A 57,671-nucleotide genomic window follows, 5' to 3' on the forward strand; every position below is an offset into this window, starting at 1 on the left:
GCTCGCGTGCGGTCGAGCACTCGCCCCTTGCGCACGTTGACGATCTCGTCGAATGCCGCGGCCGCCGTGGAAAGACTGTCGAGGAGGCCGATCCGGCGCAGCTTGTCGATCTGGTCGCCGGCGATCTTCTCGACACGGAACTCGCGCGGAAAAACGGGGTGGCGGTCGATCAGCGTGACACAGTAGCCTGACCGGCCGAGGAGAGTCGCGGCAAGTGTCCCGGAGAGCCCGCCGCCGACGACAGCGATCTCCGTGTCGGTTCCCTCCGGCAGCGGACGCAGCGAATGTTCGGCTGTCATTGGGAATACCTCAACAGGGCATAAAGGGCACGGGGATTGGTGGTGAAGTAGCGCCAGAACAGCCGGCGCGGCTCCATCAACATGCGCCACAGCCATTCGAAACCCGCCTTCTGGACCCAGAGCGGGGCGCGCCGGACCTTGCCGGCAATATGGTCGAACAGCCCTCCGGAAGTTTTGATCACACCGACATTCGAGAGCCGCGAGCCAAAATCGCGGACAAAGATCTGCTCGCGCGGCACGCCGAGGCCGAGCCACAAAATGTCCGGTGCAAGCGCGTCGATCTCTTCGAGCTTTTTCTCGAGTGCTTCGCCGGTCAGGTAGCCGTGGCTGTGGCCGACGATGCGCAGGCGCGGATAGCTGGCTTTGATGGCGGCCACGGCCTTGGCGTTCCCGGCCTCAGTCGATCCAAGCAGGTAGAAGGTCGCGGCCTCGTTCTCGGCGAGCTTAGCGACATCGTGGAACAGATCGGTGGTGGCCACCCGTTCCGGCAACCGCGTGCGGCACAATAGGCGCGAGGCGAGCACAAGTGGCTGGCCGTCGGCGAAGATCTGATCGGCTTCGCGGAAGAGGGCGGCGATCTCCGATTTCGCGCGAGCCTGGGCGATGACCTCGCCGTTGACGGAGGTGAAGTAGTAGGGACGGCTGCCATGGCGGTGCTGCCGCGCCGCCGCGAGCATCAAGCGGGCGGCGCCCTGCCGGTCGATCACGGTGACAGGCAGCCCGCCAAGCTGCACCGTCGGCAATGCAGGCAGGTCCTGCCGGGAAGGGGCTGCTTCTAGCGCTGCCACGGCGGTCACGCTTGGACGTCCGGTCGAAGTCTGGTGCTGCAGCCGCGGAAAACGAGAGGTCTCATGGTTCAGATGTTGGCTGGAGTGGAGCGGATCCGATCCGCCGGTCGTAACGCTGTGTTGTTCAAAATCTCTTTTTGAAGTTTCTAAAACTTTTCGCATAGGAGAAGTCGCCCCATTCTCCGGTAGTTCGAACTACCTCCTTCATGGCACCATACGTAAAAAAATCAAAAAGTTAAGCGACATGTTAATAGTTAGTTAATATGGACAATTTGAATCGAAATATAAATCAGTTTAAACCTTTTGACCTCGACTTCACTTGCTTTTGGGTGATTTTGAACCTGCGTTTTCAACACGAATGCGATGCGATCGCCACTGGTGCGACCACATTGCAATGCCAACGAGCTCCTGATCTATCCTGGGTGATCGTCGGGGCCACGAAAATCAGTTGTGAGGCGGGGAGCGACACTCATGGCGCCGCCTGACGGGCAAAGCGGAAATCGTCCGGCGTCAGCTACTCCGGCAAAGGCCAAGACCGATCTTCATGCCTCTATTTCACACCGATGCCGGCGGTCAGGCCGCCGTCTATCTTGTAATCCGCGCCGGTGCAGAAGCTCGCTCTGGAGGAGCACAGAAAGGCGATGAGTTCGGCCACTTCTTCTGGTTCGCCGATGCGGCCAAGCGGATGCGCCGCACCGAAGCGCCTGTACGCTTCCTCGACATCGGCATCGCTGCCGGTTTCGCCACGCGCGGCCTTCTCCAGGATCGGTGTGCGGATCGAGCCTGGGCTGACCGAATTGACCCGGATGCCAGCCGCCGCGTAATCCAGCGCCAGCGAACGCGTCAGCGTGTGGATTGCGCCCTTGGTCGTGGCATAGGCGGCGACGTTCTGCTGGCAGGCGAAACCCTGCACCGAGGCGACATTGACGATGGCGCCGCCACCGCGGCGGATCATTTCGGGGATGCCGAAATGCGCCGTCAGGTAGATCGAGCCGACATTGACCGTCATCGCTCTGTTCCATGTTTCCCAGTCGGTCGTGGTCGCGGTTCCGTAGGGATGGACGGCCGCCGAATTGATGATCACGTCGAGGCCGCAGAACCGTGCGACCCCGGCAGCGACGGCATCGCGGACCTGGTCCGCCACGGAGACGTCGGTGTCGACGACCAGCGCGCCGGCTTCGGAACTTTCCAGCTCCGCTCTCATTGCCGCATTGGCCGAGCGGTCGATGCCGCAGGCGATGATCGCAGCACTCCCCGCGGCGAGGCGCCTGGCGGTTGCCAGACCGATTCCCGTGGTCCCCGTCACCAGGGCGACCTTGCCAACAAAATCCTTCATTGCGGGAACTCCTTCAGTCACGTGTCGGAACCCGGCTCTTCCGGCAGGAATCGCAGGGCGAAATCCAGATGGCGGCTCATCAGGTAGGCGTAGGCCACCCTGTCGCGCGCGCGCAGGGCGGCGACGATCTCGCCATGCGCGGCGCGGGTGTCGGCCAGGACCGGGCGCATCTCCTTGCCGATGGTCATGATCCGCAGGATCACCGGGGAAAGGAAGGAATACATGTCCGACAGCATGCGGTTGTCCGCCAGCCCGATCAACGCCATGTGGAAGTCGAAATCATTCTCGGCGGCCTCCTGGATCGAGCGGCTCTCGACGATCCGCGCGTTGACCGCGTCGAGCGCTTCGATCTGCTCGTTGGTGATGTTGAGCACGATGTGGTCGCCGATGCCGACTTCGATGATGCGCCTGAAGCCCTGAATGTCGGCGAAGGAGGAGCGCGAGACATCCATATGCGCGGCAAAGAAATTCTGGATGGCGATGCCATGCCCGTCGGCGAGCACCGCCCCGACGCGGGGTTTCGGTTCGATCAGCCCGTAGGTCCGAATGGCGCGCAAAGCCTCGCGCACGGTGTTGCGACTGGTGCCGGTGATCTCGCTGAGCTCGCGCTCTGTGGGCAGCACGTCGCCGACATTCAGCTGCCGCGAGCGGATGAGATCGAGGATACGCCCGGCCGCGGCATCGACCGCCGAACTGCCGCCGGGGTGCCGGCGGGCGACGCTCTCGCGCACGGCCTGAGAATTTTCCAATGACGATCTCCCAAATTGTTGGACCAGAATATCGCAAGATTCCGGGAAAACAATCGAGTTGGATGCGGTCTCGATCAGTTTGCCGGGCTACCTGTCGGCCATTAGGGCGTCCGATAAAGCCCAAATTGTCATTGACTCTCATCGTGGTCCAACAATAACTTGCCGCTCCCTGTCAAAGGAAGGCAGAAAATGGAGCAGTGCTGGCGTTGGTATGGCCCGGACGATCCGGTGACGCTGGATCACGTCAAGCAGGCCGGGGCGACCGGAATCGTCTCGGCGCTGCACGACATCTATGACGGGCGCGCCTGGCCGCTGGAAAACATCCTGGAGCGCAAGCGGATCATCGAGGCGGCGGGGCTGACCTGGTCGGTCGTCGAGAGCATCCCCGTCCACAACTCGATCAAGATCGGCTCGCCGGAACGGCTGCGCTATGTCGGCTTTTACAAGGATACGATCCGAGCGCTGGCGAAGGCCGGCATCGCGACGATCTGCTACAATTTCATGCCTGTGGTCGACTGGACCCGCACCGATCTGGCGTATCGCCTTCCGACGACGGGTTATGCATTGCGTTTCGACGCGATCGATTTCGCGGCCTACGACCTGTTCGTGCTGAAGCGACGGAATGCCGAGGCCGGCTACAGCGCCGCGCGCATCGCCGAAGCGGAAGCGCGATTGAAAGAGCTCAGCGACGAGAAAATCGACCGGATCGAGCGTAACCTTATCGCCGGACTGCCCGCCACCGAGCGCAGCTACAACCGGGACAGTTTTCGCGAGGCCTTGGCCGAGTACGATTCGATTGGGCCAAGGGAATTGCGCGACAATCTCGCCTGGTTCCTGCGCGAGATTATTCCGGTCGCCGAACAGGAAGGGGTGCGCATGTGCATCCATCCCGACGATCCGCCCTTCTCGCTCTACGGCCTGCCGCGCATCGTTTCGACAGCTGAAGATGCGCGGTTCATTCTCAATGCCGTGGAGAGCCCGGAAAACGGGCTGACATTCTGCACAGGCTCCTACGGTACGCGCGCCGACAACGACATCGTTGCCATGGTCAAGGAGTTCGCCGGCCGCATCCATTTCGTCCATCTGCGCAACGTCACCATCGAGGATGACGGCTCCTTCTATGAGGCCGAACATCTCGAGGGCGGCACCGACATGGCGCATGTCATCCTCGCCCTGATGCAGGAGGAAGCGCGCCGTCGGAAGGAAGGCCGCGCCGACTGGCGCATTCCGATGCGACCCGATCACGGACATCTACTCGCCGACGACATCGGCAAGACCAGGATCAATCCCGGTTATTCGCTGATCGGCAGGCTGAAGGGCCTCGCCGAACTGCGCGGCATCATGCGGGCCGTCGAACGGTTCGGGCTGGCATAGAATCGAAACTTTCCACCCACATTACCGGCGAGCGCAATTCGCTGCATAATGACCGCGCTGGCCGAGAATCGGTGTTCGGCAAGCCGATCCTCCACGGCGGCGTCAGTTCTGGTATTCTCAATGCCCTGGTCGCGGAGGATTTGCCCGGGCCCGGGACCGTCTTTCTCGAAATCGCATGGAAGTTCGTCAAGGCGGTCGGCGTTGAGTAGGCGATCATCGGACGCGTAGAGGTCAAGAAGTTGCGCCCCGACAAGCCGATCTGCAAGATCGAGACCAGCCTACGCAACGGCCAGGGGAGCTTTGTCCCACCGGCGCGGCGACCGTTTTGACCGTCCCGCTGCAAGGCGCATGAGCGCGGTGAGCGGCAGCCCGCTTGGCATGGCCGCCGACAGCGGCCGCTGGCGCGTGCTGTCGCTGCTTTGCCTGGCGGTCGTTCTGTCGCTGACCACCTGGTTTTCGGCGACCGCCATCCTGCCCGAACTGAGGCAGGAGCTTGCGCTCGGCGCCGGCGGGGAGGCCTGGCTGACCAACGGCGTTCAGGTCGGCTTCGTGATCGGTGCGCTGGGGGCGAGCCTGGTCAACCTTCCCGATTTGGTGCGGCTCAGCCGGCTGATGGCGGCCGCCGCTTTTGTCGCCGCGCTCGCCAATGCGAGCCTGCTGTTTCATCTCGGGCCGGGCGGCGTGATCGCCGCGCGTATTGTCACCGGCGCAGCACTTGCCGGCGTCTATCCGCCGGCGCTGAAGCTCGTCGCCACCTGGTTCACGCGCGACCGGGGGCTGGCGCTCGGCGCAGTCATAGGCGCGCTCACCATCGGCTCGGCGCTGCCGCATCTTTTTCGCGCTGTCCTGACCGCGCTCGACTGGCGGCCGGTGGTCGCGGCCGCCAGTCTAGCAACGACGGTCGGCGCGCTCCTGTTTCTCTTGTTCGCAAGGGAGGGGCCCTATCCTTTCGGCAAGGCGGTGTTCGAGCCATCGCGCATCGGGCAGGTGTTTCGCGAGCGGCCGCTGCTCCTGGCCAATCTCGGCTATCTCGGCCATATGTGGGAACTCTACGCCATGTGGGCGTGGCTGCTTGCCTATACGCGCTCGGCATTCGAGGCGCAGGCGATCGGATCGGCCGCTGCCGCCTCGCTTTCGACCTTCTTCGTCGTCGCCTCCGGCATCATTGGCTGCCTGTTGGGCGGCTATCTGTCGGACCGCATCGGCAGAACCGCGACCACCGCCGGCATGATGATCGTCTCGGGAAGCTGTGCGCTGCTGATGGGCTTCCTGTTTGCCGGGCCGCTTTGGCTGTTCATGCTGGTCGCCGTCGTCTGGGGTATTTCGGTGATCGGCGATTCGGCGCAATTCTCAGCCGCAGTGACCGAGCTCGGCGATCGCCGCTTCGTCGGCACGGCGCTGTCGGTGCAGCTTGGCGCCGGCTTTGCGCTGACGGTGCTCGCCATCTGGCTGACGCCGCGCTTCGCCGACTTCATCGGTGGCTGGCGCTGGGCCTTCCTGCTGCTGGTGCCGGGTCCGCTTCTTGGGGCGGCCGCTATGCTGTGGTTGCGAAACTTGCCGGAGAGCGAGAAAATGGCCGGCGGCCTCCGCTAGCGCTCTTGCTCCTCGACTGTCTAGCGCTGGAGCCGATTGAGAACTTCGTCGCTACGCAAATCGCCAGCGCACGGCCCGCGCTGCTCCGTTGGGCGTAAGGTTGGCGATTGCACATTTGCCGGGAACAATGCAGCCTAGCTTCGAGGCTCGAAAGCTGCCTCCCGGAGCGGGGCCATGCAGGCAGGATACGCGGCACAGTTACTGGTGCAGATGTCATGACACGCGCCCAGTTGGCCGGCGTCATCCTGGGTCTGTCGCTGGTCGCAGCGCTTACCATTGTCCGGGCGAGCGACCCGCAGCCGTTGAGACTCGCCCGCGAAGCAACGTTCGACCAGTATCAGAGGCTGGCACCTCGCCGCTTCGAGTCGATGCCCGTCCGCGTGGTGGACATCGACGAGGCCTCATTGCAGCAGTTCGGGCAGTGGCCGTGGCCCAGGGATCGCATGGCGGCCCTGGTCGAAAAGCTGACGGAGCTTGGTGCGGCAGCCATCGCATTCGACATTCTTTTCGCCGAGCCCGACCGTCTGTCGCCTCGCACTGTCCTCCGCGACGTGCCGGGCATCGATCCGGCCCTGCTCGACCGCCTGCCCGACAATGACGAGATCTTCGCCGGGTCGATCGCCGGCAAGCCAGTTATCCTGGGCTACGGCATCTCCAACGAAGGGAACTATCGGCCGCAAATCAAGGCTGGCATTGCCTTTATGGGCGAGAGCCCGATCGCTGCTCCTCCGCCTATCAAGGCAGCCACGCCGCTGCGGCCGCAGCTTGAGGCCAATTCAGCCGGCATCGGACACATCAGCCTCAATCCCGGCAGATCGACCGCTGTGGTGAGGACAGCCCCACTCTTTCTGACTGATGGTGAGCAGCTTTATCCGGATCTTGCCCTCGAAGCCATAAGAGTAGCGCAGGGGGCCTCCACCTACCTCATTGCCGGCGCGCCGGATCGGCAGGGCATAATGACCTCCGTCAAGATCGGCGACTTCGTTATTCCGGTGACCTCGGCCGGCGAACTCTGGCTCTATGTCAGTCCCGACAGGGCCGAGCGTTATGTTTCGGCGAAGGACGTGCTTGCACCCGGCGGCGTCTCGTCCGAAACGAGGGCCGCGATCGAAGGCAGCATCGTGTTTGTCGGCACTTCGGCCGCCGGGCTGCAGGACATTCGTGTCACCGCGCTCGGTGAGAACGTGCCGGGCGTCTCGATCCACGCGCAGATCGTTGAACAGGTGCTGTCCGGCCACTATCTGTCTCGGCCTGATTGGGCAAACGGGCTGGAAATCGCGTCGATCGCGATGCTCGGCAGCCTCCTGGTGATTCTGACGATTTTCGTAAGCCCCGCGATTGCGCTCGCCTGCGGCCTTGCGATCACGGGACTGGCGCTCGTCGCATCATGGTTTGCCTTTTCGCTTGCGGGACTGCTGTTCGACCCGTTTGCGCCGATCCTCATGGGCACGATCACGCATTTCGCGACAACCTCTTTCCGCTTCCTGGTGACTGATCGAGAGCGGCGCGCGATCCGGCGGGCCTTCGGTCAGTATTTGTCGCCATCGCTTCTCTACCGGATCGAGCACACGCGCGACGCGCTTCGTCTTGGCGGCGACGACCGAGAGCTGACCGTGATGTTTGTCGATGTGCGAAACTTCACGGAGATCAGCGAAAGACTGCCGCCCACCGCCGTCGTGCGGTTTTTGAACACGCTTCTCGACGCGCTCAGCCGTCATGTCACCGCCAATGAAGGCACGCTCGACAAGTTCATCGGCGATTCGATCATGGCCTTTTGGAATGCCCCGGTCGACGTCACCGATCATCCCCGCAAAGCCGCTCGCGCGGCATTGGCGATGCGCGAGACGATTGCCCGCCTCAACGAAAGCGATGCATTCGGATTCGGGGCCGGGCAGACGGTTCGCATCGGTATCGGAATCCATACCGGCGTCGCCTGTGTCGGAAATATGGGCGCGGAATCGCGTTTCAACTATTCGGCCGTTGGCGACGCGGTGAACATCGCAGCGCGTATCGAGACAACGTGCAAGACGGTGAGTTTCGATATCCTCGCGTCCGACGACACAGTAAGATCGCTGCAAGGCTGGGCCTTGCTCGACGCGGGATCGCTGGAACTCAAGGGAAAGAGCACGAGGACCAGAATCAATGCCGTCGTCGGCGACGAGAACGTTGGGTCGTCGCCGGATTTTGCCGAATTGCGGCTTCTCCACGGCAAGCTCGTGGAGGCGTTGCAATCGCGCTTGCCAGGCACCCGAAAGATGATCGCGGCGGCCAAAGCCAAGGCCGCGGGCCTGCCGACAGGGTTGCAGGAATTCTATGGCCGGATCTCGCGCAGAGCGGATGATTTTGTTGGCAAGCGGGCGGGAGCGGCGATGGAAGCGAATGCCGGCTATGCGGAGCAACAATTCGGCTCCGGTTCCTGACCTTCATTGATGCAGGGCGGTCGACCGCTCGACTCGCCGCTGTTCAAGGGCAACAATTTCGTCCACCCCGACGTAGGGGCGAGTTGGCCCAGACCGGTTGGCGAAGTCGGATACGGACGCGCCGAGAAAAAGAGCGGCTATCCGCTGCTCTTGCCACTGCCGGCCACCCCTGCCGCTACTTTTTGCCAGGACCCTTGGATTTTCCGGGATTGCTGGGATCGTGCTTGCCCGGATCATTTCCATGGCCGTTGTTGCCGTCATCTTTGTCGCCCCGCGGCGGGCTCGGCGGATCGGGGGTGCCCGGACTGGGTGGTGCCGGTGAGTTGCGCCGCTCCGGCCGCGCCGTATGCTCCTGCTGAATGGCAGCCGTAAGCCCGCAATTTCCGCCGATTGCGTCAAAGCCTCCCGAGAGCTGCTGATTGCCGGTCAGAAACGGCAATGCCCGCGAGGTGCCGAGTGTGGTGAGCACAGATCGATTGACCTTGATAACGTCGGACATCGCGCCTGACGGCGTCGCGACCACGCAATCGCAGCGCCGCTTCAGTTCCCTGCATCCGCCGCCGCTGCAGAATCGGGCCGACCCCTTCAGCAGCACGACGGCGGTTTTGCCGTTGGGCGCGATGTGGACATCGAATGCTGTTCCCCGCACGCCTATTGTGCCTGCGGGCGTCACAATCTGGTAGGCGGACGAAGGCGAGCTCCCGCTTATCCAGCGAAACGTTCCCTTGGCAGCGCGGATGGTGAGCTTCTTCACCGAATTATCATCGTTGAAGACGTATTTGTCGAGGACGACGGAAGAACCCCACCCCACCGCCAGCTTGGTGCCATCCCGGAACACGAATTGGCCAAGCCCGGTATTGGATGTCCTGATTCGTTCGTCCCGATGAACGGGTGCGCTGACCACCAGTGGTCCGGTTGCGCCGGTAACGGCAGTCTTGATCACGACTGCCCGGCCCACTGCTTCGGCGGCTATGGTCGGTGTCGCATTGATGAGATTCGCGGCAAGCGCGACAACTGCAGCCCACCTCAAGGACGGCATGGCATCCTCCCCGAAACGACTTTATTAGCACATGCTTTAAAGGCTGTCCCCGCGGAGTCATACCTCAATTTGAGTAGGATATGGCTCTTTCGCTTGGGCGACGCTCGAAGGCACAATCGTCGACGTTAGGTCCTGCGCTTGGGTGGGCCGCGCGGGTTGCCCCCTCGCTCATCGGGTCGGAGGTGGGATAACGCCAATGCTGTTACTGAATTCGTCTGGCTGAGGGACAAGGCGATGTTCTGCGTGGGCGGCGCGAGAGCGCCCGCATCTGGGGCATCGATCATGGTCTGTGTCGGCGCGCTGTCTTTGAAGATCTTCAGCCCATTCTTGGGCAGTTTAGCCGCGTCGGCCACGAGGGAGGAGCGCCATCGCCCTGGCCGCTTTTCTGAAAGCAAGCAATCGGCCAGCCCGCGACCCGTCTCGATGTATCCGCCGTGATCTATCTGCAGCGCACGAGGCCGACAAGGCAAATAGGCTGGGCATCGCACCCAATGTGCATAGCAGCTGAGCAGACGCTGCTCAGCATATGAACCCTCTTGGGTAATATAATTTGAAAAAATTGCTCCCTCATGTTCAAAACAGGTCGATAGACCCGCGAGAAATGGGTTCGAATCCTGCGGGGGCCCGCGGTCCTCAGGCGAGAATTCTAAAGAGGTTCGACAATGACCCAGCACGTACAAGATGCTCGAATTCTCATGTACAGCCACGACACGTTCGGGCTCGGCCACTTGCAGCGCTGCCGCACGATCGCGCATTCCCTGGTCGAGGATTTCCACGGACTTCAGGTGCTTATCATTTCGGGCGCGCCTATCGCCGGCGCCTTCGACTACCGCGCCCGCGTCGACTTCGTGAAGATCCCGAGCGTCATCAAGTTGCGCAACGGCGAATACACCTCGCTGGAAAAGGATATCGATTTGCATGAGACGCTAAGAATGCGCCAGTCGATCATTCGCCACACAGCCGAGACGTTTCGGCCGGATATCTTCATCGTCGACAAGGAACCGCTCGGGCTGCGCGGTGAGATCGAGGACACGCTGTCCTACCTCAAGACGCGAGGCACTACGCTGGTGCTTGGCCTGCGCGAGGTGATGGATGCGCCGCATCTGCTGGAAGCAGAGTGGGAACGCAGGGATGTGATGCGCAAGATAGGCCTGTTCTACGACAAGGTCTGGGCCTACGGTCCGCCGGATTTTTACGATCCGTTGACCGGCCTGGATGTGCCGCCGGCTATCAGGGCAAAGATGAAGTTCGTCGGTTTCCTGCAACGGAGCCTGCAGAAGAACGAGTTGCCCGGCCACCGCCCCGAGGGCGACTATATCCTCGTTACGACCGGTGGCGGCGGCGACGGCGCCGATCTGATCCACAACGTTATCGATGCCTATCAGCAGGATCCGCAATTGCAGCATAGGGCGCTGATCGTGCTTGGGCCCTACATGCCGGCGCGCAAGCGCAACAAGTTTCTTAAGAAGGGGTCCAAAATCCCGTATATCAAGATCATCGAATTCGACAACCGCATGGAAGAGCTGATTGCCGGCGCCAAGGCGGTAGTGGCGATGGGCGGTTACAACACCTATTGCGAGATACTGTCTTTCGACAAGCCGGCGCTGATCGTGCCCCGCGTCAAGCCGCGCGAGGAGCAACTGATCCGCGCACGGCGAGCAGCCGAACTCGGTCTCATCAAGATGCTTTCCCCGGAAGAAGCTGAGGATTCCCAGCGGTTTGCCGATACACTGAAGGTGCTGCCGGATCGGCCCCGCCCATCGCAGAGCAATCCGCACCTGAGGCTGGAAGGGCTGCCTCATATTTCCGCAATCGTCGCGGAACTGCTCGACCGGCGTGCCGGCCATCACCTTTCGGTCATTGAAGGCATCAACTGAGTTGCAACCTCGCAAGATCGTCGTGGTTCTGAAGGGTTATCCGCGGCTGTCGGAAACCTTCATCGCGCAGGAGCTGCTCGGGTTGGAGCGAGCGGGGTTCGACCTGATACTCGTCGCGCTGAGACGGCCGACCGACACAAAACGCCATCCGGTGCATAACGAGATCAAAGCGCCCGTCCATTATCTGCCGGAATATCTGCATGAAGAACCGATGCGGGTGGCTCGCTCGCTGTTTGCTTGTCTGCTGCGGCCAGGCTTCTGGCGCGCGTTCGGATCGCTGGCTACCGACATCCCTCGCGACTTTACGCGCAATCGCGTACGCCGCTTCGGGCAAGCGCTCGTGTTGGCGGCCGAATGGCCGGAAGATGTGGGCTGGCTGCATGCGCATTTCGCGCACACACCGGCATCGGTGACACGCTATGCCAGCCAGCTTCGCGGTCTGCCCTGGAGCTGCTCGGCCCATGCCAAGGACATCTGGACTTCGCCTGACTGGGATCTCGCCGGCAAGCTTTCCTCGGCCCGCTGGACGGTCACTTGCACGAAAACCGGCTTCGACCGTCTGAAAAAACTCGCTAACGGCAACTCGTCTTTGCATCTGAGCTATCATGGGCTCGACCTTGATCGCTTCGGCAGCTTCCGCGAGGCGCGGAAACAGCATGACGGCTCGGCACCGGACGAACCGGTTATCGTTCTGAGTGTCGGGCGCGCCGTTGAAAAGAAAGGTTACGATACCTTGCTGGAGGCTCTTGCCCTCCTGCCTGGTGATTTGGCGTGGCGTTTCGAGCATATCGGCGGCGGCGAGGAACTGGAACGGCTCAAGGCGCTGGCGCAAAAGCTCGGCCTGGATGGTCGCGTCTCTTGGAGAGGCGCGCTTGCTCAGGAGGAGGTGCTTGAGCACTACCGCCGCGCCGACATCTTCGCCCTGGCCTGCAGGATCACCGCAAACGGCGACCGGGACGGTCTGCCGAACGTTCTGGTTGAGGCGGCCAGCCAGCGGCTCGCCTGCGTGTCGACCGATATTTCCGGCGTGCCGGAGCTTTTATCTCCGGATGAAACCGGGCTGCTGGTCCCGACAGAAAATCCAATTGCCCTGGCACAGGCGCTGGAGCGCCTTATCCGTGATCCCGTGCTGCGCGCCCGCCTCGGTGACGCTGCAGAGTGGCGCGTGCGCGCCAATTTCGATCATATGACAAGCATTGGGCAGCTCAAGGAACTCTTCGAGCGGGAGTGGCGGACCGCCGAATGAAGCGACTGCGCGCCTTCTTCTATGTCCAGCACCTCCTCGGTATCGGCCATCTTGCGCGCGCCAGCCGCATTGCGGCGGCTCTGGTCGATGACGGGTTTGACGTAACCGTGGTGACGGGCGGCGCGCCGATCGCGGGGTTTCCAGGATCGGGCGTCAAATCTGTATCTCTGCCACCCGTCACCTCCGGCGATGAGGGATTTTCCGGACTTGTCGACCTGCAGGGCAAACCCATCGACGATGCTTTCAAGAGATGGCGTTCGGAGATGCTGTTGCAGGCCTATCGGGATTGCGGGCCCGATATCGTCATTGTCGAGGCGTTTCCATTTGGACGCCGGCAGATGCGTTTCGAACTCCTGCCGCTGATCGAGGCCATCGACGCGACATCACCCAGACCGCTGCTGGCGACGTCCGTCCGTGATATCCTTCAGGAGCGCGTCAAGCCGGGCCGAAACGAGGAAACGGTCGATCTCATCAGCAGGCATTTCGACCTTGTCATGGTCCACGGCGATCCGGCTTTCGCGACCATCGACAAGACCTTTCCACTGGTCGGGGCGATCAGGGCCAAGGTCGCCTACACTGGGCTCGTTGCCGCGCCGCCACCGCCCGCGGTCTCCGAGCGCTTCGACGTTCTGGTGTCGGTTGGCGGCGGGGCTGCCGGAAAGAGCCTCGTCAGTGCCACTGTCGCAGCGGCGCGGAATGCCAACGGCGCTTGGAAATGGTGTTTGATCACCGGTCCAAACCTGCCGAAAGGCGAGGTCGACGCGATCGCACGCGATGCCACGCCGGGCCTGTCGATCTTCCGGTTCCGCGAGGATTTCGCCAGCCTGCTGACCGGCGCCCGTCTGTCAGTCTCGCAGGCGGGTTACAACACGGTCTGCGACGTGCTTCGCGCGGGTTGTCGCTCCCTACTCGTTCCATTTGCGGCGGGTGCGGAAACCGAACAGACGGTTCGCGCCCTGATGCTCGAAGAAATGGGTCTTGCAACGGTGCTGACGGAAAAGGACCTAACGCCTGAAGGTTTGGCGCGATCGATCGAACAGGCGCTTGCTGGACCGAGGCCGTCCGCGCATCGTCTCGATCTGGAAGGCGCGCGTCGCTCGGCCCAAATCCTGCGCGAGCGACATCGAACATGGTCCCTGAAAACGGAACTCTAGCTAACGCGCGTCGCCCCGGTGAGATTCGCGCGACGTCGTTATTCGACAGCCGTCACGCTTCTTTCGAGCGAAATGCGTTAAACAGTTCCAATCAGCATGAAGCGCGTATAATTTTTTGTCGGCAGTTCGCCCGAGAACCGCACCTCCCGTAGGGCCGCCATTGCTTCGAAGGCTGCCAGTGAAGCCACGCAGTTGATGTGGGTCGGCTCGCTGAAATAATCGTTCGATTGCAGCAATACATTCGTGCCCCGCGGAAGCAGGGCAAGCCAGGCGCGCAGATCGACTATGTGTTCGCAGCTCGTATTGACCACCAGGTCGGGCTGCGCGGCCGCATAGTCAACGGCGTACATATCTGCCGTCAGCGCGCGGAACCGGTCAACGGCATCCCGGTTGAGGGTCCGGGCGACCGGCGCGACTTCAGGATCGATGTCGATGCTATCAATCGCTCCGATGTCGAAGCGAGCATCGTTGAAAAGCATTGCCGGCAATACGCCGTACCATCCACCCAGAACCCATATGCGCCCGAACCGGCCGCCGCAGCTATCGAACAGCTTGTCGAGTGCCCACATCTTGCAGGCGACCTGCTTGTGGTTGAAGGCGTTGGCGATATCGGCCTGCGGATGCCTCGCGATGACGCGCGACAGCCCTGCCACGAGAGGGTGGTTGACATAGGCGGCAATTCCCCGCGTGAGGTCCAAGGCCTGTTCGTGCCCGTCCATGCCCGCATTGCGTGGTTGCGTGACATCCATCATACTCGTCTTGTAGGTTGGGATTTCGGGCGACACAACGCAATCTTGCCCCGGCAAGGCTGGTTGGTTCGCGGACGTTGATCATGCTGCACGCCGCTTCGCCATTGCCCCGTGCCGGAGAGGGGCTGTCGCATCAGTCCGGACCATCGGCGTTCATGCGCCAGCATCAGCAGCGCAGCTGTGGCGGCCGTTCGCCAAAACGCCACGGCAGCCGTCAATCGTTTGGCCAGCTGCTTTCTTCGCTAATCAACAATGCCCGTGTTGCGGTCATCGACCATGCGCCTGAACTGGATCGCGCCGCCTCGCAGCGTCCTTTCATCGTTGAGCGCAGGACAATCACGGTGCACTGTGGCTCGAAGCATGTCGTTGGCGACGAAGAAATTGCCGATGCGCCATTAGCCAGCAGGTGCTTCTATGTCCTGCAGCCTTGCAATTGAACGGTCCACGGTCGGATGGAACCCAGTTTAGCCCGCTATATCTGGACGCACACCAAGAAGCAGCAGGTCTGGATATTGATGATCGTCGTGCTTTCGATGATCCCGTATTTCATATCCTTCGATCTGCCGAAGCTGATCGTCAACGGCCCCATCCAAGGTAAGGGTTTCGGAGAACCCGGTGCGACCCAGCCGTTCATGAGGCTGCACTATGACCTGCCATTCATTGGTGAGGTGCAGTTCTTCTCCGGCTTTCAGCTCGACCGCACGGAGACGCTGTTTGCGCTGAGTATTGTTTTCCTTTTGCTAGTCATCATCAACGGCCTGTTCAAACTCTACATCAACACATACAAAGGCCGACTTGGCGAGCGCATGCTGCGGCGTATCCGTTTCGATCTGATCGATCGCGTGCTGCGGTTTCCGCCGATTTACTTCAAACGCGTGAAATCCGCCGAAGTGGCGACCATGGTGAAGGACGAGGTGGAGCCGCTGGGGGGCTTCATCGGCGATGCCTTCCTGCAGCCGGTGCTGCTCGGCGGTCAGGCGCTGACGGCCATGCTGTTCATCATGGTGCAAAACTTCTGGCTCGGAACGATTGCGGTCGTGATCGTGGTGATCCAGATCGTCCTCATCCCGCGCATGCGGCGGCGGCTGATCGTGCTCGGGCGCGAACGGCAGTTGACGGCGCGCGCGCTCTCGGGCCGGGTCGGCGAAATCGTCGACGGCATCGGCGCGGTTCACGTCCACGACACATCAAACTACGAGCGCGCCGACATAGCTGCCCGGCTCGGCCTCATTTTCAAGATCCGCTTCGATCTTTACCAATGGAAATTCATGGTGAAGTTCCTCAACAATTTCCTGGCGCAGCTCACGCCCTTTCTGTTCTACATGATCGGTGGCTACCTGGTCATCCGGGGGCGGCTGGACGTCGGCCAGCTGGTGGCCGTGATCAGCGCCTACAAGGACCTGCCCGGACCGATGAAGGAACTGATCGACTGGGATCAGGCTCGCCAGGATGTCCAGGTCAAATACCAGCAGGTCGTTGAGCAATTCACCGTCGAGGGTCTCATTGCGCCAAGAATTGGGGCGTTGACGATCGATGCTCCCGGTCCGATGACCAACCCGCTGTCGGCGATCAATCTGTCCATAGCGGACGATGGCGGTGGAATGCTCCTCGACCGGATCTCGCTCCAGGTCAAGCCGGGTGAGACGGTGGCGCTGGTCAGCACCGCAACAGGTGGAGCGGAGGCGCTTGCGGAAGCCTTCGCGCGGCTGAACTGGCCGGACAGCGGAAAGATCGCTTCGGGCGCCGACGACCTGCTTGAACTTCCCGAAGCGGTGACCGGCCGGCGCATGTCCTACGCCTCGTCGGATGTTTTCCTGTTCCATGCAAGCCTCCGCGATAACCTGCTCTACGGGTTGAAGCATGCGCCGCTGACATCAGTGCCTTATGAGGGTGCTGCGGCAGACCAGCAGCGCTGGAACATTCACGAGGCGCGGCGGTCGGGCAATTCGGACCTCGATATCCGGAGCGACTGGATCGACTATGCTTCCGCCGGCGCCACCGGCCCGCACGACCTTTTTGAGGCGGTGCGCCGGGTGCTCGACGCGGTTCTTCTGTCGCGCGACATTCTGGATCTTGGCTTGCGCTCCTCGGCTGACCTGACGCGTCACACGGAACTCGCCAGGCGCATCGTCGAACTGCGTGCGGCGCTTCGAACCCGGCTGGAACAGGAAGGGCTGAGCGGACTGGTGGTTCCTTTCGAACCAGGCGCCTACAACAAGGAAGCATCGATCGGCCAAAACCTGCTCTTCGGCGCCGCCGCCGGCCCCGAACTGGCCGACAAGGCGCTAGCGGCCAATCCCTATTTTGCGTCTGTGCTGAGGCAAGCCGGCCTCGACCGCACGCTTTTCGAGATGGGCATGGAGATCGCCGAACAGGCGATCGAGCTGTTTGCCGACCTGCCGCCCGATCACCAGTTCTTCCAGCAGCTCGCCTTCATGGGCGCCGAAGAGATACCCGCCTACGAAACCTTGTTGCAACGGCTCAAGAACCGGCCCTATGAGGCAGTTTCGGAGAACGATCGCGCCATGATCGTTACACTGAGCTTTGCCTATATCGAGCCCCGGCACCGCTTCGGTCTGCTGAGCGAGGATCTGATGAGCAAGATCGTCGCTGCACGCAACCGTTTCTATGAAACCCTGCCGTCCGAGCTGCAAAATGCGATCGAACGTTATGATCCTGCCAAATACATTGCCGCGGCCAGCGTCATGGATAATGTCCTGTTCGGGCGTGTGGGCAACAACCATCCCGACGCGCCGGATCGCATCCGCTCCATCGTCTATGACATTCTCGACGAATTGGGGCTTTATGCCGAACTTCTGGATGTTGGCCTGGACTTCAACGTCGGCGCCGGCGGCAGGCGGCTGACCGCTGGACAGCGGCAGAAGCTCGATGTTGCCCGGGCCCTGCTCAAGCGTCCCGATTTTCTCATTCTCAACCGGCCGCTGTCGGCGCTCGACCAGCGTGCGCAGGACAAGGTGCTGCGAAACGTGCTCGACGAAGCGAGGTGCGACGGCCATTCGCCGGCAATTGTGTGGGTCGTGACGAATCCGGCAATGGGGATGATGTTCGATCGCGTTATCGTCTTCGACTCGGGTAAATTGGTGGAAGACGGAACCCTCGAGACACTTTTGGCAGGGAAGGGTATCTTCAAGGAACTGCTGTCTTAGACCAACGGGCATTGAGATGGGATCGTTCTGTCGGTGGGAATTGGCTGCAAGGCCACGGGATACGGCGCCTGGCAAACGCGAATTTTGAGAAGGTTTGCGACAATGCTGCTCAAGGATGAAGTTGGAATGCTGCAACGCGTTCCCTTGTTCTCCGGCATCGAACCGACAAAGCTCAAGCTGCTTGCGTTCACATCCGATCGTGTGAGCTACAGCGCCGGCCAGATCCTTTTCCGGCAGGGCGACGAGGGAGATGCCGCCTATGTCATCCTCTCAGGCAGCGCGGATGTTCTGGTCGATTCCGACAGCGGGCCGATAAAAGTTGCCGAACTGGCGCCGAATTCGATCGTTGGCGAGATCGCCATCTTGTGCAACAGCTCCCGCACTGCCACCGTCAGAGCGGCAAGTCCGCTGGAAGCCTTGAAAATCAGCAAGGATCATTTCCTGAGGCTTATGAAGGAGTTCCCGGAGATGACCATCGAGATATTGCGGGTTCTTGCCGATCGTCTAAGCCATACGACCGCGGACCTGATCGACGCACGAAACGCCTAGCAGCAGTTGTTTGGCCACGACGGGCGAAGGAGCAGCATGGATTTCCTGGTCAGGTTTTGGGGCGTGCGCGGCAGCATTTCGGTATCGGGACCAGAATTCTCTCGCTATGGCGGCAACACGAGCTGCATTGAGATGCGATGCGGCAAGCATATGCTTCTGTTCGACGCCGGCTCTGGCCTAGGGCTTGCCGGCAGAGCGTTTCGGGCCTCGGGCGTGACCGATTTCGAGCTGTTTTTCACCCATTGCCATTACGATCACATCATCGGGCTGCCGGCTTTCAAACCGATCTATGACCGGAGCGTCAAGGTCAGGCTTTGGTCCGGCCATCTTGCGGGACGCATGACGACCCGTCAGATGGTCGATGAATTCATGCGGCCGCCGTGGTTTCCGGCCAAGCTCGACATCTGCAAGGCAAGCATCGACTGCCGCGATTTCGTATCCGGAGACGTTCTAAGGCCGCGCGAAGGAGTGGTCGTCCGGACCGGCAGTCTCAACCATCCGGGAGGCTGCATAGGCTACCGCGTCGAATGGGGCGGCCGCATCGTGGCGGTGATCACAGACACTGAGCACGAGCCGGGTAAGCTGGATCAGGCGGTGCTCGACCTGATCGAAGACGCCGACCTCGTCATCTACGATTGCACCTATACCGAGGACGAAATGGAAGACCGCCGTGGCAACGGGCACTCGACATGGCAGCAGGGCGTCAAACTCTGTGAGGCAGCCGGTGCCCGAGGGCTTGGGCTGTTCCACCACGATCCGACACGCACCGACGAGCAATTGGACGAGATCGAAAAACTGGCCAAAGCCAGGTTTGCCGGCGCTTTTGCCGCGCGGGACGGCCAGACGCTCAGATTTCCAGTCTCATTGCACAAAAAGCGCTGAGCTATTTTGCTCTATCTTATTGTTTTGACGCCATTCCGGACGGAAAACCGCTCACACTTTTCCTGGAATTGCTCTACCCCCGCCACGCTCGATCAATGTCCTGATCGGAAGCCATGCGCAGGCTTCAGTCTGTGCGGCGACTGTGAACAGCCGTTCGAGAAAAAGCCAGGCCGATTCATCGTGTACGAGATGGTGGGTGAGCAGGCCGACCGGTTCGCCACCGTCGAATGCATGCCGCAATTGCGCAATGATGGCCTGAACCAAGGACCCATGATCACGACAGCCGCGCGTGCCATGCCAATCGATGATGTCGACATTGCTGTTGATGACCGGCACTGGGGCCGGCTTCGGCGGCCCAAAGACCGACAATGCCGCAAATCCTACCGATCCAAGCTGCGATACCAAGCCGGCGTCGATTCTGTTCCAGGGTGGCACCAGCATCGGAACGGCACGCGCGCCGTGCAACCCGGTTAGGCGCGACAGCCCGCGGGCCATCTCATCGAGCACCGCCTGGCGTGGCCGATGGGCGCCGAGTTCCTGCTTTTTCTGGTCCTGCGGCGCATAGTTTCGGTGCGCCCAGCCATGGATGGCGACCGAGGCATGCGGCGCCTCGTCAAGCCGGACGACAAGCCTCTCGTCGGTCAGCGCCGGAATGACGGCCAGAGTGAGCGGAACCTCTAATGCACGGGTGAGTTCCAGCAGCCGATCAAGCGCAGCCGTCGGATCCACAGCGTCGTCGTCGCGCAACCAGAACTCCGCCTTGCGGTCCGCCCGTCGCCAGCACGCCAGTTCTTCCACCAAGGGCTGCCAGATCTGATCGACTGTCATGCAACCGCGATCTTCGCAAGAAGTTCGGAAAGACGCGCCGCTGCAGTAGCGAGAGAGCGTTCTTCGAGGATGAAACGTCTGGCGTTGCCGGCCATGGCGGTTCTTTCGTCGTCACGGACCAGAAGCCTTTCAATGGCAGACGTGAACGCCGCCACATCGCCCGGCGGGGTGAGAAATCCGGTCTGGCCATCCCGCACGACCTCCGGCACGCCGGCGATATCCTGCGCCACCACCGGAAGGCCGGCAGCTTGTGCTTCAAGATAGGCAACGCCATAAGCTTCGCCGCAACCCGGCCAGACGTAAATCCCTCCACTGTAGAGGACATCCGGCACGGCGGCTGGCTCGATCGCGCCAAGCCATTCGATCCGGTCGGCGGGCAGGCCGGCGAATTGCGCTTTGACCTCCTCACGGGCAGGCCCGTCCCCGACGACCGACATGGTCCAGGGCAGGTGGCCGATCGGAGCGAGGGCGTGCGCGAGCATGCGATAGCTATCGACCTTGTCGCCCGGTCGCATCATGGCGACGGTAACGAGACGCGTCGGACAACCACGCGCCGGCAGTTCCCGGAATACCGATGTGTCGATGAAGGGCGAAAGCATGCCGAAAACGGCGTCTGGAAGAGCGTCTGTCAGTCCCCGACAATCCCTTTGCGTGAAGCAGATGTTCAGCGCCGCCTGTTCGACGGCTCGCGCCACCAAGGCTTGCATATCGGCCCAAAAACCGACGTTGCGCCGCTTCGAATAGGAGGCCTCCGCGGTCACATAGGGGATGGCAAAGGCCGACGCCAGCTCGGGCCCGATCAGGTCGGGCGCCTTGTAATAGAGATGATAGGAGAACCAGAGGTCGGGCTTGCCGTCACGCTGCCAAAGCTCTGTCAGCCGCGCAACTTCCTGTCGGGCTTCGACCTTGAGCGCATCGAAACTTTTCGACTCCGGTTCGCGTAGATAGAAGCGCAATTCGGACGCCAGATCGACGCGATGCCCTCCATGCTCAAGCGCCTTGATCAACATCCGTGCCATCTGACGGTCGCCAGAGGCAACGGCATGATTGGGCGACTTCAGCGGCGCGTAGAAGGCAATTCGCATCGCCGGAGCCTATCATTGGAAAGCCTGCGCAAGTCAATTTCGAAGCATGATCGAGTTTCACCTTCAAGCAGTGGAATGTGCTATTGCATGCTCATGGAAACAGCCGCAGCGTCCGACCCGTTCGTCGCTTCCTTGCCGGTGTTCGCGAAGTTCGAAAGCGTTGCCGACATCGACAACTATCGGCCGCTTCCCGATGGCTGGGCGCTGGCCACCGCCGACATCGTCGGCTCGACCAAGGCGATCGAGGCAGGGCGCTATAAAACCGTGAATATGGCCGGCGCCAGCGTCATTTCGGCGCTGCTCAATGCGCTGGGTCGGCAAGATCTTCCCTTTGTCTTCGGCGGCGACGGCGCGCTCGTGGCGTTTCCGAGTTCGGCGCTGGAGATCACGCGCAACGCCCTGGCGGCCGTACAGCGATGGGTGGCGGACGAGTTGGCCCTGACCTTGCGCGCCGCAATCGTGCCGATAGAGGATATAAGAGCGCAAGGCCTCGACGTTCGGGTAGCGAGGTTCCGGGCCTCCGAAGCGGTGTTCTATGCCATGTTTGCCGGCGGCGGCGGCAGTTGGGCGGAAGCCGAGATGAAAGCGGGGCGCTACCTGATCGATCCTGCGCCGGCCAACGCGCGGCCGGATCTGACCGGTCTCTCCTGCCGCTGGAGCCCGATCGAAGCCCGGCATGGCGAAATCGTCTCGATCATAGCCGTTCCGGGGGCCTCGCGCGATGTGAGCGGCTTTCAGGTTCTGGCTTCCGACATCATCGCCCTTGTCGGTCGACAGGAACGCGATGGCCATCCGGTGCCGGTGAACGGGCCGGCCTACGGTTTTTCGCCCGCCGGCCTCGATCTCGAGGCCCGGGCCGTCGCGCCGGCGGGAAGGCGGTGGTTGTCGAAGCTGTGGATAGTGTTCCTGTTGTCGCTTGCGGCTGTGACCGATCGATATGGCTGGACGATCGGGAGGTTCGATCCGAAGATCTACAAACGCGACGTGGCCAGCAATTCGGATTTCCGGAAGTTCGATGACGGCTTGAAGATGACCATCGATGTAGATGCGGATTTGTTGCAGCGGATCGAGCACCGGCTGCAGCAGGCCGAAGAGGCGGGCATTTGCACCTATGGCCTGCACCGCCAGCAATCGGCCTTGATGACGTGCCTCGTCGCCTCGCCGCTGCAGCGCGATCATGTTCATTTCATCGACGGCGCCGCCGGCGGTTATGCGATGGCTGCCGCAAGCCTGAAGGCGAAGGTGTCGGCCTGACGACGGCTTGCGGAGATCCATTTTCCGCAATATGCCTCGGGGTTGTTGGGCCCACATGAGCCTCGCCGTGGAAGCGGGCAGTCTGTCCACATTGAGGAAAACAGATTTTTGGACGCCTCACGATCGACATATGACAGTCTGCTGAACCGGATTTCGACGCGCACCGCGCAAGTGGGGGTGATCGGACTGGGTTATGTCGGATTGCCGCTGGCGGTCGCGGTAGCACGCGCCGGCTTCCCGGTTTTCGGCTTCGACATTGAAGCCCAGAAGGTCGAGAATCTGAACAGCGGGCAATCCTACATCGAGGCGGTGACGTCCACTGCCCTTGCTGTCGAAGTGGCGAGCGGACGGTTTCGCGCCACTGCGGATTTTACCGAACTGGCCGCCTGCGATGTCATCGTCATCTGCGTTCCGACGCCGCTGACGAAAAACCGCGAGCCAGACCTCTCCTTTGTCAGGAACACGGCAGGCACCATCGCGAAGCATCTGCGTCTCGGCCAGCTGGTCGTGCTGGAATCGACCACCTATCCCGGCACCACCGACGACGTGATCAAGCCCATCCTGGAACAAACCGGCTTGCAGTCGAAGGTAGACTTCTTCCTGGGCTTCTCGCCCGAACGCGAGGATCCCGGCAACCGCAGCTTTGAAGTCGCGACGATCCCCAAGGTCGTGGCAGGCGACGGCATTGAAGCGGCGGCGCTCGTGAAGGATTTCTACCAGGGTGTGGTCGAGACCGTCGTTCCGGTTTCCACCACCGCGACCGCCGAGGCGGTCAAGCTAACGGAAAACATCTTTCGCTCGGTCAACATAGCCCTGGTCAACGAGTTGAAGGTCGTGCTCGGTGCGATGGGCATCGACATCTGGGAGGTGATCGAGGCGGCAAAGAGCAAGCCCTTCGGCTACATGCCGTTCTATCCTGGGCCCGGACTTGGCGGGCACTGCGTCCCCATCGATCCTTTCTACCTGACGTGGAAGGCGCGCGAATACGAACTGCCGACCCGCTTCATCGAACTGGCGGCAGAGATCAACACGGCTATGCCGCGTCATGTGGTCGATGAACTGGCCAGGGCGCTGGACCGGCGTTGCGGCAAGGCGCTCAGCCGCTCGCGCATTCTCATCATTGGGCTCGCCTATAAGAAGAATGTGCCGGACATCCGCGAGAGCCCTTCATTGCGGCTCATTGAACTCATCGAGGAATGGGGCGGCAAGGCTGAATTCCACGATCCGCACGTCAGAGAAATTCCGGCGACACGGGAGCATATGCCGATCAAGGGGCGTCGGTCTGTCGAATTGAGCGAGGGGACCTTGAAGGATTTCGATGCTGTCGTCGTTGCAACCGACCACGACGCGATCGACTATCAGGCGATCGCCGATCACGCCCTTCTGATCGTCGACACGCGCAATGTTTTCGGCCGCCTCGGGCTAGCCCGAGAGACGGTGGTAAAGGCCTGACGGCGGTCTGAGCCGGCGAATTCTTTGCTCGATGTCAGGATCGTGGTTGCACTCGGCCGGCAGCGTCGACACATAATGCCGCGAGTAAATAGATACAGTTAGCCTGTCGCTCGCCCGCACGGACAGCCAGTTGCGAAGTTCTTCGCCGGCTTTTCCTGCCAAAGCTGGCTTCATTGACTTCGGGGATCTCTTCTTGGGGTCGTTGGCGGACTGTGTTGTGGGCGGATCAAAGGACAATGCCTCGTCTTCGAGGAGTTTCGAGATAGCATGAGCACGACGCAAGCAGAAATTTCCACCATTCTCATGGATAAGGTAGCCGATTGGCTGAACCAATCGGTACTTGCAGGCAACGACCTAGAAACATTGGTAAAAGGCTTTTGCGAACGGCTGGCTGCTGCCGGCCTGCCGTTGAAGCGGGTGCATTTGAGCTTTTCGATGCTTCATCCGCTTTATGATGCGCTTGGCTTCACCTGGGTTCGCGGCCGAGGCTTAGAAATCGAAAGCTTCCGCAATGAGCCCGGCGCGCCGTCCGACAGGTTCCTGACCAGCCCATACTATCATCTGCTCAGCAACAAGCTCGACCACCTGCGACGCCGGCTCGACCCGTCGCTGCCATCGGAGTTTCCTGTTTTCGATGATCTCAGGCTTATAGGCGTCACCGACTATTTGGCTTTCGTGCATTCCTTCAACGGCAACGCCAGTCAGGGCATGATGGGGTCCTGGTCCACCGACAGTGCCGCAGGATTCAGCGACAGCATGATTTCGGCGCTGCTGCGCATCCAGAACCATCTCGCTATGGCAACCAAGATGGCGGTTCTCACCAAGCTCGCCGACAACATGATGACCACTTATCTCGGCGGCGACGCCGGCAGGCGCGTGCTTGACGGTCAGATCAAGCGCGGCGAGGGCGATACAATCCGGGCCGCGCTGGTCATGGGCGACATGCGCGGGTCGTCAAGGCTTGCCGAAACCTCCGGCCGTGAAATCTATATCGATACGCTGAACCAGTTTTTCGACGCCGTTGCTGCACCTTTCAATCGCAAAGGGGGGCAGATCATGAGTTTCATCGGGGATGGTTTCATCGCCGTTTACCCTTGCGAAAGGCATCGCTCGCAGTCCGAGATCGCCTGCCAGGCTGCTCTTGCGGCAGCGCGCAGCGCCACAGCGCGCGTGACGGATCTCAATCTGCGCAGAAAGGAAAAGGGGCTAACCGACATAAAATTTGGTATCGGCCTACATGTCGGCAATGTGATGTTCGGCAATGTCGGGCTTACCGACCGGCTCACATTCTCCGTCTTCGGCTCGGCTGTAAACGAGGTCCAGCGCCTCCAGGTACTGACCAAGAAATATCCGCACAGCATTCTCGCCAGCAAGGAATTCGCCAGCTATTGCGGCGCCAGCAACTGGCTGACGCTCGGCAGCGAGGAACTGGCTGGCATCAAGCAGAAGCTGACGGTGCTCTCACCCGATCTGTCGGGTGCTCTCGCAGTCGATGAAGACGGTGCGCTGGAGCCGGTTTATGACCGAAGATCGGACGCCGAGCAGGTCATGTTGCTTCACCGCGATGCCGCGCGGCTGTCGGCGGGCGACCCGAGCAAGCTCCAGTAACCGCCACGACCTGATCCGAAGGGCCCCAGATAGACAGTCCGCTCGCCGGTTCCGCCGCTGGCGACCGTTCCGAATCCAAGTTGCTCTAAGCTGGCAATAGGTTAGTCTCGCTTCCGAACCTGCCAGATTGGGGCTGGTGTGGAATGAATTCGGGTGTTGATCTGCTGCGGATCGAGGATGTTGGCATCTCTTTTGCCATCATCGGCGGACCGTTGCATGCCGTCAGGCGCGCAAATCTTCGCGTCCTGCCCGGCAAGGTTACCGCGCTTGTGGGCGAGTCCGGCTCCGGAAAATCGGTTCTCAGCCAGGCAGTGATGGGCATTCTGCCGGGATCAGCCCATGTTCGCGGCCGTATCCTGTTCTCCGATCCTGAAAGGCCCGGCACCACGCAAGATATCCTGAAGATGCCACGTGACGGACCCGAAATCCGGGCATTGAGAGGCAGCCGCATCGGCAAGATCTTTCAGGAGCCGATGACATCGCTGTCGCCGCTGCACACGATCGGCAACCAGGTCAGCGAATCCTTGCAGATTCATACCCCCATGGCTCGGGCGGAGCGCAAGGCGCGGACCGAGGAAATGCTCGGTCTTGTCGGCTTTCCGAGTCCCAAACGCGCCTATGATATGTATCCCTTTGAGCTTTCAGGAGGATTGCGTCAGCGCGCCATGATCGCCATGGCGCTTATCTGCCGGCCCGCCCTGTTGATCGCCGACGAGCCGACGACGGCGTTGGACGTCACCATCCAGGCGCAAATCCTACATTTGCTGCGCGGCCTTCAGACCAAGCTGAACATGGCGATGTTGCTGATCACCCACGACCTCGGCGTGGTCGCCAACGTCGCCGACGAGGTCGTGGTCATGTACCATGGCGAGATCATGGAAGCGGGACCTGTCGAGGCGATATTCCGCCGACCAGGTCACCCCTACCTGAAGGGCCTGATGGCAGCCGTTCCGCATTTCGACCTGAAGCCTGGCGAAAGGCTAAAGGCGCTGCGCGAGGTGCCGGTGAATGTCGAGAACCTGCTCGGCAAGCAGACGGCGCCGCCGTCGAAGGGGCCAGACGATATCCTGTTGTCGGTCAGGGATCTGAAAAAGACCTTCACAATCCGCAAGTCCGGATTGTTTGGCGGGGATCACCAAACCACGGTTCGCGCCGTGGGCGGCGTGAGCTTCGATATCAGGCGCGGCGAGTGCCTGGGGCTGGTCGGCGAAAGCGGCTCCGGCAAAACCACGGTCAGCAAGATCCTTATGCGGGCTATCACCCCTAGCGGCGGCTTTGTGACGTTCAACGGCCGCGATGGAGCGATCGACGTCTTGCAAGGCGAGGGAGACGCCCTGCGCATGCTGCGCGCCAAAATCCAGATGGTCTTCCAGGATCCGGTTTCATCGCTGTCACCTCGCATGACGGTGGAGAACATCCTGAGCGAGCCGCTGGAGATCCATCAACGTGGCGATGCCGCGTCCCGACTCGCCACTGTCAAAAGCCTGATGCAGGCGATCGGGCTCGATCCGCGCTTCATCAAGCGCTATCCCCACAGTTTCTCCGGCGGGCAGCGTCAGCGTATCGGCATCGCGCGCGCGTTGGCGCTGGGCCCTGAACTGCTGATCTGCGACGAGCCGGTTTCGGCGCTCGACGTCTCTGTCCAGGCGCAGATCTTGAACCTGCTGAAGGACCTGCAGAAGGAACTGGGCCTGACCTACCTGTTCATATCGCACAATCTGGCGGTGGTGGACTACATGGCAGACCGAATCGCAGTGATGTGCGGCGGGCGTATCGTCGAGCTTGCGCCACGCGAAACTCTGCTGAGGAAACCGATCCACCCCTACACGCGCTCACTCGTCGCCGCAGTACCTTTCCCCGACCTCGACAGGCCGATGGATTTCAAGACGCTGAAGCTCAGCGGCGCTTCCGACACCAGCGCATGGGGACCGCAATTCCGCGACGAGGGCGACGAGGATGTATTGTCGCCGCTCGATCTTGGTGGCGGCCACCTCGTGTTGGCCCGACGTTCGGCCGATGTCAGCGAGCTACGCCATTGATCAGCCGGCGCACCGTCCTCGGACTCATGGCTTCGGCGGTTTTGCCGGGCACATTGCACGCAGGCGATCTGGAGCCGCAATTTCTTCAGCCGCTGCTGAAGGCCCTGGCGCTGCCGGCACTCTCCGAGCGCTTGCCCAAGAACCCGCGCGTGTTGAATCTCGCTGCGATGGGGCGGCAGCCCGGCCAGTATGGCGGCACGCTGCGCACGATCATCGGCAGTCAGAAAGATATCCGGATGATGACGATCTACGGATATGCTCGCCTGGTCGGCTATGACCAAAAGCTCAACTTGCAAGCCGACATTCTTGAAAGTTTCGAGGTAGCGGACGATCGCGTCTTCACTTTCAAGATACGGGAAGGACATAAATGGTCTGACGGTAGCCTGCTGACGCCGGAGGACTTTCGCTATTGCTGGGAAGATGTCTGGCTGAACGACGAACTTTCGCAAGGCGGGCTCGCCCCGGCCCTGCTGGCCGACGGCAAGCCGCCACGCTTCGAGATCGTCGATGCGTTGACGGTCCGTTATAGTTGGGATGCGCCAAATCCCGACTTCCTGCCCAAGCTCGCGGCTGCTTCGCCGTTATCGCTTGTTCTGCCGGCCGCCTATCTCAAGCAGTTCCACAAGAAATACCAGGATCCATTCCGGCTCGCCGGCCTGATGGAGGAGAACAGGGCCAAGAAATGGACGCTCCTGCATATCCGCATGTCGCGGCAGTATCGCCCGGAGAACCCGGAACTGCCGACGCTCGATCCCTGGCGGAACCGGACCAAGCCGCCGGCTGAGCAGTTCGTCTTCGAGCGCAATCCGTTCTTTCACCGCATAGACGAGAATGGCCGGCAACTACCCTATGTTGACCGGATTGTCATGAATGTGAGCTCGTCGGCGATTATTTCCGCCAAGACCGGCGCGGGCGAGAGCGACCTGCAATGCATGGGAATTGATTTCAGCGATTACTCCTTCCTGAAGGACGCGGAGAAGCGCTACCCGGTCAAGATGCATCTCTGGAAACGCACACAGGGTTCGCGACTGGCGCTGCTGCCCAATCTGAATTGTGCCGACCAGGTCTGGCGTGGCCTTTTTCGCGACGTGCGCGTGCGTCGTGCACTTTCGCTCGCTGTGCACAGACGCGAGATCAATATGGCCGTGTTCTATGGATTGGCGCAGGAAAGTGCCGATACGGTCCTGCCGGAGAGCCCGCTCTACCGGCCCGAATTCGCGAAAGCCTGGGTCACCTACGATCCTGATCAGGCCAATGCCCTGCTCGACGAGGTCGGGCTTCAGGCGCGTGACGATGACGGCCTGCGGATACTTCCCGATGGACGCCCGGCGCAGATCGTCGTGGAAACGGCCGGCGAAAGCACGCTGGAAACCGATGCGCTCGAGCTCATCAGCGATCACTGGCGCCAGATCGGTATCGCCCTGTTCATCCGGACTTCGCAGCGCGACATCTTTCGCAGTCGCGCGCTTGGCGGCCAGATCATGATGTCGATGTGGTCGGGCATCGACAATGGCGTGCCGACCGCCGACATGAACCCGTACCAGCTGGCCCCCACCATTGACGACCAACTGCAATGGCCGCTCTGGGGTGCTCACTACTTGTCTCGTGGCAGGCTCGGCGAGGCGCCCGATCTTCCGCCGGTGGTCGAGTTGATGACCTTACTCAAGCGCTGGAACGCATCGACCGAAGCCACGGAGCGCGCTGAAATCTGGAATTCAATGCTGTCGATCTACACCGATCAGGTGTTTTCGATCGGCACGGTGAACGGAACATATCAGCCGGTTCTGGCCTCCTCGCGGCTGCGCAATCTGCCTGACAAGGCGCTCTACGGCTACGACCCGACCGCCTATTTCGGTGTCTACATGCCCGATACATTTTGGCTTGGAGAGTCCTGAGCGTGCTTCGATATATTGTCTGGCGCCTCGCCGTAATGGTTCCAACGCTGCTGATCATATCGGCGCTTGTGTTCACGATCATCGAACTTCCCCCAGGCGACTATTTCGACAGCTATGTTGCCGAGCTTCGGGCCCAGGGCGAAGCGGTGGATTCCGACCGCATCGAGATGATGCGGAAGGACTATGGTTTCGACAAGCCGCCGGTCATTCGCTACTTCTACTGGGTCGGCGGGATGCTGCACGGCGATTTCGGCTATTCCTTCGAATATGAGCTGCCGGTTCGCGACGTGATCGGGGACCGAATGTGGCTGACCGTGCTGGTTTCCTTCGTGACGATCCTCTTCACCTGGCTCATCGCCTTTCCGATCGGCATGTACTCGGCCACGCATCAATACAGTTGGGGCGACTACGGCCTGACTTTCTTCGGCCTTCTCGGCCTTGCCATCCCGAACTTCATGCTGGCGCTGATCCTGATGTATTTCGCCAATATCTGGTTCGGCACGTCCGTCGGCCATCTCATGGACCAGCAATATCTCGGCGAGCCGATGAGCTGGGCCAAGGCGAAGTCGATCCTCGCCCATCTCTGGATCCCGGTCTTGATCATCGGCACCGGGGGCACGGCAAGCATGATCCGGCGGCTGCGCGCCAATCTGCTCGATGAGCTTCACAAGCAATATGTCGTGACGGCGCGCGCCAAGGGCCTTCATCCCTTCAGGACCCTGGTCAAATACCCGCTGCGCATGGCGCTCAATTTCTTCATTTCGGACATCGGCTCTATCCTGCCGGCCATCATTTCCGGTGCCGAAATCACGGCGATCGTGCTGTCTTTGGAAACGACCGGGCCGATGCTGATCAAGGCGCTGCAAAGCCAGGACATGTATCTGGCAGGGTCGTTCCTGATGTTCCTCGCCTTCCTGACGGTCATCGGCGTGCTGATTTCCGATCTGGCGCTGGCACTGCTTGATCCACGAATTCGTTTGCAGGGCGGCAGTACCAAATGAACACGCAATCGCCACTTCCCGCTCCGGGTGCTCCGCTGCAACACTATGTTTCCATCGCGCCCTTTGACCTGCAGTCGGTCGAGGCAATGACGCCGGAGCAGTCGAAGGTCTTTCAGGCGTCGCAGTTGCGGCTGATGTGGTGGAAATTTCGACGGCACCGGCTTGCTCTTGTATCCGGCATATTCCTGGCGGTGCTCTATTTCGCGATACTGATCTGCGAGTTCCTGGCGCCCTACAATCTGCACACGCGCAACATGGACTACATCTATGCGCCGCCGCAGCGGGTGCACCTGTTCCACAACGGCCAGTTCGTCGGGCCGTTCGTCTACGGCCGCCAAATGACGCTGGATATGGACACGCTGAAGCGGAACTACATCGACCAACAGGATGATGTTCAGCGGATCCGTTTCTTCTGCAAGGGCGACAGCTACCGGTTCTGGGGCCTGATCGAAGGTGACAGGCATTTTGTCTGCCCTGCCGAAAACGGCCAGCTCTTCCTGGCCGGCACTGACAGGCTGGGGCGCGATGTGCTCTCGCGCATCGTCTATGGTGCACGCATTTCACTGACGATCGGCCTCGTCGGCATCAGTTTCAGCTTCCTGCTCGGCATAGTCATCGGCGGACTGGCCGGCTATCACGGCGGCATCTTCGACCTGATCGTTCAACGGATAATCGAAGTTCTGCAATCGATCCCCAGCATTCCGCTATGGCTGGCTCTGGCGGCGATCATGCCGATAACTTGGAGTCCGATCCTGATCTATTTCGGCATCACCGTCATCCTCGGGCTGCTCGACTGGACCGGATTGGCGCGGGCCGTGCGTTCAAAGCTTTTAGCGTTGCGAGAGGAGGATTACGTTCTGGCCGCGCAATTGATGGGCGCCAGCAGCGGCCGCATTATCCGGCGGCACCTCATTCCGGGCTTCATGTCGCATCTGATCGCGACGGCGACGATCTCCATACCCGGCATGATCCTGGGCGAGACGGCGCTGAGCTTCCTCGGGCTCGGGCTGCGGGCACCGATAACCAGTTGGGGCATCCTGCTCACCGAGGCGCGCAGCGTCAGCGTGATCGCGTTTTATCCATGGCTACTTTTGCCGATCCTCCCCGTCATTCTCGTCATTCTGGCGTTCAACTTCCTCGGCGACGGCTTGCGGGACGCTGCAGACCCCTACAAGTGACATCGCCAGTCCGCCGCCCGCCAAGCCGCAGACTCCACCCGGTTCGTCGTCGGCCTGTTCGGTTGTTGCTGTGTTGAACGTTCGCCTCTATATGCGGCGACGCCGGATCGGGCTAACACGTTGCTCGGGTTTCATCCTGGTCGCGGGCATTGCCGGTCTCTTGAGCTGGTTCAGGACACACAGACGCATATGAGTCGCCTCGAAAGTTTCATCCGCAGGCTGACGGCACAGCGCGACATTCTCGATCAAGTCTGCGCGGAGGTGGCGAAGATCGAGGGTCCCATCCTTGAGCTCGGCCTCGGCAATGGCCGGACGTTCCACCATCTGCGCGAGCGTCTGCCCGGCCGACGGATCGTGGCGTTCGACCGCGCACTTGCCGCACACGCCAGCTCAATTCCCGAAGTTGAAAACCTCGTGCTCGGCGAAATCCGCGAGACGGCGAGCAGGTTCATCGGCATCGAGGCCGCTCTTGTTCATGCCGACATCGGCACCGGCTATGAAGATCGCGATGCAGTGACCTCTACCTGGCTCCCCGAACTGACCGCGCGCCTGCTTCGCGTCGGAGGCATTGCGGTCAGCGGCACGCCGCTCGATCACCCGCAGTTGCAAAGCCTTCCACTGCCGCCTTCGGTACCCGCCGATCGCTATTTTGTCTGCAGGCGCGTCTGAGGTCCCCAACGCCCAAGTCTTCAGGGGATCGTGTATACCGCTATCTCCCTCTCGATGCCGCGCAGCGAGACCTCGTGTGGCACGGGCGTCAGCGCGTTCCTGTGCAACAGATCGGCGGTGAGATTGTCGTCGACCACCGCGCGCGTGGCGAAGATCGCCTGTGCGTTGGCAAGGTTCTGGACCCGCGAAGCAATGTTGACCGTCTGGCCGAAATAGTCCTGTCGCTCGTTCATAGACACGGCAATGCACGGGCCGGCATGGACTCCGATCTTGAGCAGCAGATCCTCGCGCCCGCTCTTCTCATTGAGCGCACGCATGGCATCGCGCATCCTGAGGGCCGCCGCAATCGCACGATCCGGCGTCGCGAAGGTCGCCATCACCGCATCGCCGATCGTCTTCACCACCGCGCCTGCCTCGGACGCGACGATCTCGTGCAGAACCTGAAAATGCACGCGCACGAGATCGAAGGCTGAAAGATCGCCCACCCGCTCGTAAAGCTCGGTCGATCCACGCAGGTCGGTGAACAGGAAGGTGAGGCTAGTGATCTTCAGGCGCTGGTTGATGTCGAGCGTATCCGTGCGATAAAGATCGCGGAACGTCTGGTTGGTGAGCAGGCGCTTGGCTGTCAGGAACGGCCGGCGTTTGCCCAGGAGATCATGCAATTCCTGGCCGGCGATGAAGACCGTCGGCAGCACGCGGGTGTCGGTCCTGTTTTCCAGCGAAATGCGCAACGGGCCGGGTTGCATCTCCAGCGTCTGGTTCTGGACATGCTCGCGGTCGAAGACCAATGAGAGGCTTCGTCGCTCTCTTGTCGGTTCGCCCTTGACGTCGATGAACTGCACTGAATGGGTGACCGGCTCGAAGACGATGATGAATTCGGACGGAAGCTGTACGGGCAGAACAGCCTTTTCACCTGGCGCAAGCTCGATATCCTCCAGCGAGAACGCTTCCATCGTCTTGGCGAAATCCTCTTCCGGCAGGTCGACGCCGGACGCCCAGTAGATCTGGCGGAAATATTCCACCAACGGCAGTTCGTGTGGATTGTGGGCGGCAATCTTGCGCACGCGAGGACTGACCGTGAATGTCACCTCGACCATCTCGTCGAGGGTCGGTGAATAGCCTTCGGAACACAGCGCGCAGGTATATTCGTCCTTCTGCAGGGTTTTGAGCGTGGCGTTGCTGTCGAGCACGCCGCCACAGCCGGGGCATAGAACATTCCAGGAAATGTCGAAGAGGCCCACGCGCGCCGCATGCAGAAAGGCGCCTATGGCGCGTTCCACATCGAGGCCATGCTTGCTGGCGAAGGCTAGAGCATTGATGCGGCAAAGCTCGCGGTCCTTGCCCTCCGCGATGGTTCGCTTGATCGCATCGATTGCCCGCGGATCGACATCGGTCGATTGCCGCAGAAGCGAGAACAGATCCTGAGCTTCGTTCATCGTGCAGGCTCCGGAAGAAATGCGCCGCCGAAACGTGTTGACCGGACCGGTCCTGGTCCGACTGCGCCATTTTACTTCGAAACCGACCCTACGGCCATTCGAATAGACAAGCCGGGCGATACCTCAAGTCCGTTTGGTGGATTTTCGCCGGCCGCAACCGGCACTATGATGATCCATGGGCATTTATCTATGCGGGCTACCTCGATGCCGACATCCGACAATCCGCCGTTTCCCGGCACCCTGCGCCTCTTTTCCTTGGTGGTCATTATCGTCCTGACCGTAGGCGCCGGCCTGTTCTTCGCGCCCGTGCTGGTCAAGCCGCGCTGGCCGTGGGCCGTCACCCCGTTCAATGCCCGCTTCCTTGGTGGCTTTTACACCGCCGAAATGGTCGTGATGGCGGCGCTGCTGTTCTGGAATCGCTGGTCGCCCGGCAGGCTCGTGCTCGTCATGGCGCTCATCTTCACCGTCATCGTGTCGGTGACGTCGTTCATCAATCTCGGCTATTTCAACTTCGGGCGCAAAGCGCCCTGGCTCTGGTTTCTGGTCTATCTTGGTTCGGTCGCGGTATCCGGGCTGTTCCTATGGCGGGCCAGGGCCCGTCCTTCTGCAAAAGGCGTGACCTTAAGGCCCGCATGGCGCGGCTACATGCCGGTGGAATCGGCAGTCCTTGGGCTCTATGGCGTCGGCCTGTTGCTGTTCCCACTGACATTCGGCAGCTTCTGGCCATGGCCGGTCGATGGCTTCCACGCTCAGGTCTACAGCGCCATCTTCCTCGCGGGGGCGGGCGGCATATATGTCGTCTGGAGAAGCGCGCGGCGCGAGGAACTGCTGGTGCTGGGCTTGGCGCAGTTGCTGGTTGGCCTGCTTGCCATTGTTGGACTCGTCATCACCGACGCTGCCGTGCACCGGATCGACTGGGCGGCGATCGGGACATTGTGCTGGCTTGCCCTTTTCGCCTGGATCGGCATCAGCGGTGTCTTCAAACTCTTCGCCGCCACTCGGTATTTTAGCTCGCAATCGGCATCATAGGTTCTAGAGACGGCTGGATTTTCAGGTGACGTAGGGTGCATCGTACCGTGCCGATTGCCATCGCCGGGAACGTTATGACCAGCACAACCTCGCCATCCTCCGAGAAAGTCCAGCCGCAGCTCCGATCCGTTCGGCTAAGCGATGCGGAGGCGCTTTGCGCCATCTTCAACATGCCGGGCTTCCGCTGGGGCACGCTCAGGATGCCTTTCGAGATGGTGGAGCAGGTGGAGCGGCGCATCGCCAAGTCCGGCCAGGAAACCACCTGGATCGTTGCGGAGGTGGAGGGCAGGGTCGTCGGCCATGGCAGCCTGGTCGTGCAGGGCTCGCCGCGCCGTTCGCATATCGGCGAGATCAATATGGGTCTTGACGATGCCTTTGTCGGCAAAGGCATCGGCTCTGCCATACTTGGCGCGCTGCTCGACGTGGCCGACAACTGGCGCGCTCTGAAGCGGGTCGAATTGACCGTCTATGCCGACAACGAACCGGCCATGCGCCTCTACAAAAGCCACGGCTTCGAGGTCGAAGGTCGGCATGTGAAGGCCGGCTTTACCGACGGGCAGTACCACGACCTCCTGAGCATGGCCCGGCTGCGATTCTGAGGTCCGCTGTTCAGTGTTAACTGTTTGGCCAATCTAGCAATCCAAGCCGAGTCGGCGAACTGGCGGTTGCCGATGGAGACCTCTGTAGGATAATTTCATCTCACACTGTTCTGATCGAGTTGACGATCCATGTGTGCCGGCATCCAGAAAGTCTGGTCTCCCTTGGCGTTTGCACCGCGAGCCGCCAGACGGGACAGATGACCGCCGTGGCTGGCCCAATCCCCACGCCTCCAGTGGAAATTCTGGCTGTGCTGTCGCTGCTCTGCCCGGAGGTCGTGCGTGACATCGAGCAGAACTGGAACTCACCGGTTTCCGATTATGCCCGCCATCTGTGGCGGCCGATGGCAAGGCCTGCATCGGACCCGGCGATCGCTGCCCGCTCGATCCTGCGCGACGTGCTGCATCGGCGTCTTGGTGCGATCATGCAGCCTGAAGAGGTCGGCAAGGCCCTCGAAGCGTTCGAGCACAGACCGGTCATTCAGTCCGGCCTGCACTGTCTGCTTCTGATGGACCGGATCACCTTCGACGCCCTGCTGCTTGCCTGGCTCGGCGCGGTCGAAAGCGCGCTCTCGGCCTTCTTCTGCTTCATGGGAACGACGATGACCATGGAGACAATCGGCCGGGAGGGGCCCGGATGGCTCGATGTCGGCGACGACAAGGTCAACCTGTTTGGCATGGGACGCCACAAGCTTTGCCGCAAAAGCGCCTGCGCGGCCGGTCCCGTCTTCCTCAACAAACGCGCGCTCGAAGCGGTGGGTGATGAAACGGATGCCAGCCGCTGGCTGGGCACACTGCTTGCCAGCCGGGACAAGATGTTTGCAACCGCGGCCGACGCGGTGACAGCCCTCAACGAGGATCTGGTCGCCAATTGGGGCTGTTCCAGCATGGCCAAGCCGGTTTTCATCGATGATCGGCTGGCCGCGGCCGCCATGGCTCGGCATCTGGAATATGACGGCAGCCTTCTTTCCAAGCTGCTCTTTGAGCCCGCGAGGCGCCAGCGTCTCGAACGTGCCCTGCAAGAGACCGCAGCGAGACCATTTGGCAGATTCCTGCCCAATGCCACAGCCTATTTCTGGGGCATCCGCGACGAGCGCGTGCGCAAGCTCGTCCTTGAGAACGGCCACCTGATCGAGCCCGACAGGCGGCATGGTCTTTCCATCCCGTTCGAGCGAACGCATCTCAAGCAGGCGCTACTGGAAGGCGTGCTGCTGCCGAACTTGTTCCTCACGTTCCTCGTGCTCGCCATATTGCCGCGCGTGCGGGTTGTGGGCGGCCTGAGACAGATTGGCTATGTGGCGCTTTTCCACTCGATCCTGCTGGCCGCGCTTGACGAGAACGCGCCGGAAGAGCGCGATCTGGCTCAGGAGCTGCAGGTTCGGGAAAATGCCTGGGGCGTGCGGGTCATCGATGAAAAGATCTCGGTCCGCGAGCAGCTTGCCGGCCTGCCGCAAGGGGCGCTCTTCGCGGATCTGCTCCGGCAGTATCGCTTGCAAACACTTGCCGAGACGACCGACGACCTGAAACTGGTTCGAGAAGACGCCCGATGGCGCAAGATCGGCCAGGCAGAGATTAAGGCGACCTGAGCTGCGCTTCCGGTTTTATTCGCGCCGAGTCCATCGCTATCGGCCGCGGTTCAAGGCCTGACCTGACACGGCCCCATCTGTCACTGCACGATACCGGCCTTGCGGAGCCCGTCCACGATGAGTTCGAAATCGGCAGGGTTCTTGTAGGGCAAGACCTTGCGTCGGTAGTCCAGCGAATAGTCGGGATTGACGCGAAGCACCTCCTGCCATGCCTCGCGGGCCTCGGCGAAACGGCCCAGATGGCCGTAGCTGGCGGCCAGAAGCGCGCGCGAGACATCGGTGACAGCGTTGCGAGCCAGCCGCTGCAGCAAGAGGTCAACGGCCTCTTCGTACCTTCCGAGTTGAAACGATGCCAAAGCCTGGAAATGCAGAAGCACATCCGGAAAGTATGGATTCAAGGTCTTGCCCCGGGCGTAACTCTCAAGCGCCTGTTCGGATCTGCCCGAATAGTGCAGCGCCTCGCCGAGGATCACGTGCCCTTCGGCGAAGTTCGGATTGAGAGCTATCGCGTGCTCGGCCTCGTTGATGGCTTCATCGTGCCGTCGTGTATACAGCTTCACGATAGCCAGTGCCCAGTGCGCCCAGGGATCGCTGTCATCCAGCGTTACCGCTCGCGTTGCAGCCTCTTCCGCTTGCGCCATCGATTCCGGCGGCGACGCACTCCACCTGTTCAGGTAATCGAGCCCGTGCGTGAGGGCGAGGAAGGCGTGGGCAGAGGCAAACTTCGGGTCCAGTTCGATCGCACGTTGCAAGAGGTCGCGGGCTGCGACGTTCGTCTCCTTCGTCAGCCGGTGCCACAGCTCCCGGCCCCGCATGAAATAGTCATACGCCTGCGTGTTGCGCACATACTCGGGCGCCAGCCGCTGACGGTCGCCTTCGGTGAGATTGAGCGCCAAGGCTCCGACGATCTGCTGCGTCACGTCGTCCTGCACGGCGAATATATCGGTCAGGTCCCGATCGAACCGCTCCGCCCAAAGGTGACCGCCCGAGGTTGCATCGATGAGCTGCGCGGTGATGCGCACCCTGTTCCCCGACTTGCGTACGCTGCCCTCAAGTACATGCCGCACGCCGAGCTTCGAGCCCACCTCCTGCACATGGACGTTCTGCCCCTTGAAGGTGAACGACGAATTGCGTGCGATGACGAAGAGCTGCGACAGTTTGGACAGCGCCGTGATGATGTCCTCAGAAATGCCGTCGGCGAAGTAATCCTGTTCGGCGTCACCGCTCATGTTGGCGAACGGCAGGACGGCGATCGACAGTTTCGGCGGCGCTGCCGTCGCGGGCCGGCTTGCCGCGGTTTCCGGGGTCGCGGCCGGCTTGGTCCCGGCGCTGCCGACTTGCAGCGAATAGACCCGGATCGGCTCGGCGATGTTCTTGAGCTGTGTGCTGCCGAGATCGCTGACCGAGAGGTCGAGCCGCGCCTTGACCTGGCGATAGGCATCCTCGGACAGGCAGATGGCGCCGGGCGCCGCGACGCCCTCCAAACGCGAGGCGATGTTGACGCCGTCGCCCATCAGGTCGCCGTCGCTCTCTTCGACCACATCGCCCAGATGGATGCCGATCCTGAACTCGATGCGGCGGTCCTGCGGCACGCCGGCATTGCGCTCGACCATGCCGTTCTGAACCTCTACGGCGCAGCGCACGGCATCCACCACGCTGCGGAACTCGACCAGCGCTCCATCCCCGGTGCGCTTGATTACCCGCCCGTTGTGGACTGCGATGATCGGATCGATCAGGTCGCTGCGCAGTGCCCGCAACCTCGCCAAAGTACGATCTTCGTCCGCGCTCGCGAGCCGGCTGTATCCAACCACATCTGCAGCCAGGATTGCGGCCAGCTTCCGGTTTTCGCTCATGGGCACGTGTCCTCGGCTCCATAATAGCAGGAAGGCGGAGGCTAAGAGGGAATTTTCGTGGACGACGGCTACGCAGACGCGCGAGTCGGCAGCGCTCTGCCACCGGGCCTGGACCGATCGCTCGATGCCCCATTTGCGCTGCCGCTTGCTGGCCGACGACTATCGGTTCATTCTTGTCTGAATACCCGGCCGTGAAGTGCGTGGCGAGATCACGCCGTCATGGCTCCAGTGAGGTCTTGCTCGATGGACTGCTCGGGCTGCGGTTTCGAGGTCGAGGGCGGTTTCGCTTTCTGTCCGAAGTGTGGCAGGCGCCAGCCCGTGCCATGCGCCAGTTGCGGCTACCTGTGCGCACCTGATTTCGAGTTCTGTCCGAAATGTGGGGCAAGCGTCGGTGCGACGGCAAAAGCCGTCGAACGGCCTGCTCCGACACCGAGCCGGACCATTGTGCCGCCTTCTCGAACTCCGTCGCTGCTCGCGAACATCGAAAGCGAAGATGATGGGTTCCATCCCGTCTCTGAAGCCGATCGCAGGACGGTGACGGTCCTGTTCGCCGACCTTTGCGGCTTCACGACACTCAGCGAGCAGCTCGACCCCGAGGTGATGCAAGCGCTGCAGAACCAACTGTTCAAGGAATTGACGGCAGCCGTGCGAAACTTTGGCGGTTTCGTCGACAAATTCATCGGCGATGCATTGCTTGCCTTGTTCGGTGCGCCGGTCGCGCATGAGGACGATCCGGAACGTGCGCTTCGCGCCGCTCTCGACATGATGGCCCGGACGACGCGGCTCGGCGAAAGCGCTCCCCACTCCGGCTCGCCTCTGTTGCTCCACATCGGCATAAACACTGGTCCGGTCGTTACTGGCGGATTGGGCATCGGCACCGCCAAATCTTATTCGGTGACCGGCGATACCGTGAATACGGCGCAACGCTTGCAATCGCTGGCCGCACCGGGTGAGGTTCTGGTAGGCGAACTCACTCACAGGCTGACCCGGCATGCCTTCTCTTTCGAGCCGCTGGGCGATGTTGTGCTTCGCGGCAAGGCAGGCAGTGTGCTCGTCCATCGACTGGACGCACCGCTTGCGTTGCCGCGTGCAGCGCGTGGGCTCGAGGCGCTCGGCCTCAGCGCGCCGATCATAGGTCGTGGTGCGGAGCTCCATAGAATGCTGGCCAGCCTTGACCAGGCGTGCGGCGGCTCGGCCCAACTTGTTCGCCTCGTCGGAGAAGCCGGTATTGGGAAATCGCGGCTGGTGAAGGAATTCGTCGCCCGCGTCGGCGACGAGGATCGTTTTCGCAACGTCGCCGTGCGGCAGGCCACATGCTCACCGCTGGGCGAACAATCTTTTGGCGCCTTGGGCGCAGTGGTGCGCAGCGCTGCCGGGATGATGCAAAGCGATACTGGGGGTGAAATGCGGGCGAAGCTCGGAGGCTTGCTGACCGACCTCGGCCTGCAGGGCGAGGAGGCGAAGCGGCTGATGCCTTTGCTCTACCATGTGCTTGGCCTTGGCGACCCCGATGCCACCTTGCAGCATGTCGAGCCCGAGCAGCTGCGGCGGCAAATCCTCTACGCAGTCCGCACGATCATCGAAAGGCGGCTTGCCTTGTCGCCGCTGTTGATTGTCGTCGAAGATCTGCACTGGGCCGACGCCGTGTCGCTCGAGGCGCTGCGTTTCGTGATGGACAGGTTGGAACGCACGCGGTTGATGTTGCTGGTCACGCATCGTCCGGCGCCGGACAACGACCAGCTCGACTCAAGTCGGGTCAGTCACACAGCGCTCAGGCTTTCGCCGCTCAACACTGATGACGGACGCGGGCTGCTGGCGGCGCTGTTCGGTGAGAGCTGGGTAAAGTCCGCAGGCAGGCTTGTCGACCAGATCCTCGAGCGCGCCGGCGGCAACCCGCTTTTTATAGAGGAGATCGTTCGCGGCCTGATCGATCGCGGTGTGCTGATGCGCGAGGGCCAGCGATGGCGGACTGCGGCAGGCGAAGTCGCAACCGGCATTCCCGCCACTATCCAGGCAATGCTGCTTGCCCGGGTCGACCGGCTGCCCCAGGAGGTGCGCCGGTTGGCCCAGGAAGCCGCGGTGATCGGCCCGCGCTTCGATGCCACACTTTTGAAAGCCGTGACAGCCGAACCCGGCCGCTTGGAAGCCGGCTGCGAACTGCTTTGCGATGCCGAAATCATCGAGGAGGTCGCCGGATCAGGCTCGATCTCGTCGCCAAGCTACCGCTTTACGCAAACGTTGCTGCAGGACGTGATCTACCAGAATCTGCTGTTGCAACGCCGGACCGATATCCACGGGCGGGTCGGTGCCGCCTTGGAGCAGCTGTGTGGCGACAAGCCGGAACGGCTTGAGGATTTGACCGTGCTCGGTCATCATTTCGCGCAGAGCGCGGAGCGGGAGAAAGGCGCGCATTACTTGCAGGCGGCGGGCGATCGCGCTCGCATGATATACGCCAACGACGACGCCCTTCGTTTCTACGAGCGAGCGCTGACTGCGTTGGGCGCGATCGGGCAAACGCCGCTCAAATTGGCAATCGCGGAGCGCATTGCCGATTTGAGCGGCCCGGTAGGCCGCCGCGAGGTCGCGCACCAGCACTACGAAACGGTGCTGCAGGCATATCGGGAGTCAGGCAATCGTGTCGCGTCGGCACGAGTTTTGCGCAAGATCGGTCGGCTGCTCTGGGACGTCGGCAAGCGGGACAACGCAGAATCCCGCTATGCGGAAGCCGCAGCGCTGCTCGAAGGAGCGGATGCCCCGATCGAGCAGGCGCAGCTGTGGCAAGAACGTGGCCGACAGGCGTTCCGTAGCGGAGATCACGCTCGCGCAGCAAAATGGGCAGACGCGGCGCTGGATGGCGTACGCACTCTGACAACGGAGCATGTCTCCGAGGAAGGGCGTGACGCCACTCTTGTGACCGCCGAGGCACTCAACACCAAGGCTGTCGCGCTGGCTCGCCTTGGGCGAAACCTTGAAGCGGTACGCCAGATCGAGCGTAGCATTGAATTGGCCGAAGCCGCCGGCCTGCTGGGCACGGCCTGCCGCGGCTACACCAATCTCGGCGTGCTTTACACGACCATCGATCCGGCACAGGCGATAAAGGTCTGTCGGCGCGGTCTTGAAGTGGCGCGCCATATTGGTGATTTGGGCTTTCAGGCGCGCCTCCTCGCGAACCTGGCGGTTGCTTGTTGTACTTTCACGGATCGTTGCCCAACGGAGGGCGTGCCTGCTGCCGAGAAGGCCATCGAGATCGACCGGGCACTCGACCAGCGCGAGCACCTGCCGGTGCCGTTGATCGTGCTTGCGCAGATCCACCAGTGCAACGGTCGTCCGGAACTGGCGGTTGGCTTGTTCCACGAAGCACTGGACGTAGCGCGCGAAACGAGTGAACCCCAACTGCTGTTTCCGTGCTATGATGGTCTGGCAACGCTTAATCTCGACCTCGACAATCTGGCCGAGGCCGAACGCTACTTTTCCCTGGCGCAGGGTATATGCGCCCAGCACGGGCTAGACCCGGAAGCGCTTGTGGTGCTGCCTTTTCTCGACTAGCCGGGTGGGAGGTTGAACAATGTCCGCGCGTATTGACTTGGTACCGCTTCAGCCAGGCGATCGTGCGCCGAACGTGGTGCTCGACGCCATAACCCAGGAAGGCAAGATCGCGCTTGACGACTTCCGCGGACAAAAACCGGTGCTGGTTGGCCTGTTTCGAGGTCTGCATTGTGCGTTTTGCCGACGCCATATCGCCGCCCAGGCGCGGCTTGATCCGGAACTGCGCGAAAAGGGGGTGGAAAGCCTGACGGTGGTCAACACGCCGATCGAACGGGCGCGTCTCTATTTCCGCTACCACCCGATGCCGAATCTGCTTGCGGCTTCCGACCCTGAACGCGCTTCGCATCGTGCTTTTGGACTGCCCAATCTTGAATTCACCCAGGACGACACGAACTGGCCGTACAAGGTCTCGATGGCAGCAGCAAAGGATATGCGGGTCGACATACCAGGCGAGTTGCCCGCTCCCATGGATCCTTTTGCGGCCAGCGAATTCCTCGACAAGAAGGACCATTACGAAGTGACCGAGGCCGACCAGCAGATGATGGCAACGGGACACGGACAACTGATCGGTCAATTCCTGCTGGACCGGCAGGGGGTGGTCCGCTGGAGCTTCACGGAGGTTCCAGAGGGTGGGCGATACATGTTTGGGGCGCCAAACCCGCAGGAGCTGATGTCAGCCGTATCCCAGGTCGTTCAATAGACTTGCGAACAAGGTAGTCGGGCGGGACACCGATAAAAAAGCAGAACCCGGTTTGTTGACCGGTCATCCGAGCACGGCCTCGACACGCGCAACAAAGTCTTCGAGCGAGCGATCCCCGCGAACCTCGATGCGCGGAAGGTCGATGGGATCGCAATCGAGATCCGCCGGCCCGTGTTTGCCGCCGAAGCCGATCCGATAGCCGCACTCCCTGGCCAGCCGGCCAAGCCGTCGGTCGGTGACAGAGAAGGGTGCCGCGAACGCCGTGGTTGGCCGACCGGTCCACCGTTCGACGAACATGCGAGAGCGCAGGAGCTCGGCGGCCAAATCAGAACTCGACAGACCATCGATCGCGCGATGCGTCGCCAGATGGCTTCCGAAGAACGCACCTTCGCCGGCGAGACGTCGCACCGTCCCAGCGTCCATAAGCTGCGTCGGCGGACCGCTGTCGATGTCCCACCGTGCACTTTCCCCTACCAAGTCCGTTACCAGGAACACTTCCGCGGTCAGGTCGTTCGCGCGCAAGATCGGCCAAGCATGGTCGGCAAAATTCTGGAAGCCGTCATCGAAGGTGATGAGCACCGGGCGGCCAACGAAAGGTTCACGGTTGGCGATGGACCATCCCAGTTGCTCGGACGTGATGGCGTGAAAGCCATTGGCGCGCAGCCATGCCATCTGGCGGTCGAATGCGGCGGGCGTGAGCCGAAAACGGGCGAGCGCGGCTGGACCATCATCGGCGATGCCGTGGTACATGAGGACAGGGACATGCTGCCGCCGCTCGCTGCGCGCGACGTCGCGGCGCAAGGCCCGTGCCCCGCCCCAGACGATATTTCGCGCGACTCCAACACCGATGGGCGCGTGGATTGGCACATGATCAATCACCGGGTCCGTCGCCACGCCGTCCGGTGACAGGCGGCGGAAGCGGTCTATGCGATAGAGCTCGGTCTGGATCGACCGCTCGAGGACGAGGCCTTCGGTCGCCGCCAGCGTCTCCGAGATCGCTTGTGCGCCGAATGTGTTCCAGTCGAAGCCCGTCCTCTCAACATTGTCTCGGAGCACGAATGCGTGTGCGCTGACGACACTGCCGCCAGGCGTCAACGCCTCAACAAATTTCTTGGCGATGCGCCGCAACTCAGCGAGATCGTCCAGGTAGTAGAGCACTTCCGAACAGACGATCAGATCCATCTTGCCCGGAAGCGTTTCCGCGGAGAAATCCAGTACGCCGAAGTCGACATTCGGCTGACCGCTGCATCGCGCGCGCGCCCGCTCGACGGCTACGCTGGAGATGTCAGTTGCGGTCAAATGGCCGACTCGCGGCGCCAGCTGCCGCGTGAAGTGGCCCTCCGCGCAGGCCAGCTCAAGCGCCCGTCCGATGAGACCGGCAGGCAGAATTTCGAGCTGCCGCTCATACTTTTCCTGCTCATAGGGCGAACGATAGTTCCAGGGATCCTCGGTCGCGAAACGGCGATTCCAGAACGACGTGCGATCAGTACCGTTGTCATCCGCGGCCGGTTTACGGCGCGGTGCCGCAAATGGCTCTGCAGGTTCGGCGCTCGACCGAACCAGTTCCTGCGCTTTCGCGGCCAATCGCGCCAGCTTGCCGAAGTGGCTATCCGGATCGGACGGAGGCTCCGCCATGGACAACGATGCCTCGGCTTCAGACATGTTTGACTTGTCGGCGACGCCGCTCTGCGAGGCCAACTCAATCCAATGGTTCCTTGTCACTTTCCCGAGCGCGCCGAACTGCACGCGAGCCTCGATCCGGCCGTCCATCATCAGATACGCATAAATTCGATCGATTCCTTCCGGCAGGTCGGTGGAGGCCGGATTTCCAACGTCGACGCGAATTCCGAGTGTCCGCGTCAGTCTGCGCGGCGCGGCGAGATCGTCGGAGTCGAGAAGCATTTGCTCAAGGTGATACTGGACGCGGCGACCCGCTGCGGGATCGTCCCAGACCCTGCCGAGTTCGACGATCAACTCGGTGAGGGGGCCACCGAACCTGTCCCACCTGGCAGCCAATTGCGCTGGCACCGACAGGCTTCCTACCATAAGGCCATCGAAGACCACCCTGGCGATCTCACGCGCCCATTTGCGTGCTGCCGGGACCGCGCGCAGGGACTGCGCGTCGATTGAGCAGGCGCCGCTGCCGCAATCCGACGCGGCGTTCCACAGCGCGAGCCACGCGAGTGCTTCGGCAGCGGAGCAGCCGTTCGCGTCGATCGCTCCATTGGCGTGAACCGATGCCGGGTGTTCGACCCTGGGATCAGGAGAAAAGCCGCGGACGATCACGATTGCCGCATCTGCCAGCATCTGCGTCGAATTGCAGGAGAGCGAGTTGGGGCTGACCCGATGGAAAGCGAGAGGCTCGTCGACCATCACCCAACGTTTGCCCAGACGTGCGAGACGCTGCCACAGGTCCCAGTCCTCGCAGGTGCGCAGGGACACATCGAAACCGCCCAACTCGACAATTGTCTTCCGATCGACCAGCAGCGCGTGAGTGCGAATGGCGCGCCGGCGCGCGAAAGTTTCGAAGGGCTCGATCGCAACCTCTGTTGAGATGCTCGACGGGGTCAGTTCGCCGTCGGGCATTACGCGCCGAGAACCGCAAAAGGCGGCCACCGCATCGGGAGCGGTTTTCAGAGCGGTCAGCATTTTTGCAAGGAAGCTGGCATCCACCCAATCGTCCGCATCCAGAAACATGAGCCATTGGCCGCGCGCGACCGAAATCCCGCTGTTGCGCGCGCCGGCGGCGCTATATGCGCAAGAGCTCAACGTGCGAAATCGGGCATCGTGCTCAACATAACCGGCGATGATCGCGGGGGTGCGATCCGTGGAGGCGTCATCGACGATGATCGCCTCCCAATCCGCTATATCCTGATCGAGAAGGCAATCGAGTGCGCGCGCCAGCGTTGCCTCGGCGTTGTGCGCAGGAACCACGATTGAAACCAGAGGATTATGCGCCACGCCGTCTTACCCGCGCCTGCTTCGAAGGTAGAACAAAAGTCCCAAACCATAGCCCGCGATTTCCTGCAGGCAAACAAGACTTGAAAACAGGCTTGAATGGAGAGCGCTCATGCCCGACGGTTTAGAATTAGGCCCGTGCGCCGGGGCGGTGTTTTCGCGTCACATCCGAGGCACTCGCGCTTACCGAAGGGGCTGTCGGGTGTGACTGGATTAGCGTAAGCTGCTGTCCACAGGGGGTGCAAAACATGCACCGTGTCATCGCCCTAGCGATCGTAGTTGCGGCCGTGTTCAGTTCCGCGAGGGCTGAGGTGCTGGTCGGGGTCTCGTCTGCGATGACAGGGCGGCTTGCCTGGATCGGCGAGCAGGGGCAACGCGGCGCGGAGAGGGCGGTGGCCGACCTCAACGCGGCGGGTGGCGTGCTCGGCCAGAAGGTGAGGCTGATCTCGGTCGACGATTTCTGCGATCCCGAGCAGGCGGTCGCGGCCGCCCAGAAGCTGGTGGCCGACGGGGTGGTGCTCGTCGTCGGGCATTATTGCTCTGGAGCCTCGATCCCCGCATCAAAAGTGTATGAGGCGGCGGGCGTCGTGCAAATATCCCCAGGCTCGACCAATCCGCAGCTGACCGAACAGGGCCGTGGCAATGTCTTCCGCACCATTGGCCGCGACGACGCGCAGGGTTTCATCGCCGGCAACTACCTTGCCGATCACTGGGGCGACAAGAAGATCGCAATCCTTCACGACAATTCGACCTATGGGAAGGGTCTCGCCGACGAGACCAGGAAGCAGCTGAACAAACGGGGCGTGACTGAAGCTTTTTACGACGCATACAGGCCTGGGAAGGACGACTATTCAGCCGAGGTCGCTGCGTTGCAATCCGCCGGCATTTCGGCCTTGTATGTGGGCGGGTATCATGCCGACGTTGCGCTGATCGCTCGCGCTGCAGGCGACCGGGACTACACGCTTCAGCTCATATCCGGAGATGCTTTGGCTACCGAGGAATTCGCCCTGATCGCAGGCTCAGCGGCGGAGGGGACCCTGTTCACCTTCCCGGCGGACCCGCGGCGAAATGCCGGCGCGGCCGCGATCGTGGAGCAGTTCCGTGCGGACAACTTCGAGCCCGCGGGCTATACGCTGTTGAGCTACTGCGCGGTGCAGGTCTGGGCCCAGGCGGTGGCGAAGGCAGGTTCGCTGGCGCCAAAGGCGGTCATAGCGGCACTGCGCGAACAGCAATTCGACACCGTCATTGGCAGGGTCGATTTCGACGCCAAGGGCGACCTCACGAGGCAGAGCTGGGTTTGGTACGTCTGGCGGGGCGGGGAGTACGTGCCGGTTGAATAGGGTGCGCCGAACGCCGGCGTGACGCTGAGACGTCTAGTCTGATGCAGACCAGTGTGGCTGGATTGTTCCGACTCCCCACGATGCTTGAACGCCTCGGCATACGCGGTCGGCTGTTGCTCGCCTTTTTCGGGATCAGCGGCCTTGCGGTGCTGGCTACCGCTGCGGCGCTTTATGCCTTCCTCGAAGTCGGCGACGTTGTCGACCGAATCACCACGGATCGGGTGCCGCCGGCGTTGGCTTCCCTCCAGCTGTCGCGCCAGGCCGAACGGGTCGCTGCTGCCGCGCCATCGGTGCTGGCGGCGACAAGCAGGGCTCAGCACAGCAAGGTCTCGGCGGCCGTCGCGCTCGAGATGTCCCGCCTCGAGGCCCTGCGTACGGATCTCAGAGATGCTACGCTGGGCACAGTGCCTTTAGCTGAGATCGAGGAAGCTGCGGTTGTCCTGAGGCGCAACCTGAAGGAGCTCGACTCTCTTGTTGTCGCCCGCCTCGATGTGGTCGCCCGCAAGGAGGAGCTTCTGAACCGCCTCGCCGCGACGACGACCGGCAGCCAACGCCTTCTGGCCACCGGCATCGTGGTGATGGATTCCAGGCTCCCGCAATGGCGGGCGGTCGCGGCCGATACGTCGCTGTCGCCCGATCGACGCGCAGCGACAATGGCCGACATGGTCCACGCGATTGCGGCTTACATCCCCCAGCAGAAGGCGCTGCTGGAGATCTCGGCGGTCAACGACGCGCTGGTGAAGGCCGCGACCGCGCCCACGCGAGGCGACCTGGCGTTGATCCTGTTTCCGCTGCACCGCTCGCTTGCCGCTCTGGAAACGGCTTCCTCGGAGATCGACGAAAAGCTGCAAACCCGTTTTCGGCTGCGGGTGGACGAGTTCGAGGCACTCACCGATGGTGAGAGCAGCATCCCGAAGGCACGGGAGGAGGAGCTTGCGGTCCTCGCGCAGGGCGAAAAACTTCTGGCCGAAAACAATCGGCTGTCGCGCAGTCTGACCGCAGCCGTCGACCGTCTTGTCGCCGCAGCGGACCGCGAGATCGCTGCCTCCGGTCGCGAAGCCGCGCTCGTCCAGCGCTACGGCACCGGAGTTGTCCTCGGCTCTGCCTTTCTCAGCCTGTTGAGCTCGGTTCTGGTCGTCTGGCTCTATGTCGACCGCAGCCTTCTCGCCCGTCTGGGAGCGGTGAGTCAGGGCATGCTCGCGATCGCGGGCGGCGACCTTCGTGCTCCGCTGCCGGCGGCGGGCAGCGACGAAATCGGGCGCATGGCCGAGGCGCTGAGCCTCTTCCGGGATACCGCTGTCGAGGTCGAGGAAAAGAACCTGCGCGACGTTGCAGAAGCGCGTCAGCGGCTGGTCGATGCCATCGAAAGCATTTCCGAAGGTTTCGCTCTCTATGACAAAGAGGACTGGCTTGTCCTTAGCAACAGCCGCTACCGCGAACTGCTATACGCCGGTCTGGAGGCAGAGCTAACCCCCGGCATGGCATTCGAGGAGATCATTCGCCGATCCGCGGAGCGTGGCTACATCAGGGATGCCGAGGGTCGGGTCGATGAGTGGGTCGCGGAGCGCCTATGGCGGCACCGTAACCCCGGCGAACCGTGGGTGCAGCGGCGGGGCGACGGACGATGGATCATGATAAGCGAGCGGCGGATCAGCGCCGGCGGCACGGTCGCCGTCTATTCGGACATCACCGAGCTGAAGCAAAGGGAGGAGAACCTCGCCGAGAAGTCCGCTGCCCTGGAAGCGCTTTCCAGCAAGCTGGCCAAATATCTGGCGCCCCAAGTGTACAGCTCGATATTCACCGGCCGCCAAGACGTTAGAATCGCCAGCCAGCGTAAGAAGCTGACCATATGCTTCTCCGATATCGCCGGCTTTACCGAGACCACCGACAAGATGGAATCCGAGGATCTCACCCAGCTCCTCAATCACTACCTGACGGAAATGTCGAAAATCGCGTTGGATCATGGTGCCACGATCGACAAGTACGTCGGCGACGCGATCCTGATGTTTTTCGGCGACCCTGAGACGCGCGGCGTCAAGCAGGACGCGCTGGCTTGCGTGCAGATGGCGCTTGCCATGCAAAAGCGGATCAGCGAGCTTACGGAGGTCTGGCGGGACATGGGGATCGAAACACCGCTGCGCTGCCGCATCGGCATCCATACCGACTACTGCACCGTCGGTAACTTCGGCAGCGAGGACCGGATGGATTACACGATAATCGGCGGCGCCGTGAATCTCGCCTCGCGCCTGGAACAAGAGGCGGCTCCGGGGACCATCCTCATTTCCTACGAGACGTTTGCGCAAGTGAAGGACACGATCGATTGTGAGGAGATGGGGCACGTCCAGGTCAAGGGCATCGCCTATCCGGTCGCTACCTACCGCGTCATCAAGGCCAATCTAGCGGGCGCCTGTCGCGTTGTTCGAACCGAGCTGCCGCACTTCAGGCTGGAACTTGAACCGGGGCTGATGTCCGCCGATGAGCGTGGCGGTGCCGCCACTGCGCTTCGAGACGCGCTGGACCGGCTTTCCCACAAGCCCGGGCAGTAGGAGTTGGGCGCCGCGCCTGCCGGCAAATCACCGAAGCCGCGTCCGAGCAAGTCACGACTACGTATCCGGGCCGGACATGGGTTGAGGTGGTAGCGGAGGAGGGACTTGAACCCCCGACCCCAGGATTATGATTCCCGTGCTCTAACCAACTGAGCTACTCCGCCAGGAGCGGCGAAGAGGCTCGAAGAACCACACCGGTCGTGGGCAATTCGAGGCGTTCGCCAAGGTCGCGCGGATATAAGGTTGGCAGGGTAAAGCTGTCAAGCCGCACGCATCAGCATAATCTCATCCCGGAAAAGCCGCGCCGGGCAGACGCTGAAGCGCATGCATCGGGGTTGAGTTCGACGGGGCACGTCGCTATGTCTCGGCCACGAAATTCTAGAGTTTGAGCGAATGAAGCCGCGCATCGCCGTCCTCGGTTGCGGATACTGGGGCAGCAACCACATCCGCACCCTCAAGGCGCTTGGCGCGCTCCATGCCGTTTCCGACGTCAACCGTGCCCGCGCCGAAGGCTTTGCCAGCGAGCAGGACTGCCTGGCGATCGGGCCGGACCAGTTGTTCGAGCGCGCCGATGTCGACGCCATTGTCATGGCGCTGCCGCCGCAGTTCCATGCCGACATGGCGCTGCGCGCCATCGAGGGCGGCAAGGACGTGCTGGTGGAGAAGCCGATCGCGCTGACGGTCGCGGACGCCGAGCGTTCGGTGCAGGCGGCCAGGAACAATGGCTGCGTCTTCATGGTGGGTCACGTGCTGCGCTTCCACCCCGCCTTCGAGACGCTGAAGGCGCTGATCGACAATGGCGAGCTTGGTGAGGTGCGCTACATCCACTCGCACCGGCTCGGCCTTGGCAAGTTCCACACCGAGAACGACGCGCTCTGGGACCTTGCGCCGCATGACCTCTCGATGATCCTCGCCATCACCGGCACCGAGCCGATCGAGGTCAGGGGCGAGGGCGCGGCACTGCTCGACAACCTCAGCGACTTCGCGCATCTGCACATGCGCTTTCCGAACGGCGTGCGCAGCCATCTCTTCGCTTCTCGTCTCAATCCCTATCGCGAGCGCCGGCTGACCGTGGTCGGAACCAAGGCGATGGCGGTGTTCGACGATGTCGAGCCGTGGGAGCGCAAGCTTGCCGTCTACAGGCACGCTGTCTGGCAGGACAGCGGCCAGTGGGCGTTCACCGCCAACGAGCCTTCCTACGTTGCGGTCGGCGAAGGCATGCCGCTGACGCGCGAGCTCGCCCACTTCATGCAGTGCATCGAGACGCGCGCCGAACCCCGCACCGACGGCGAGGAAGCGATCCGGGTGCTGCGCATCCTGACGGCTGGGACGGTGGCGCATAGCGGGTCGCCCGCTTAAGGCGCGACCACAAAAGGAATCCTGAGGCAAAGCGCCCGATTGAAGGCGTGGGTTACTCGGCGGGGACGTGCGCGGGCTGCTGCGCAAGCCTGGACAGCATCGCCTCGGCCTCGGCGCCGCGCTCGGAGCGCTCGATAAAGCCGCCGCCATAGACTCGCGCCTCATCGCCGTCATCGGAATAGAGCACGCAGGCCTGTCCGGGCGCGATGCCGGATTCGCCGTCGACCAGCTCGACCGAGGTCACGCCGTCGCGGTGATGCAGCACGGCCGGGCGCGGCGGCCGGGTCGAACGGACTTTTGCGAAAAGCTCGATCCCGCCGGCCGGAACGTCGGAGAGCGGGCCGTCGCCGAGCCAGTTCATGGCGCGCAGGTAGATCCTGTGCGTCTCCAGCGCCTCGCGCGGGCCGACAATGACGCGGGCGCGGTCGGCGTCGAGATGGACGACATAGAGCGGCTCGCCCGAAGCGATGCCGATGCCGCGGCGCTGGCCGATCGTGTAGCGCAAGATGCCTTCGTGACGCCCGAGCACGCGACCGTCGATATGGACAATATCGCCCGGATTGGCGGCCGCCGGCTTCAGCTTGGCGATAATGTCGGAGTACTTGCCCTGCGGCACGAAGCAGATGTCCTGGCTGTCCTGCTTGGCGGCGACCGTCAGCCCCATCTCCTCGGCGATCGCCCGCACCTGCGGCTTGGGAAGTCCGCCGAGCGGGAAGCGCAGATAGTCGATCTGCGCCTGGGTCGTGGCGAACAGGAAATAGCTCTGGTCGCGGTCTGCATCGACCGGCCTGTAGAGCGCGCGATGCGCGCCATTGGCGCGCGAGCGGATGTAATGGCCCGTGGCCAAAGCATCGGCGCCGAGATCCTGGGCGGTGGCCAAAAGGTCCGCGAACTTGACCGTCTGGTTGCAGGACACGCAGGGGATGGGCGTCTCGCCGGCGACGTAGCTCTCGGCGAAGGGATCGATGACAGCCTTGCGGAAGCGCTCTTCATAGTCGAGCACGTAATGCGGGATGCCGAGCGTCTCGGAAACGCGGCGGGCATCGTCGATGTCCTGGCCGGCGCAGCAGGAACCGGCGCGGTGCGTTGCCGCGCCGTGGTCGTAAAGCTGCAGGGTGACGCCGACGACATCATAGCCTTCGCGCTTGAGGATGCCGGCAACGACCGATGAATCGACGCCGCCCGACATCGCGACGACGACGCGGGTGTCTTCTGGGCGTCCGGGAAGATCGAGGCTGTTCATGGTTCTTTCAATCTGCGTGGCGCTGGCTGCCAATGGCCGGAATATAGGTCAAGCATCCCGGCGGCGCCAGCTTGGCTCCTCAAGCGATTTTATCGGGCAAAATCAGGGCCGGACCGCGATTATCTCAAATGCCGAACGAAAACCTAACGCGACGTTCACGATCCTTACCTAGTCATTAGGCTTCGCTTAGGCAATTTTTAAAGCTGTGGCGGTATGGTGGCGGGGATTGGGTCTTTGAGTTTTTAGTAGAGAGTACGATGACCGATCTGGTTAGACCTAGAGTCAAATATGTTATCGGGCCCGACGGCAGCCCTCTCACGATAGCCGATCTACCGCCGACGAATACACGGCGCTGGGTTATCCGGCGCAAGGCGGAAGTGGTCGCGGCGGTTCGCGGCGGACTGCTCAGCCTGGAAGAGGCCTGCCAACGCTACAAGCTGACCACCGAGGAGTTTCTCTCCTGGCAGGCATCGATCGACGAATATGGCCTTGCCGGGCTGCGCACGACGCGGATCCAGCAGTACCGGCACTAGGCCAGCGCCGGAACCCAAAGAAGGGCGCGGAACTCCGCGCCCTTTTGCTTCCGGGATCTGCGCTGATCAAACCGTCAGCACAACCTTGCCGATCGGTCGGGTGGCGAGGAAGGCATGGGCGGCACCCGCCTGGTTCAGCGGAAAAGCCTTCGCCACGTGCACGGCGAGCTTCCTGGCATCGACTAGCCTGGCGAGTTCCACCAGCCCCTCGCGATCCGGCACCACCGACATGCGCTCGACGCGGATGTTGCGCTCCCCGGCCTTGACCCTTGTCGCATCGTGGACGTTGAGCAGCGACACCAGCACGCCGCCTTCGCGCAGCACTTTCAGCGACCGGTCGGCATGGTCGCCGCCCATGGCGTCCAGCACTAGATCCATATCGCGGACCTGTTCGGTGAAATCGCCTTTGGTGTAGTCGACGACCTCATCGGCGCCGATCGAGCGGACGTAATCAAGCTTGTCCGGGCTCGCAGTGGCGATGACCCAGGCGCCGCGCGCCTTGGCTATCTGCACGGCAAGATGGCCGACGCCGCCGGCGCCGGCGTGGATCAGGACGCGCTGGCCGGATTGCAAACCGCCGTGGCGGACGAGACCCTGCCAGGCGGTCAGCCCGGCCAGCGGCAGCGCCGCGGCTTGGGCATGGTCGATGGCGGCAGGCTTGGCTGCGATCTCGTCCACCGGCGTGGCGACGAACTCGGCATAGGCGGCGGCCTGCTTGGGGAAGCGCGGCATGCCGAAGACCGCATCGCCGACCTTGAAGGCGGTCACGCCGGTGCCCAGCGCCTCGACGGTGCCCGAGATATCCCAGCCGAGAATGAAAGGTGGTTCGCCGATGAGAGGGAAGTAGCCGGCGCGCACCGCGCCATCGACCGGGTTGATGCCCGCGGCCTTGACGCGGACCAGAACTTCGCTGGCCTTGGGCGAGGGGGCCGGCTGTTCGGCGACGAAAAGGACGTCGGGTTCGCCAACGGAATTCTGGGTAACGGCACGCATTGGATGCTCTCCTGCTTGATTGCTGCCGCTATCATTTGGATAGTAACAATCGCTTGTCTAGTATGCACCTTTCGGATATATAGGTATCTCATGGATAGTGAAGACAGCGGTTCCTTTGGCTACGATGCATTCCGGCGCACATGCCCGTCGCATACGGTGCTCGAAATGCTGGCCAGCAAATGGGTCTATCTGACGGTTTGCGCGTTGCGGCGCGGCCGCCTGCGCAATGGCGAGCTCGCCCGCAAGCTGGAAGGCATCACGCCGAAAATGCTGACGCAGACGCTGCGCGTGCTGGAGCGCGACGGGCTCGTCCGGCGCGAGGTCTATCCGGTCATACCGCCGAGGGTCGAGTATGAATTGACGGAGCTCGGCCAGAACCTTGCGGGACTGCTCAGCCAGATCAGGTCCTGGGCGGAAGAGCATGCCCCCGACATCAAGGAAGCCCGAGCGCGGGCATCGGTGGACCATCAGGATGATGAAACGGCGATGCTGCCCTAGGCCGGAGGCCGGGCTTTTTCGGCTCGTGGTTCGAAACGGCGATCAGGCAGCGCTCCGAGGGATCAATTGCGCTCGGCGGTCAGCCGATCATGGCGCTGCGGCCGCCCACTTCCGCGTCGCGGATCTTGCTGTCGCGCGATTCCAGCATCTCCGCCTTGGAAAGCTCCGCTTCAGCTTCGCCGAGTAATGATTCGGCCATGGTTCGCTGCTGGGCGAGATCGTTCTGCGAGTTCCTGAGGTTGTCGCGGCGCAGTCGTGCCGCCTTGGCGAAGGTCGGATAGGCAAAATGATTGATGTCGGTGATGCCGGCTTTTTTCTCTTCAGCGACGATTTGCGCCTCCAACTCGACGGCCATGCGTTCGAATTCGGCGATCATCATGTCCAGCTGCAACAGCTGGCGCCGCTTCTCATTCACCTGAAACTGCTTCAGCCGAACGAGGTTTTCACGTGACTTCATGACTCGGTACTCCGCAAAACGCACACCTGCATATCGTCCCATCGACCTCGAAAGGCCTACGCGTCGCCCGTTTCCACCGGCTTTCCCCGCTCTATGGGAAACAAAGCCCTAAAGATTTTTGCCGGCGGTAACCATTCGTTTACGGGCATTGTTAATCATACGGGCGAGGACTTAAGGCCGGGTAAAAATTCCGGACAGCGGCAGGAAGCGCGGCCTGCGAGTCTCTGGAGTCACTTAGGCTTGCTTATTAATGTGGTACATGAGCGATTTGGGTCTACGATTCGTTATTAGATTCAAGTGGGTGTAGAAAGGGGTTAAAAAATCTGATATCGTGACCGACACGAAATTAGGATTTGTTAACCAGTCGGTGGCACCTTCTGTTCAGGCAATCACTGCTCCGGGTTCGGGACGGGTCGTGACGCGACTCGGCGGCAGAAAAGGGGAATGAAATGCGTGTTCTGCTGATTGAAGACGACAGTGCAACCGCACAGAGCATCGAGTTGATGCTGAAATCGGAAAGCTTCAACGTCTATACGACCGACCTTGGCGAAGAAGGGGTCGATCTCGGCAAGCTCTACGATTACGACATCATCCTCCTCGATCTTAACCTTCCCGACATGTCGGGCTACGAGGTGCTGCGCACGCTTCGCCTCTCCAAGGTCAAGACGCCGATCCTGATCCTCTCCGGCATGGCCGGCATCGAGGATAAGGTGCGCGGCCTCGGCTTCGGCGCCGACGACTATATGACCAAGCCTTTCCACAAGGACGAGCTGGTGGCGCGCATCCACGCCATCGTGCGCCGCTCCAAGGGCCACGCCCAGTCGGTCATCACCACCGGCGACCTGGTGGTCAATCTCGACGCCAAGACGGTCGAGGTGGGCGGCCAGCGCGTGCACCTGACCGGCAAGGAATATCAGATGCTTGAGCTGCTCTCGCTGCGCAAGGGCACGACCCTTACCAAGGAAATGTTCCTCAACCACCTCTATGGCGGCATGGACGAGCCGGAACTGAAGATCATCGACGTCTTCATCTGCAAGCTGCGCAAGAAGCTCGACGCAGCGTCCGGCGGCCAGAATTACATCGAGACGGTGTGGGGCCGCGGCTATGTGCTGCGTGAGCCGGAAGACATCCGCGTCAGCGCCTGATCCTCTGCCAATTCACACAAAACCCGGCCCAGGCCGGGTTTTTTGTTTGGGGTGTCGAAAAGCTCAGGCCGCGATTTTCAGGAAGCGGAAGCTCTCGAGCAACTGCGCGCGGTTGAAGGGCTTCAGCAGGTAACCCTGGGCGCCGGCACGTTTCGCTCGCATGATCGAGCCGACATCGACTTCGACGAGCGAGACCAGGATCTGCGGCTTGACGGGGCTTTCGATGGCACGGATGCGGCGAATGAGGTCGACCGCCTGCATATCCGGCAGGCCGCCGTCGACAACAATGACATCGGGCATGTCGCCGGAGCAGATCTCGATCGCATCAAGCCCGCTGGCCGCCTCGAAGACCACGATGTCCGAGCCGCCAAGGATACGCTTCGCGACCTTCCTGATGACGCTCGAGTCATCCACGAACAGGCAGCGTTTCATTTCCGGGTCCTCTTTGCCATCTGCCGAACCGGCAATCCGGTAACCGTGAGGCACCCTAGAACAATCTGGTAAAGAAGCCGAAAAGCGGTTAGGTAAAGTTTTTCCAAAGAACCGCTTTGCGCGGTTTTGGCCTGCGATGCACCTACAGTTCCAGGCGGCAGGCAATGCTTCGATCGCACTGCCAGCTGCAAGATCAGTGACAATGGATACTTGACCTGTTCTTGGCTGTCGCCTCAGGCCGCCGACAACACGATCTCATCGGCCGTCGCATGGATCGAGATCGTCATGTTCGCCTCGCGCGCCAGAAGCAGCGTGTAATAAGGCTGGACCGAGTGGGCGTCGATTGGCTCCTCGGGCTTGTGGCCCGAATGCAGCTCGAGGAATTTCGGCGGCACCCGCAGCATGGGGCCGCTCGCCGACAGCGAGAAACGCGGTTCGGTCTCGAGGTTCTCCAACGTGACAACCAGCCTGCCGCCACGCGGTATGGCGGCATTGGCGACAAGAATGAGATTGAGCAGAAGCTTGACCTTGTTCTTGGGCAGCAGCGCGCGGGCGCCGTTCCAGACAAGTTCCGGCTTCTCGTTCTTCAGGAAGGCAATGGCCACGGCCTCGGCGTCGCCGGTATCGATCATCATGCCGGCGGAGCCCGCGGCGCCGAAGGCGATGCGGGCAAACTGCAGCCGCGCCGAGGCGTTCCTGGCGCTCTGGCGAATCAGCTTCATGGCGTCTTCGTCGGCGCCGCCTTCATCGAGCAGTTCGAGGCCGTTGTTTATGGCGCCGACCGGGGAAATGATGTCGTGGCATACGCGGCTGCACAAAAGCGCAGCCAGATCGGGGGCGGAGAGGGTGAAGAGCTCGGCCATCGGAGAAATCCCTGCTGGTTCACATGTCATGGCCGAACGTTGTCGCGCCCGCTACGCGAATCACGCTCTTTTCCAAGGCCTTCTGAATACACAGCGTCCGTCCATGCATCAACAAATCCACAGCTGCGGACAGCGAAAATGGTGCGTGATGCCGCGAAATTGAGGCTGATAGAGATCGTGTCAGGCTCTTCAGCCCTCGAACCGCCATCTTCCTGCGCCAGCTTAATGGTTGAAAAAGGATTACGGCATAGTTTGCCCGTAACAGTCATCTCGAAACGGCCGCCAAGAGCCGTAGGGATACGAGGCGTCGGCGAAAGTGCTCCCTGA

The 57,671-nt window shown here is 61.8% G+C and carries 46 protein-coding genes and 1 tRNA gene; 30 read left to right on the forward strand and 17 right to left on the reverse strand.

The genetic code is table 11. The features are described 5' to 3' along the window. The 4 genes from EOA49_RS05570 to EOA49_RS05585 form a co-directional block, all read right to left on the reverse strand. Positions 1 to 299, reverse strand: a 299-nt coding sequence (locus EOA49_RS05570; RefSeq protein WP_164749197.1) for an FAD-dependent monooxygenase, incomplete at its 3' end; no start/stop codon positions are given. Continuing rightward, positions 296 to 976: a WecB/TagA/CpsF family glycosyltransferase gene (locus EOA49_RS05575; RefSeq protein ID WP_245457004.1), complete on the reverse strand. Its 681-nt coding sequence runs from the start codon at positions 974 to 976 to the stop codon at positions 296 to 298. The genes EOA49_RS05575 and EOA49_RS05570, both read right to left, overlap by 4 nt. Positions 977 to 1,637: 661 nt before the next feature. Further along, positions 1,638 to 2,423, reverse strand: a complete 786-nt coding sequence (locus EOA49_RS05580; protein ID WP_127241590.1) for an SDR family oxidoreductase — start codon at positions 2,421 to 2,423, stop codon at positions 1,638 to 1,640. Between the two features lie 17 nt (positions 2,424 to 2,440). Next, a complete protein-coding gene (locus EOA49_RS05585) occupies positions 2,441 to 3,172 on the reverse strand; it encodes an FCD domain-containing protein (protein ID WP_245460549.1) in 732 nt (243 codons plus the stop codon). Between the two features lie 189 nt (positions 3,173 to 3,361). Between EOA49_RS05585 and uxuA the strand changes: the two genes are divergently transcribed. From uxuA to EOA49_RS05605, 4 genes are all read left to right on the forward strand, one after another. Continuing rightward, the gene (gene uxuA, locus EOA49_RS05590; RefSeq protein ID WP_127241591.1) at positions 3,362 to 4,546 is read left to right on the forward strand and encodes a mannonate dehydratase; all 1,185 of its coding nucleotides are present in this window, start codon (positions 3,362 to 3,364) and stop codon (positions 4,544 to 4,546) included. 71 nt (positions 4,547 to 4,617) lie between these two features. Beyond that, a complete protein-coding gene (locus EOA49_RS33350; RefSeq protein ID WP_206628220.1) occupies positions 4,618 to 4,755 on the forward strand; it encodes a MaoC/PaaZ C-terminal domain-containing protein in 138 nt (45 codons plus the stop codon). A 139-nt stretch (positions 4,756 to 4,894) separates the two neighbouring features. Beyond that, on the forward strand, positions 4,895 to 6,139 hold the full coding sequence (locus tag EOA49_RS05600) for an MFS transporter (RefSeq protein WP_067326274.1): 1,245 nt from the start codon (positions 4,895 to 4,897) through the stop codon (positions 6,137 to 6,139). A gap of 215 nt (positions 6,140 to 6,354) precedes the next feature. After that, positions 6,355 to 8,559: an adenylate/guanylate cyclase domain-containing protein gene (locus EOA49_RS05605; protein WP_127240508.1), complete on the forward strand. Its 2,205-nt coding sequence runs from the start codon at positions 6,355 to 6,357 to the stop codon at positions 8,557 to 8,559. A 175-nt stretch (positions 8,560 to 8,734) separates the two neighbouring features. Here the strand turns inward: EOA49_RS05605 and EOA49_RS05610 are convergent, their stop codons facing one another. After that, positions 8,735 to 9,598: a FecR domain-containing protein gene (locus tag EOA49_RS05610; protein ID WP_095800384.1), complete on the reverse strand. Its 864-nt coding sequence runs from the start codon at positions 9,596 to 9,598 to the stop codon at positions 8,735 to 8,737. Positions 9,599 to 10,260: 662 nt separating this feature from the next. Between EOA49_RS05610 and EOA49_RS05615 the strand changes: the two genes are divergently transcribed. Genes EOA49_RS05615 through EOA49_RS05625 form a run of 3 tightly spaced genes read left to right on the forward strand, consistent with a single transcriptional unit; the run spans position 10,261 to position 13,875 of the window. Next, on the forward strand, positions 10,261 to 11,475 hold the full coding sequence (locus tag EOA49_RS05615; RefSeq protein WP_066994049.1) for a glycosyltransferase family protein: 1,215 nt from the start codon (positions 10,261 to 10,263) through the stop codon (positions 11,473 to 11,475). A gap of 1 nt (position 11,476) precedes the next feature. After that, positions 11,477 to 12,721, forward strand: a complete 1,245-nt coding sequence (locus tag EOA49_RS05620) for a glycosyltransferase family 4 protein (RefSeq protein ID WP_127240512.1) — start codon at positions 11,477 to 11,479, stop codon at positions 12,719 to 12,721. Next, a complete protein-coding gene (locus EOA49_RS05625) occupies positions 12,718 to 13,875 on the forward strand; it encodes a glycosyltransferase family protein (protein WP_127240509.1) in 1,158 nt (385 codons plus the stop codon). Before EOA49_RS05620 ends, EOA49_RS05625 begins: the two co-directional genes overlap by 4 nt. Positions 13,876 to 13,952: 77 nt before the next feature. Here EOA49_RS05625 and EOA49_RS05630 read toward each other — a convergent pair whose 3' ends face one another. Beyond that, positions 13,953 to 14,624 carry a class I SAM-dependent methyltransferase gene (locus tag EOA49_RS05630; protein WP_082953982.1) on the reverse strand — a complete coding sequence of 224 codons (672 nt, stop codon included), beginning with the start codon at positions 14,622 to 14,624 and terminating at the stop codon, positions 13,953 to 13,955. An 83-nt stretch (positions 14,625 to 14,707) separates the two neighbouring features. Between EOA49_RS05630 and EOA49_RS05635 the strand changes: the two genes are divergently transcribed. The 4 genes from EOA49_RS05635 to EOA49_RS05650 all read left to right on the forward strand — a co-directional run bounded on the left by EOA49_RS05635 (position 14,708) and on the right by EOA49_RS05650 (position 19,222). Continuing rightward, the gene (locus tag EOA49_RS05635) at positions 14,708 to 15,061 is read left to right on the forward strand and encodes a hypothetical protein (protein WP_095800379.1); all 354 of its coding nucleotides are present in this window, start codon (positions 14,708 to 14,710) and stop codon (positions 15,059 to 15,061) included. A 15-nt stretch (positions 15,062 to 15,076) separates the two neighbouring features. Continuing rightward, positions 15,077 to 17,791 (forward strand): ABC transporter ATP-binding protein, encoded by a 2,715-nt coding sequence (locus EOA49_RS05640; protein WP_095781213.1) that lies wholly within the window; start codon positions 15,077 to 15,079, stop codon positions 17,789 to 17,791. Positions 17,792 to 17,893: 102 nt separating this feature from the next. Next, positions 17,894 to 18,340 (forward strand): cyclic nucleotide-binding domain-containing protein, encoded by a 447-nt coding sequence (locus tag EOA49_RS05645; protein ID WP_067326300.1) that lies wholly within the window; start codon positions 17,894 to 17,896, stop codon positions 18,338 to 18,340. Positions 18,341 to 18,376: 36 nt separating this feature from the next. Continuing rightward, positions 18,377 to 19,222, forward strand: a complete 846-nt coding sequence (locus EOA49_RS05650) for an MBL fold metallo-hydrolase (RefSeq protein WP_127240510.1) — start codon at positions 18,377 to 18,379, stop codon at positions 19,220 to 19,222. A gap of 51 nt (positions 19,223 to 19,273) precedes the next feature. Here the strand turns inward: EOA49_RS05650 and EOA49_RS05655 are convergent, their stop codons facing one another. Further along, positions 19,274 to 20,050, reverse strand: coding sequence for a polysaccharide deacetylase family protein (locus tag EOA49_RS05655; RefSeq protein WP_127240511.1), 777 nt, complete (start codon positions 20,048 to 20,050; stop codon positions 19,274 to 19,276). Further along, positions 20,047 to 21,135, reverse strand: a complete 1,089-nt coding sequence (locus tag EOA49_RS05660) for a glycosyltransferase family 4 protein (protein WP_095823332.1) — start codon at positions 21,133 to 21,135, stop codon at positions 20,047 to 20,049. Before EOA49_RS05660 ends, EOA49_RS05655 begins: the two co-directional genes overlap by 4 nt. Positions 21,136 to 21,228: 93 nt before the next feature. Between EOA49_RS05660 and EOA49_RS05665 the strand changes: the two genes are divergently transcribed. From EOA49_RS05665 to EOA49_RS05700, 8 genes are all read left to right on the forward strand, one after another. Next, on the forward strand, positions 21,229 to 22,389 hold the full coding sequence (locus EOA49_RS05665; protein ID WP_127240513.1) for a DUF3095 domain-containing protein: 1,161 nt from the start codon (positions 21,229 to 21,231) through the stop codon (positions 22,387 to 22,389). A gap of 108 nt (positions 22,390 to 22,497) precedes the next feature. Then, a complete protein-coding gene (locus EOA49_RS05670) occupies positions 22,498 to 23,841 on the forward strand; it encodes a nucleotide sugar dehydrogenase (protein ID WP_095823330.1) in 1,344 nt (447 codons plus the stop codon). A gap of 267 nt (positions 23,842 to 24,108) precedes the next feature. Continuing rightward, positions 24,109 to 25,449 (forward strand): adenylate/guanylate cyclase domain-containing protein, encoded by a 1,341-nt coding sequence (locus EOA49_RS05675; RefSeq protein WP_067326319.1) that lies wholly within the window; start codon positions 24,109 to 24,111, stop codon positions 25,447 to 25,449. A gap of 143 nt (positions 25,450 to 25,592) precedes the next feature. Continuing rightward, complete coding sequence (locus tag EOA49_RS05680; protein WP_127240908.1) at positions 25,593 to 27,488, forward strand: ABC transporter ATP-binding protein; 1,896 nt, start codon at positions 25,593 to 25,595, stop codon at positions 27,486 to 27,488. Next, positions 27,485 to 29,383 (forward strand): ABC transporter substrate-binding protein, encoded by a 1,899-nt coding sequence (locus EOA49_RS05685; RefSeq protein WP_067326326.1) that lies wholly within the window; start codon positions 27,485 to 27,487, stop codon positions 29,381 to 29,383. The genes EOA49_RS05680 and EOA49_RS05685 overlap by 4 nt, the downstream gene beginning before the upstream one ends. Before the next feature lie 2 nt (positions 29,384 to 29,385). After that, positions 29,386 to 30,384, forward strand: a complete 999-nt coding sequence (locus tag EOA49_RS05690) for an ABC transporter permease (protein WP_066994096.1) — start codon at positions 29,386 to 29,388, stop codon at positions 30,382 to 30,384. Beyond that, on the forward strand, positions 30,381 to 31,562 hold the full coding sequence (locus EOA49_RS05695; protein ID WP_127240909.1) for an ABC transporter permease: 1,182 nt from the start codon (positions 30,381 to 30,383) through the stop codon (positions 31,560 to 31,562). Before EOA49_RS05690 ends, EOA49_RS05695 begins: the two co-directional genes overlap by 4 nt. A gap of 189 nt (positions 31,563 to 31,751) precedes the next feature. Continuing rightward, positions 31,752 to 32,231 (forward strand): class I SAM-dependent methyltransferase, encoded by a 480-nt coding sequence (locus EOA49_RS05700; protein WP_127240910.1) that lies wholly within the window; start codon positions 31,752 to 31,754, stop codon positions 32,229 to 32,231. Positions 32,232 to 32,251: 20 nt separating this feature from the next. Here EOA49_RS05700 and EOA49_RS05705 read toward each other — a convergent pair whose 3' ends face one another. Further along, positions 32,252 to 33,667, reverse strand: coding sequence for an adenylate/guanylate cyclase domain-containing protein (locus EOA49_RS05705; protein WP_067326333.1), 1,416 nt, complete (start codon positions 33,665 to 33,667; stop codon positions 32,252 to 32,254). Positions 33,668 to 33,871: 204 nt separating this feature from the next. On the opposite strand from EOA49_RS05705, the gene EOA49_RS05710 reads away from it, so the two are divergent. The 3 genes from EOA49_RS05710 to EOA49_RS05720 all read left to right on the forward strand — a co-directional run bounded on the left by EOA49_RS05710 (position 33,872) and on the right by EOA49_RS05720 (position 36,878). Further along, positions 33,872 to 34,696, forward strand: a complete 825-nt coding sequence (locus tag EOA49_RS05710; protein WP_127240911.1) for a hypothetical protein — start codon at positions 33,872 to 33,874, stop codon at positions 34,694 to 34,696. A 74-nt stretch (positions 34,697 to 34,770) separates the two neighbouring features. Next, positions 34,771 to 35,295 carry a GNAT family N-acetyltransferase gene (locus EOA49_RS05715; RefSeq protein ID WP_127240912.1) on the forward strand — a complete coding sequence of 175 codons (525 nt, stop codon included), beginning with the start codon at positions 34,771 to 34,773 and terminating at the stop codon, positions 35,293 to 35,295. 197 nt (positions 35,296 to 35,492) lie between these two features. After that, positions 35,493 to 36,878, forward strand: a complete 1,386-nt coding sequence (locus tag EOA49_RS05720; protein WP_127240913.1) for a hypothetical protein — start codon at positions 35,493 to 35,495, stop codon at positions 36,876 to 36,878. Positions 36,879 to 36,958: 80 nt separating this feature from the next. On the opposite strand, the gene EOA49_RS05725 is transcribed toward EOA49_RS05720, so the two are convergent. Next, positions 36,959 to 38,731 (reverse strand): adenylate/guanylate cyclase domain-containing protein, encoded by a 1,773-nt coding sequence (locus EOA49_RS05725; RefSeq protein WP_127243085.1) that lies wholly within the window; start codon positions 38,729 to 38,731, stop codon positions 36,959 to 36,961. A 243-nt stretch (positions 38,732 to 38,974) separates the two neighbouring features. Between EOA49_RS05725 and EOA49_RS05730 the strand changes: the two genes are divergently transcribed. Together EOA49_RS05730 and EOA49_RS05735 are read left to right on the forward strand one after the other, a co-directional pair. Further along, a complete protein-coding gene (locus EOA49_RS05730; RefSeq protein ID WP_127240738.1) occupies positions 38,975 to 42,277 on the forward strand; it encodes an adenylate/guanylate cyclase domain-containing protein in 3,303 nt (1,100 codons plus the stop codon). Positions 42,278 to 42,296: 19 nt separating this feature from the next. Beyond that, on the forward strand, positions 42,297 to 42,977 hold the full coding sequence (locus EOA49_RS05735; RefSeq protein WP_066994127.1) for a redoxin domain-containing protein: 681 nt from the start codon (positions 42,297 to 42,299) through the stop codon (positions 42,975 to 42,977). A gap of 63 nt (positions 42,978 to 43,040) precedes the next feature. Here EOA49_RS05735 and EOA49_RS05740 read toward each other — a convergent pair whose 3' ends face one another. Beyond that, positions 43,041 to 45,938 (reverse strand): trifunctional glycosyltransferase/class I SAM-dependent methyltransferase/polysaccharide deacetylase, encoded by a 2,898-nt coding sequence (locus tag EOA49_RS05740; RefSeq protein WP_127243086.1) that lies wholly within the window; start codon positions 45,936 to 45,938, stop codon positions 43,041 to 43,043. A gap of 245 nt (positions 45,939 to 46,183) precedes the next feature. Between EOA49_RS05740 and EOA49_RS05745 the strand changes: the two genes are divergently transcribed. Further along, entirely contained in the window at positions 46,184 to 47,275 is a 1,092-nt protein-coding gene (locus EOA49_RS05745; RefSeq protein ID WP_127240736.1) for a branched-chain amino acid ABC transporter substrate-binding protein, read from the forward strand. Positions 47,276 to 47,355: 80 nt separating this feature from the next. Beyond that, the gene (locus EOA49_RS05750; RefSeq protein ID WP_127240735.1) at positions 47,356 to 49,821 is read left to right on the forward strand and encodes an adenylate/guanylate cyclase domain-containing protein; all 2,466 of its coding nucleotides are present in this window, start codon (positions 47,356 to 47,358) and stop codon (positions 49,819 to 49,821) included. 87 nt (positions 49,822 to 49,908) lie between these two features. Here the strand turns inward: EOA49_RS05750 and EOA49_RS05755 are convergent. Then, positions 49,909 to 49,985: transfer RNA gene (locus EOA49_RS05755), tRNA-Met, on the reverse strand. Positions 49,986 to 50,214: 229 nt separating this feature from the next. On the opposite strand from EOA49_RS05755, the gene EOA49_RS05760 reads away from it, so the two are divergent. Further along, on the forward strand, positions 50,215 to 51,180 hold the full coding sequence (locus EOA49_RS05760; protein WP_066994138.1) for a Gfo/Idh/MocA family oxidoreductase: 966 nt from the start codon (positions 50,215 to 50,217) through the stop codon (positions 51,178 to 51,180). 52 nt (positions 51,181 to 51,232) lie between these two features. Here EOA49_RS05760 and mnmA read toward each other — a convergent pair whose 3' ends face one another. Continuing rightward, on the reverse strand, positions 51,233 to 52,423 hold the full coding sequence (gene mnmA, locus EOA49_RS05765; RefSeq protein WP_095781230.1) for a tRNA 2-thiouridine(34) synthase MnmA: 1,191 nt from the start codon (positions 52,421 to 52,423) through the stop codon (positions 51,233 to 51,235). A 257-nt stretch (positions 52,424 to 52,680) separates the two neighbouring features. Here mnmA and EOA49_RS05770 point away from each other — a divergent pair, with 257 nt between their 5' ends. Further along, positions 52,681 to 52,956: a DUF1153 domain-containing protein gene (locus EOA49_RS05770; RefSeq protein ID WP_006203587.1), complete on the forward strand. Its 276-nt coding sequence runs from the start codon at positions 52,681 to 52,683 to the stop codon at positions 52,954 to 52,956. Between the two features lie 66 nt (positions 52,957 to 53,022). On the opposite strand, the gene EOA49_RS05775 is transcribed toward EOA49_RS05770, so the two are convergent. Further along, positions 53,023 to 53,949 carry an NADP-dependent oxidoreductase gene (locus EOA49_RS05775; protein ID WP_127243087.1) on the reverse strand — a complete coding sequence of 309 codons (927 nt, stop codon included), beginning with the start codon at positions 53,947 to 53,949 and terminating at the stop codon, positions 53,023 to 53,025. A 90-nt stretch (positions 53,950 to 54,039) separates the two neighbouring features. On the opposite strand from EOA49_RS05775, the gene EOA49_RS05780 reads away from it, so the two are divergent. Then, a complete protein-coding gene (locus EOA49_RS05780; protein ID WP_095777256.1) occupies positions 54,040 to 54,447 on the forward strand; it encodes a helix-turn-helix domain-containing protein in 408 nt (135 codons plus the stop codon). Between the two features lie 79 nt (positions 54,448 to 54,526). Here the strand turns inward: EOA49_RS05780 and EOA49_RS05785 are convergent, their stop codons facing one another. Continuing rightward, positions 54,527 to 54,904 (reverse strand): flagellar export protein FliJ, encoded by a 378-nt coding sequence (locus EOA49_RS05785; RefSeq protein ID WP_095777257.1) that lies wholly within the window; start codon positions 54,902 to 54,904, stop codon positions 54,527 to 54,529. A 449-nt stretch (positions 54,905 to 55,353) separates the two neighbouring features. Between EOA49_RS05785 and ctrA the strand changes: the two genes are divergently transcribed. Beyond that, positions 55,354 to 56,049 (forward strand): cell cycle two-component system response regulator CtrA, encoded by a 696-nt coding sequence (gene ctrA / locus EOA49_RS05790; protein ID WP_006203583.1) that lies wholly within the window; start codon positions 55,354 to 55,356, stop codon positions 56,047 to 56,049. Between the two features lie 63 nt (positions 56,050 to 56,112). Here the strand turns inward: ctrA and EOA49_RS05795 are convergent, their stop codons facing one another. Both EOA49_RS05795 and EOA49_RS05800 read right to left on the reverse strand, forming a co-directional pair. Next, the gene (locus tag EOA49_RS05795) at positions 56,113 to 56,481 is read right to left on the reverse strand and encodes a response regulator (RefSeq protein WP_127217419.1); all 369 of its coding nucleotides are present in this window, start codon (positions 56,479 to 56,481) and stop codon (positions 56,113 to 56,115) included. A 233-nt stretch (positions 56,482 to 56,714) separates the two neighbouring features. Then, the gene (locus tag EOA49_RS05800) at positions 56,715 to 57,344 is read right to left on the reverse strand and encodes a histidine phosphotransferase family protein (protein WP_067326376.1); all 630 of its coding nucleotides are present in this window, start codon (positions 57,342 to 57,344) and stop codon (positions 56,715 to 56,717) included. Positions 57,345 to 57,671 lie beyond the last annotated feature (327 nt).

Source organism: Mesorhizobium sp. M1A.F.Ca.IN.020.04.1.1, from assembly GCF_003997315.1.
Lineage (GTDB): Bacteria > Pseudomonadota > Alphaproteobacteria > Rhizobiales > Rhizobiaceae > Mesorhizobium.

Excerpts from the sequence above, each read along its gene's own strand:
- EOA49_RS05575 (WP_245457004.1), bottom strand. The coding sequence starts at position 976 with ATGCTCGCGGCGGCGCGGCAGCACCGCCATGGCAGCCGTCCCTACTAC.
- EOA49_RS05580 (WP_127241590.1), bottom strand. The coding sequence starts at position 2,423 with ATGAAGGATTTTGTTGGCAAGGTCGCCCTGGTGACGGGGACCACGGGA.
- uxuA (WP_127241591.1), top strand. The coding sequence starts at position 3,362 with ATGGAGCAGTGCTGGCGTTGGTATGGCCCGGACGATCCGGTGACGCTG.
- EOA49_RS05600 (WP_067326274.1), top strand. The coding sequence starts at position 4,895 with ATGAGCGCGGTGAGCGGCAGCCCGCTTGGCATGGCCGCCGACAGCGGC.
- EOA49_RS05605 (WP_127240508.1), top strand. The coding sequence starts at position 6,355 with ATGACACGCGCCCAGTTGGCCGGCGTCATCCTGGGTCTGTCGCTGGTC.
- EOA49_RS05610 (WP_095800384.1), bottom strand. The coding sequence starts at position 9,598 with ATGCCGTCCTTGAGGTGGGCTGCAGTTGTCGCGCTTGCCGCGAATCTC.
- EOA49_RS05615 (WP_066994049.1), top strand. The coding sequence starts at position 10,261 with ATGACCCAGCACGTACAAGATGCTCGAATTCTCATGTACAGCCACGAC.
- EOA49_RS05625 (WP_127240509.1), top strand. The coding sequence starts at position 12,718 with ATGAAGCGACTGCGCGCCTTCTTCTATGTCCAGCACCTCCTCGGTATC.
- EOA49_RS05630 (WP_082953982.1), bottom strand. The coding sequence starts at position 14,624 with ATGGATGTCACGCAACCACGCAATGCGGGCATGGACGGGCACGAACAG.
- EOA49_RS05635 (WP_095800379.1), top strand. The coding sequence starts at position 14,708 with ATGCTGCACGCCGCTTCGCCATTGCCCCGTGCCGGAGAGGGGCTGTCG.
- EOA49_RS05640 (WP_095781213.1), top strand. The coding sequence starts at position 15,077 with ATGGAACCCAGTTTAGCCCGCTATATCTGGACGCACACCAAGAAGCAG.
- EOA49_RS05645 (WP_067326300.1), top strand. The coding sequence starts at position 17,894 with ATGCTGCTCAAGGATGAAGTTGGAATGCTGCAACGCGTTCCCTTGTTC.
- EOA49_RS05650 (WP_127240510.1), top strand. The coding sequence starts at position 18,377 with ATGGATTTCCTGGTCAGGTTTTGGGGCGTGCGCGGCAGCATTTCGGTA.
- EOA49_RS05655 (WP_127240511.1), bottom strand. The coding sequence starts at position 20,050 with ATGACAGTCGATCAGATCTGGCAGCCCTTGGTGGAAGAACTGGCGTGC.
- EOA49_RS05660 (WP_095823332.1), bottom strand. The coding sequence starts at position 21,135 with ATGCGAATTGCCTTCTACGCGCCGCTGAAGTCGCCCAATCATGCCGTT.
- EOA49_RS05665 (WP_127240513.1), top strand. The coding sequence starts at position 21,229 with ATGGAAACAGCCGCAGCGTCCGACCCGTTCGTCGCTTCCTTGCCGGTG.
- EOA49_RS05675 (WP_067326319.1), top strand. The coding sequence starts at position 24,109 with ATGAGCACGACGCAAGCAGAAATTTCCACCATTCTCATGGATAAGGTA.
- EOA49_RS05680 (WP_127240908.1), top strand. The coding sequence starts at position 25,593 with ATGAATTCGGGTGTTGATCTGCTGCGGATCGAGGATGTTGGCATCTCT.
- EOA49_RS05695 (WP_127240909.1), top strand. The coding sequence starts at position 30,381 with ATGAACACGCAATCGCCACTTCCCGCTCCGGGTGCTCCGCTGCAACAC.
- EOA49_RS05700 (WP_127240910.1), top strand. The coding sequence starts at position 31,752 with ATGAGTCGCCTCGAAAGTTTCATCCGCAGGCTGACGGCACAGCGCGAC.
- EOA49_RS05705 (WP_067326333.1), bottom strand. The coding sequence starts at position 33,667 with ATGAACGAAGCTCAGGATCTGTTCTCGCTTCTGCGGCAATCGACCGAT.
- EOA49_RS05710 (WP_127240911.1), top strand. The coding sequence starts at position 33,872 with ATGCCGACATCCGACAATCCGCCGTTTCCCGGCACCCTGCGCCTCTTT.
- EOA49_RS05715 (WP_127240912.1), top strand. The coding sequence starts at position 34,771 with ATGACCAGCACAACCTCGCCATCCTCCGAGAAAGTCCAGCCGCAGCTC.
- EOA49_RS05720 (WP_127240913.1), top strand. The coding sequence starts at position 35,493 with ATGACCGCCGTGGCTGGCCCAATCCCCACGCCTCCAGTGGAAATTCTG.
- EOA49_RS05725 (WP_127243085.1), bottom strand. The coding sequence starts at position 38,731 with ATGAGCGAAAACCGGAAGCTGGCCGCAATCCTGGCTGCAGATGTGGTT.
- EOA49_RS05730 (WP_127240738.1), top strand. The coding sequence starts at position 38,975 with ATGGACTGCTCGGGCTGCGGTTTCGAGGTCGAGGGCGGTTTCGCTTTC.
- EOA49_RS05735 (WP_066994127.1), top strand. The coding sequence starts at position 42,297 with ATGTCCGCGCGTATTGACTTGGTACCGCTTCAGCCAGGCGATCGTGCG.
- EOA49_RS05745 (WP_127240736.1), top strand. The coding sequence starts at position 46,184 with ATGCACCGTGTCATCGCCCTAGCGATCGTAGTTGCGGCCGTGTTCAGT.
- EOA49_RS05750 (WP_127240735.1), top strand. The coding sequence starts at position 47,356 with ATGCTTGAACGCCTCGGCATACGCGGTCGGCTGTTGCTCGCCTTTTTC.
- EOA49_RS05760 (WP_066994138.1), top strand. The coding sequence starts at position 50,215 with ATGAAGCCGCGCATCGCCGTCCTCGGTTGCGGATACTGGGGCAGCAAC.
- mnmA (WP_095781230.1), bottom strand. The coding sequence starts at position 52,423 with ATGAACAGCCTCGATCTTCCCGGACGCCCAGAAGACACCCGCGTCGTC.
- EOA49_RS05770 (WP_006203587.1), top strand. The coding sequence starts at position 52,681 with ATGACCGATCTGGTTAGACCTAGAGTCAAATATGTTATCGGGCCCGAC.
- EOA49_RS05775 (WP_127243087.1), bottom strand. The coding sequence starts at position 53,949 with ATGCGTGCCGTTACCCAGAATTCCGTTGGCGAACCCGACGTCCTTTTC.
- EOA49_RS05780 (WP_095777256.1), top strand. The coding sequence starts at position 54,040 with ATGGATAGTGAAGACAGCGGTTCCTTTGGCTACGATGCATTCCGGCGC.
- EOA49_RS05785 (WP_095777257.1), bottom strand. The coding sequence starts at position 54,904 with ATGAAGTCACGTGAAAACCTCGTTCGGCTGAAGCAGTTTCAGGTGAAT.
- ctrA (WP_006203583.1), top strand. The coding sequence starts at position 55,354 with ATGCGTGTTCTGCTGATTGAAGACGACAGTGCAACCGCACAGAGCATC.
- EOA49_RS05795 (WP_127217419.1), bottom strand. The coding sequence starts at position 56,481 with ATGAAACGCTGCCTGTTCGTGGATGACTCGAGCGTCATCAGGAAGGTC.
- EOA49_RS05800 (WP_067326376.1), bottom strand. The coding sequence starts at position 57,344 with ATGGCCGAGCTCTTCACCCTCTCCGCCCCCGATCTGGCTGCGCTTTTG.